This is a genomic window from Novosphingobium sp. SG707 (assembly GCF_012275515.1).
Classification (GTDB): domain Bacteria; phylum Pseudomonadota; class Alphaproteobacteria; order Sphingomonadales; family Sphingomonadaceae; genus Novosphingobium.
Map to the genome: position 1 here is coordinate 1 of NZ_JAAZQL010000012.1, position 57,671 is coordinate 57,671.

The 57,671-nt window shown below is 60.6% G+C and carries 45 protein-coding genes (1 of these 45 running past the window's edge); 21 read left to right on the forward strand and 24 right to left on the reverse strand.

The features are described 5' to 3' along the window. Window positions 1–99 precede the first annotated feature (99 nt). The 4 genes from FHW92_RS22670 to FHW92_RS22685 all read right to left on the reverse strand — a co-directional run bounded on the left by FHW92_RS22670 (window position 100) and on the right by FHW92_RS22685 (window position 4,925). Entirely contained in the window at window positions 100–1,233 is a 1,134-nt protein-coding gene (locus tag FHW92_RS22670; RefSeq protein WP_168605570.1) for a glycosyltransferase, read from the reverse strand. A gap of 281 nt (window positions 1,234–1,514) precedes the next feature. Next, window positions 1,515–2,735, reverse strand: coding sequence for a glycosyltransferase family 4 protein (locus tag FHW92_RS22675; RefSeq protein WP_210428663.1), 1,221 nt, complete (start codon window positions 2,733–2,735; stop codon window positions 1,515–1,517). A gap of 235 nt (window positions 2,736–2,970) precedes the next feature. Next, window positions 2,971–4,203, reverse strand: coding sequence for an outer membrane beta-barrel protein (locus tag FHW92_RS22680; protein WP_168605572.1), 1,233 nt, complete (start codon window positions 4,201–4,203; stop codon window positions 2,971–2,973). A gap of 143 nt (window positions 4,204–4,346) precedes the next feature. Beyond that, on the reverse strand, window positions 4,347–4,925 hold the full coding sequence (locus tag FHW92_RS22685) for a polysaccharide biosynthesis/export family protein (RefSeq protein ID WP_168605573.1): 579 nt from the start codon (window positions 4,923–4,925) through the stop codon (window positions 4,347–4,349). Between the two features lie 235 nt (window positions 4,926–5,160). Between FHW92_RS22685 and FHW92_RS22690 the strand changes: the two genes are divergently transcribed. The 3 genes from FHW92_RS22690 to FHW92_RS22700 are packed head-to-tail and all read left to right on the forward strand — an operon-like array spanning window position 5,161 to window position 8,512. Then, the gene (locus FHW92_RS22690; protein WP_168605574.1) at window positions 5,161–6,348 is read left to right on the forward strand and encodes a glycosyltransferase; all 1,188 of its coding nucleotides are present in this window, start codon (window positions 5,161–5,163) and stop codon (window positions 6,346–6,348) included. Between the two features lie 36 nt (window positions 6,349–6,384). Further along, the gene (locus FHW92_RS22695) at window positions 6,385–7,734 is read left to right on the forward strand and encodes a hypothetical protein (RefSeq protein ID WP_168605575.1); all 1,350 of its coding nucleotides are present in this window, start codon (window positions 6,385–6,387) and stop codon (window positions 7,732–7,734) included. Beyond that, entirely contained in the window at window positions 7,724–8,512 is a 789-nt protein-coding gene (locus tag FHW92_RS22700; protein WP_168605576.1) for a metallophosphoesterase family protein, read from the forward strand. Before FHW92_RS22695 ends, FHW92_RS22700 begins: the two co-directional genes overlap by 11 nt. A gap of 790 nt (window positions 8,513–9,302) precedes the next feature. Here FHW92_RS22700 and FHW92_RS22705 read toward each other — a convergent pair. The 3 genes from FHW92_RS22705 to FHW92_RS22715 form a co-directional block, all read right to left on the reverse strand. Continuing rightward, window positions 9,303–10,505: an IS256 family transposase gene (locus tag FHW92_RS22705; RefSeq protein WP_168605577.1), complete on the reverse strand. Its 1,203-nt coding sequence runs from the start codon at window positions 10,503–10,505 to the stop codon at window positions 9,303–9,305. A 233-nt stretch (window positions 10,506–10,738) separates the two neighbouring features. Next, a complete protein-coding gene (locus FHW92_RS22710) occupies window positions 10,739–11,692 on the reverse strand; it encodes a D-glucuronyl C5-epimerase family protein (protein ID WP_168605578.1) in 954 nt (317 codons plus the stop codon). Between the two features lie 15 nt (window positions 11,693–11,707). Next, window positions 11,708–12,781 (reverse strand): acyltransferase, encoded by a 1,074-nt coding sequence (locus tag FHW92_RS22715; RefSeq protein ID WP_168605579.1) that lies wholly within the window; start codon window positions 12,779–12,781, stop codon window positions 11,708–11,710. Between the two features lie 815 nt (window positions 12,782–13,596). On the opposite strand from FHW92_RS22715, the gene FHW92_RS22720 reads away from it, so the two are divergent. The 4 genes from FHW92_RS22720 to FHW92_RS22735 all read left to right on the forward strand — a co-directional run bounded on the left by FHW92_RS22720 (window position 13,597) and on the right by FHW92_RS22735 (window position 18,278). Continuing rightward, the gene (locus FHW92_RS22720) at window positions 13,597–14,943 is read left to right on the forward strand and encodes an O-antigen ligase family protein (protein WP_168605580.1); all 1,347 of its coding nucleotides are present in this window, start codon (window positions 13,597–13,599) and stop codon (window positions 14,941–14,943) included. After that, window positions 14,940–16,211 carry a hypothetical protein gene (locus FHW92_RS22725; RefSeq protein ID WP_168605581.1) on the forward strand — a complete coding sequence of 424 codons (1,272 nt, stop codon included), beginning with the start codon at window positions 14,940–14,942 and terminating at the stop codon, window positions 16,209–16,211. The genes FHW92_RS22720 and FHW92_RS22725 overlap by 4 nt, the downstream gene beginning before the upstream one ends. A gap of 73 nt (window positions 16,212–16,284) precedes the next feature. Then, window positions 16,285–17,457 (forward strand): glycosyltransferase family 4 protein, encoded by a 1,173-nt coding sequence (locus tag FHW92_RS22730; RefSeq protein WP_168605582.1) that lies wholly within the window; start codon window positions 16,285–16,287, stop codon window positions 17,455–17,457. Between the two features lie 53 nt (window positions 17,458–17,510). Further along, window positions 17,511–18,278 (forward strand): glycoside hydrolase family 16 protein, encoded by a 768-nt coding sequence (locus FHW92_RS22735; RefSeq protein WP_168605583.1) that lies wholly within the window; start codon window positions 17,511–17,513, stop codon window positions 18,276–18,278. A 33-nt stretch (window positions 18,279–18,311) separates the two neighbouring features. Here FHW92_RS22735 and FHW92_RS22740 read toward each other — a convergent pair whose 3' ends face one another. Together FHW92_RS22740 and FHW92_RS22745 are read right to left on the reverse strand one after the other, a co-directional pair. Continuing rightward, complete coding sequence (locus tag FHW92_RS22740) at window positions 18,312–19,796, reverse strand: M48 family metalloprotease (protein ID WP_168605584.1); 1,485 nt, start codon at window positions 19,794–19,796, stop codon at window positions 18,312–18,314. Window positions 19,797–19,912: 116 nt separating this feature from the next. After that, entirely contained in the window at window positions 19,913–20,764 is an 852-nt protein-coding gene (locus tag FHW92_RS22745; protein ID WP_168605585.1) for a hypothetical protein, read from the reverse strand. A gap of 385 nt (window positions 20,765–21,149) precedes the next feature. On the opposite strand from FHW92_RS22745, the gene FHW92_RS26285 reads away from it, so the two are divergent. From FHW92_RS26285 to FHW92_RS22770, 5 genes are all read left to right on the forward strand, one after another. Further along, the gene (locus tag FHW92_RS26285) at window positions 21,150–23,888 is read left to right on the forward strand and encodes a GMC family oxidoreductase (RefSeq protein WP_168605586.1); all 2,739 of its coding nucleotides are present in this window, start codon (window positions 21,150–21,152) and stop codon (window positions 23,886–23,888) included. Between the two features lie 50 nt (window positions 23,889–23,938). Beyond that, window positions 23,939–24,367, forward strand: coding sequence for a hypothetical protein (locus FHW92_RS22755; RefSeq protein ID WP_168605587.1), 429 nt, complete (start codon window positions 23,939–23,941; stop codon window positions 24,365–24,367). A 740-nt stretch (window positions 24,368–25,107) separates the two neighbouring features. Next, window positions 25,108–26,037, forward strand: coding sequence for a hypothetical protein (locus FHW92_RS22760; protein ID WP_168605588.1), 930 nt, complete (start codon window positions 25,108–25,110; stop codon window positions 26,035–26,037). Window positions 26,038–26,620: 583 nt separating this feature from the next. Beyond that, a complete protein-coding gene (locus FHW92_RS22765) occupies window positions 26,621–27,370 on the forward strand; it encodes a sugar transferase (protein ID WP_168605589.1) in 750 nt (249 codons plus the stop codon). Between the two features lie 377 nt (window positions 27,371–27,747). After that, the gene (locus FHW92_RS22770) at window positions 27,748–29,427 is read left to right on the forward strand and encodes a GMC family oxidoreductase (protein WP_168605590.1); all 1,680 of its coding nucleotides are present in this window, start codon (window positions 27,748–27,750) and stop codon (window positions 29,425–29,427) included. Window positions 29,428–29,493: 66 nt separating this feature from the next. Here the strand turns inward: FHW92_RS22770 and FHW92_RS22775 are convergent, their stop codons facing one another. Further along, window positions 29,494–31,341 (reverse strand): acyltransferase family protein, encoded by a 1,848-nt coding sequence (locus FHW92_RS22775; RefSeq protein WP_168605591.1) that lies wholly within the window; start codon window positions 31,339–31,341, stop codon window positions 29,494–29,496. A 311-nt stretch (window positions 31,342–31,652) separates the two neighbouring features. On the opposite strand from FHW92_RS22775, the gene FHW92_RS22780 reads away from it, so the two are divergent. Continuing rightward, complete coding sequence (locus FHW92_RS22780; protein ID WP_168605592.1) at window positions 31,653–32,186, forward strand: retropepsin-like aspartic protease; 534 nt, start codon at window positions 31,653–31,655, stop codon at window positions 32,184–32,186. A 60-nt stretch (window positions 32,187–32,246) separates the two neighbouring features. Here FHW92_RS22780 and FHW92_RS22785 read toward each other — a convergent pair whose 3' ends face one another. Continuing rightward, window positions 32,247–32,747, reverse strand: a complete 501-nt coding sequence (locus FHW92_RS22785; RefSeq protein ID WP_168605593.1) for a PEP-CTERM sorting domain-containing protein — start codon at window positions 32,745–32,747, stop codon at window positions 32,247–32,249. Window positions 32,748–33,171: 424 nt separating this feature from the next. Between FHW92_RS22785 and FHW92_RS22790 the strand changes: the two genes are divergently transcribed. Genes FHW92_RS22790 through FHW92_RS22800 form a run of 3 tightly spaced genes read left to right on the forward strand, consistent with a single transcriptional unit; the run spans window position 33,172 to window position 35,520 of the window. Continuing rightward, the gene (locus tag FHW92_RS22790) at window positions 33,172–34,056 is read left to right on the forward strand and encodes an archaeosortase/exosortase family protein (RefSeq protein WP_168605594.1); all 885 of its coding nucleotides are present in this window, start codon (window positions 33,172–33,174) and stop codon (window positions 34,054–34,056) included. After that, a complete protein-coding gene (locus FHW92_RS22795; RefSeq protein ID WP_168605595.1) occupies window positions 34,053–34,724 on the forward strand; it encodes an exosortase C-terminal domain/associated protein EpsI in 672 nt (223 codons plus the stop codon). Before FHW92_RS22790 ends, FHW92_RS22795 begins: the two co-directional genes overlap by 4 nt. A 7-nt stretch (window positions 34,725–34,731) precedes the next feature. Next, window positions 34,732–35,520, forward strand: coding sequence for a hypothetical protein (locus FHW92_RS22800; protein ID WP_168605596.1), 789 nt, complete (start codon window positions 34,732–34,734; stop codon window positions 35,518–35,520). A 44-nt stretch (window positions 35,521–35,564) separates the two neighbouring features. Here the strand turns inward: FHW92_RS22800 and FHW92_RS22805 are convergent, their stop codons facing one another. From FHW92_RS22805 to FHW92_RS22825, 5 genes are all read right to left on the reverse strand, one after another. Beyond that, entirely contained in the window at window positions 35,565–36,374 is an 810-nt protein-coding gene (locus FHW92_RS22805) for an aldo/keto reductase (protein ID WP_168605597.1), read from the reverse strand. An 8-nt stretch (window positions 36,375–36,382) separates the two neighbouring features. Next, the gene (locus tag FHW92_RS22810; RefSeq protein ID WP_168605598.1) at window positions 36,383–37,294 is read right to left on the reverse strand and encodes a glycoside hydrolase family 16 protein; all 912 of its coding nucleotides are present in this window, start codon (window positions 37,292–37,294) and stop codon (window positions 36,383–36,385) included. Next, window positions 37,291–38,190 carry a glycosyltransferase gene (locus tag FHW92_RS22815; protein ID WP_168605599.1) on the reverse strand — a complete coding sequence of 300 codons (900 nt, stop codon included), beginning with the start codon at window positions 38,188–38,190 and terminating at the stop codon, window positions 37,291–37,293. Before FHW92_RS22815 ends, FHW92_RS22810 begins: the two co-directional genes overlap by 4 nt. After that, on the reverse strand, window positions 38,187–39,443 hold the full coding sequence (locus FHW92_RS22820; protein ID WP_168605600.1) for a hypothetical protein: 1,257 nt from the start codon (window positions 39,441–39,443) through the stop codon (window positions 38,187–38,189). Before FHW92_RS22820 ends, FHW92_RS22815 begins: the two co-directional genes overlap by 4 nt. A 79-nt stretch (window positions 39,444–39,522) precedes the next feature. After that, window positions 39,523–41,631: a polysaccharide biosynthesis tyrosine autokinase gene (locus tag FHW92_RS22825; protein WP_168605601.1), complete on the reverse strand. Its 2,109-nt coding sequence runs from the start codon at window positions 41,629–41,631 to the stop codon at window positions 39,523–39,525. Between the two features lie 1,076 nt (window positions 41,632–42,707). Between FHW92_RS22825 and FHW92_RS22830 the strand changes: the two genes are divergently transcribed. Further along, entirely contained in the window at window positions 42,708–43,445 is a 738-nt protein-coding gene (locus FHW92_RS22830; RefSeq protein ID WP_168605602.1) for a hypothetical protein, read from the forward strand. 5 nt (window positions 43,446–43,450) lie between these two features. Here FHW92_RS22830 and FHW92_RS22835 read toward each other — a convergent pair whose 3' ends face one another. Beyond that, window positions 43,451–45,061 carry a secretin N-terminal domain-containing protein gene (locus FHW92_RS22835; protein WP_168605603.1) on the reverse strand — a complete coding sequence of 537 codons (1,611 nt, stop codon included), beginning with the start codon at window positions 45,059–45,061 and terminating at the stop codon, window positions 43,451–43,453. Between the two features lie 182 nt (window positions 45,062–45,243). On the opposite strand from FHW92_RS22835, the gene FHW92_RS22840 reads away from it, so the two are divergent. Both FHW92_RS22840 and FHW92_RS22845 read left to right on the forward strand, forming a co-directional pair. Then, window positions 45,244–46,107: a cytochrome b/b6 domain-containing protein gene (locus FHW92_RS22840; protein WP_168605604.1), complete on the forward strand. Its 864-nt coding sequence runs from the start codon at window positions 45,244–45,246 to the stop codon at window positions 46,105–46,107. Then, the gene (locus tag FHW92_RS22845; protein WP_168605605.1) at window positions 46,104–46,856 is read left to right on the forward strand and encodes a molybdopterin-dependent oxidoreductase; all 753 of its coding nucleotides are present in this window, start codon (window positions 46,104–46,106) and stop codon (window positions 46,854–46,856) included. The genes FHW92_RS22840 and FHW92_RS22845 overlap by 4 nt, the downstream gene beginning before the upstream one ends. Window positions 46,857–47,139: 283 nt before the next feature. Here the strand turns inward: FHW92_RS22845 and wecC are convergent, their stop codons facing one another. Both wecC and wecB read right to left on the reverse strand, forming a co-directional pair. Continuing rightward, a complete protein-coding gene (gene wecC, locus FHW92_RS22850; protein WP_168605606.1) occupies window positions 47,140–48,441 on the reverse strand; it encodes a UDP-N-acetyl-D-mannosamine dehydrogenase in 1,302 nt (433 codons plus the stop codon). Further along, the gene (gene wecB / locus FHW92_RS22855; protein WP_168605607.1) at window positions 48,438–49,577 is read right to left on the reverse strand and encodes a UDP-N-acetylglucosamine 2-epimerase (non-hydrolyzing); all 1,140 of its coding nucleotides are present in this window, start codon (window positions 49,575–49,577) and stop codon (window positions 48,438–48,440) included. Before wecB ends, wecC begins: the two co-directional genes overlap by 4 nt. A 152-nt stretch (window positions 49,578–49,729) precedes the next feature. Here wecB and FHW92_RS22860 point away from each other — a divergent pair, with 152 nt between their 5' ends. Further along, on the forward strand, window positions 49,730–51,049 hold the full coding sequence (locus FHW92_RS22860; RefSeq protein ID WP_168605608.1) for a nucleotide sugar dehydrogenase: 1,320 nt from the start codon (window positions 49,730–49,732) through the stop codon (window positions 51,047–51,049). Between the two features lie 273 nt (window positions 51,050–51,322). Here the strand turns inward: FHW92_RS22860 and FHW92_RS22865 are convergent, their stop codons facing one another. The 5 genes from FHW92_RS22865 to dapD all read right to left on the reverse strand — a co-directional run bounded on the left by FHW92_RS22865 (window position 51,323) and on the right by dapD (window position 55,478). Then, a complete protein-coding gene (locus tag FHW92_RS22865; protein WP_349237742.1) occupies window positions 51,323–51,880 on the reverse strand; it encodes a thermonuclease family protein in 558 nt (185 codons plus the stop codon). Window positions 51,881–51,884: 4 nt separating this feature from the next. Then, window positions 51,885–53,207, reverse strand: coding sequence for a nucleoside transporter C-terminal domain-containing protein (locus FHW92_RS22870; RefSeq protein WP_168605609.1), 1,323 nt, complete (start codon window positions 53,205–53,207; stop codon window positions 51,885–51,887). 81 nt (window positions 53,208–53,288) lie between these two features. Next, the gene (locus tag FHW92_RS22875) at window positions 53,289–53,726 is read right to left on the reverse strand and encodes a potassium channel family protein (protein ID WP_168605610.1); all 438 of its coding nucleotides are present in this window, start codon (window positions 53,724–53,726) and stop codon (window positions 53,289–53,291) included. Window positions 53,727–53,788: 62 nt separating this feature from the next. After that, the gene (locus FHW92_RS22880; RefSeq protein ID WP_168605611.1) at window positions 53,789–54,616 is read right to left on the reverse strand and encodes a glutaminyl-peptide cyclotransferase; all 828 of its coding nucleotides are present in this window, start codon (window positions 54,614–54,616) and stop codon (window positions 53,789–53,791) included. A gap of 19 nt (window positions 54,617–54,635) precedes the next feature. Then, complete coding sequence (gene dapD, locus FHW92_RS22885) at window positions 54,636–55,478, reverse strand: 2,3,4,5-tetrahydropyridine-2,6-dicarboxylate N-succinyltransferase (RefSeq protein ID WP_168605612.1); 843 nt, start codon at window positions 55,476–55,478, stop codon at window positions 54,636–54,638. Between the two features lie 183 nt (window positions 55,479–55,661). Between dapD and FHW92_RS22890 the strand changes: the two genes are divergently transcribed. Beyond that, window positions 55,662–57,671, forward strand: the 5' portion of a protein-coding gene (locus tag FHW92_RS22890) for a S8 family peptidase (protein WP_168605613.1). It continues 354 nt past the right edge of the window; only the first 2,010 of its 2,364 coding nucleotides appear in the window; the start codon lies at window positions 55,662–55,664; its stop codon lies beyond the right edge, outside the window.

A 57,671-nucleotide genomic window follows, 5' to 3' on the forward strand; every position in this document is an offset into this window, starting at 1 on the left:
CTTCAACCGCATGGGCCACCATCGCTTCCATCCGCATGGTCAGCCGCAGAACCGCAACCTATTGCTGGGCATGAAAAACTTTCGAATCCGGCTCTAAGCCTAATCGCGCGACGCAGCGGGGGCCCAGGTCTGATAGGTCTTGCCCTGCAGCGAGTCCATGACGCCATAGAAAGTGGCCACGATGGACAGAAAGATCTGATAACCGCTGCGAAACAGCGGGATATCCATCATGCCCAAAACAATGGCGACAATGGTCAGGGCCGCCACGAAGCCCGCCCAGGCATATTGCCCGGCCAGAACCAGCGCGGTCATCAGGAAGGCAAGGCTGAGCCCAAGCACAGGAAGCCCAAGCCAGCGGATGTATTTGTGGGCGACATACTTGTAGATGTCGCGCCCATTGTAATGTTGGCAAATGCTCGACCAAAGGTGGCGGTGCGTGTTGAACGCGCGACATGCGATGCGCCGCTTGCGCCGGAATTCATCGCTCGATGACGTAGCGTTCTTTTCATAAGCGATCACATCGGTGGCATGGATCAGGCGCTTGCCGTGAAACGTAACGCTCATCGATGTGACCATATCATCCAGCAGATGCGCAGGCACGACCGGATAAAGCGACCGCCGCGTTGCAAAGATCGAGCCATCGGCGCCCATGATGGACCCGGAGCGCGATTCCAGCCGCTTGATCATTTCTTCCAGGCGCCAATAGAGGCCGCCTACCTTTGCCGTCGAACTGGCATCTTCGTTGATATATTTCAGCGTGCCCGCCACCCCGCCGATCGAAGGGTCGGTGAAATAGCGCAGAAGAGGCGTGATGGACTGGGGGTCAAGAATGACATTGGCATCGGTGAACACGACGACTTCGCCTTTGGCCTTTGCCACCATGTGGCGCATGCCGGTGGCTTTGCCGGCTCTTTCGGTGCCGCTCATTACATGGATGATGTCATCATTGGCCTTGAGGATGTCGAGCGTATTGTCCGCGCTGCAATCCGAATAGGCGATGATCTCGATATCGGGGTGCATCGCCTTGATCGCTCGCAGGTTCTCGATCTTTCCCGGCAGGGCCCGCGCTTCATTATAGGCGGAGAAGACGAAAGTCGCGCTGGGCAGCGGTGCATTGGGATCGATATGGACAGGTTTTTCGCGGAACCAGGACAGGCTCCACGGGTAGACAGTATAGGGGAACAGAAAGAGGAATATCAGAATTATCGCCAGCAGAGCGCAAAACATGAACATGCCAACAGCCTCATAATTGGTGATCGAGCGCGTCTATCAGGCCGGATTTGCACCATTGGCCCCAGAGCAGTCAGATCGCATATCCCAGTCCATTGCTGCGATTGCGGTATCGTATAGTCACGCCGGAGTCTTTGCCACGCGGAAAAGGACGGAAATCCGTTCATTCATTCGGAATATTTGCTCTATCCGATCATTATTAGAACCGATTCAGAGAGTTTTTCTTAGGGATATGTCCCTAACCCTCTCGTTATGACCTTGGCCGCCCGCACAGGCGTCCTCGCTCAGGCCCGTTTGTCTGTCGATGGCCGGGTGCGCTCTGTCATCAACTGTCGCAATCGTTTCATGCAAATGGAAACTTCAAATTCGGCCAGAACATGCGCTCGCCCGCTTTCTGCCAGGCGCGCGCGTTCCTGCTCATCATGGGCCAGCCTGACGATGGCCGCGCCCAGCGCCTCTGCATCGCGTTCGGGCACCAGCATGCCGTGCCCATCTCCGGCCAATTCCACGATGCCGCCATTAGGCGTGGTGATAACCGGCAGACCGGCCCCCATGGCCTCGATCAGGAAGACCGGAATCCCTTCCTTGTCGCCATCGTCGGTGGTGATGCTGGGCAGAACGCCCGCATCGAAACGGCCGCTCATCAAAGCCTCAAGCAGGGCGGCATGGGCGGTTGCTCCATGCCAGACAATGGAATCGACCAGCCCGAGCCTGTCACTTTGGGCCTTTAACTCCGCCATCATCGGCCCGTCGCCGAACACTTCGAGCACGCAATCCACGCCTTGCGCTTTGGCAACGGCCATCGCGTCCAGCAGATAGGGATGCCCCTTTTTGCCCGCCAGACGCGCGGCGATGGCCATACGAAACGGAATGGCCGGTCCTGCCCGCCGGGGCGCCGGGCTTTCGGCCACATGGACGCCCATATGCAGCACCTCCAGATTCATCGGCGTGCGGCCGACGTTGGTGCGGATTTCATCGGCGCCCGGCCCGTCGATGGCGCGCACAAAGGTTGCGCCTCCGGCCTTCCAGTCGAGCAGATTGTTGAGGGCAATGTCAAAGCGGTGCGCGGTCATGCTGTAGGGCACCCCTGCGACATGGGCCGCCACCACACCCATCGTAGCCGGCGCGGCGGCAAAATGGATATGTACGTGATCGAACCCGTCCCGGCGCAGGCGTCGCCCCAGCCACAGGCCCTTGGGAAAGACATAAAGATTGCGCAGCTTCAGGTTAAGGCTTCTGGCCCTCAACATTTGACCCATCAGGTGCAGCGAGCGCGCAGGATGCGCCAGCGTCTCCGCCAATGCCGCCGTCAGGATGCCGAAAGAGAGGACCGGCGCCCCGATTGTGTAATCCAGCAAGCCCCGGTCATGCAGGACCGGCCCATCCACCAGCGGCGCAAACCAGACATCCCAGCCATGCGCCCGGTGGTCGGCCACTTCGGGCAAAATGAAGGCGTCGGTTGTGCCAAAAGGTATCTGTTTGTTAACGTAGGCAACCTTCATCATTACACCTTACATGATAGCACCCGCGACCATCGGCCGAGAGGTGGGATGCCGGGCGCGGGTCAGGTGAGTTTATGCTCTTTCGCACTTCCGGCCGTTCAGAGGCGTCATGGGCGCGAACCGGGCTTTCGTGCGGACTGATCCGAAGCGACCGTTGCCCGTTCGAAAATCCGATGCCGCAAATCCGATGGTCCAAATCCGATGTCTGCGCCTGCTGAGAAGGCAAGGCGCACCGGCGTTACCATTGGGCCATGATGCTGGTGAAAAGCCGCAGATCCTTGAAGTTCTGGCCCGCATTGGCGCCCACCGAGCTGCGGTCGAGATAGGTCACCGATGGCATCAGCTTTAAATGGCGGTTGATCGAATAGATCGCGCCGACGGAAAACTGTTTCTGCGTATCGTTGCGCGACAAGGCGACGAAATCGTCGCGCTCATAATCAACGCCGGCATAGACCAAGGCATAGCGCAGGAGTTCGTGGTCGATACGGAATTTCGCGGCTGTGGCGAAATAGCCGGGTGAACGGGCATTGATCGCGTCCTCGATCTTGCGGGTGGCCTGAATGTTGACCGTGGTCAGTTCGGTCGCCAGCCATTGCGCGCGTGCATCGAATGTGAAGCCGCTGATCGGGCGGTAATAGGACAGGTCGTAATCGCGCTGTTCATATCCGGCACCGATCATGATGCGAACCAGGTTGTCGATCGAGAAATTGCCCCCGCCGATGAGGCGCACAGTATGGTTGCTGCGCAACGGCTGGCTGGGCGTTTCCACGTGATAGGTGGCCTGATTATAGGCCCCTTCGCCAAACAGGGCAAAGCTGGGCATGATGGCAAATTCGGTGCGCAGCGCGGAATTGTACTCTGTGCGGTTGCGGAACCGTTGCGGCAAAAGGCTGCCGGTCAAACTGGTCGCATCCGAATATTCCAGATCGTTGACCTTCTGGCTTACTGTGAAGCGCAGGCGGTTCAGGACAAAAGTGCCCCGCACGGTGGCGTCGGTCTGGTTATAACCTATCGTTCCGGCCGAATTCTGGGGGAATGAACCTGAATTCTGGGCTTCGAAAGCGCGCCCGCGATGGATCAGCGCCACGATATTGCTCTGATCCGCACCCAGATCTATCCGCCCGGTGGCCTGAAGCGAATAGGCGGCCTCGCTTCGCACCGTTTGCGTCGCGAATTGTTTCAGACCGGCGCTGCCGCTGAATTCCAGCTGGTGGCGATTCCACTGGCTGGTCAGCGTTCCCTGCGGGTTGAACGTGACATAGGCATCGCCCACGGTATTGCGGGTCTGGCCGTACACGTTCGTGCTGTAGCCCGCGCCCACCGAGGCGGCGGGAAAGAACACGAAGGAACCGACATGCAGCCCAAGCGGCTCCAGTTCAGTATGGGGGCGATCACGGACAGCATAGCCTTGGCTGGCCTTCAGGTTGAAGGGGATGTCCGAACCGAGAAAATCGCCGGAATCCTGCGCCATGGCTGGCACAGGCGCCAGCAATGCCAGAACAGTCGCTCCAAAACCCATCCAGTGCGGACGGAATCGTGCCCGATGGGGCTGGCTGTCTTTCATTTCGCTCTCAGTCGCTGCTCTAAGCCAAGGGCCGGATCGCTCTGCGTCGCTCAAAAATAGCGCTCGCCAAAGCGGATGGTGTCACCGGGCAGGACCTTCATGTCGGGCGACAGCTGGACCTTCTTTTCCTCGGTCTCGCCCTCGTGCCGGATATAGACATAGCGCTTGGCCGCGCGATAGGTAAACCCCGCTGCCTCGGCCACCGCCTGGGTCACGGTCAGCCCGACAGTATAAGCATATTCACCCGGCCGCCCCACTTCGCCCAGGATATAGAAGTTGCGATATCCGGTGATCATGAGCGAGATCGTCGGATTGTTTACAAAGCCTGCGGCAAGGCGCCGCTGAATTTCGCCGCGCAACTGCTCGACCGTCAGGCCCTTGGCCTCGACCTCGCCGATCAGGGGCACCGAGATCATGCCGGTCGGGCTGATCACATATTCCCGCGAAATTTCGTCTTCGCCATAGACCGAAAGCGAAATCCGGTCATTGGGGCCAAGGTGGTAATCCTGCAGAGAAGCGGATTGTGGCAACGAAGTTTCTGCATGGGTCGGAGCCTGCCAGAGCAGACTTGTACCAATGGCCAGAGCAATCGCGATTTTGGCGCGCGGACGATTACTGTTTCTACGCATGGAATTACCGTCACCTTTTGCAAAAGCACTGTGCAGAGTGCGTTAGGGGATGGGCCGCATTTCGGACATGTGGACATCACCTATCACAAAATGCCGATGCCGGTTTCGATTATAGATCGAACATGGATGATGCGGTGTTTGTCCTGGGCTGGGTTTGTGCCGTAAATTGGGCCACCGGTCTGAATGCTGTGCTGAGCCGCTGTTCAGGACCATCCTTTATCGAGGTGAACTCAGGGTGCTGATCACTGCCTTTATCATAGCGGCTGCCTCAATACTCCTTGGGATACATCCGTTCATTACCTACCCCCTGAGTCTCCTGCTCGCCCGCAAGCAGCCCCTGCCCGATGGGGATCAACAGAAGAGGACGGGGGATCGGGTGCCTTCGGTGGCCATTTGCATGTCCGTTTTTAACGAAGAGCGGGTAATTGCGGTCAAAATGGACTCACTTTTGGCGATGGCGGCGGCCTATCCGGGCGCCGTTTCGGTCAATGTCTTTGTGGATGGCGCGAGTGATTCCACGCCTCAGATCCTTGCGGCTTATCAGGACCGTGCCAACATCGTCCTGTCCAAGGAACGGCGCGGCAAGACCTGGGGCATGACCCATCTTGTTTCCCAGACCGACAGCGACCTGCTGATGTTCACCGACGCCAATGTGGTTTCGGGCGATGAGGCTCTTGTCGGATTGTCAGCACCGTTCCGCGATCCCTCCGTCGGGCTGACCAGCGCCCGGTTGCGCTACAACAACTCCGAGGAATCCGTCACCAGCAAGAGCGGCGCGGCCTATTGGGAGATCGAGGAGGCGATCAAGCGCATCGAAAGCCAGACCGTTGGTCTGGTGGGGGTCGACGGCGCGATGTTCATGATCCGCCGTTCGCTGTATCAGGCCCCGCCGCCGCATCTGATCGACGATCTGTATGTCAGTCTGGGCGTTCTGATTGCCGAGAAGCGCATCATTTCGGTGGATTCGGTGGTGGTTTACGAACGTTCGGCTGCCCTGGCGGGCGAAGAGTTCAACCGCAAGCGGCGTATCGCCTGTCAGGCATGGAACGTGCACCGTACCTTGTGGCCGCAGTTGCGCAAAATGTCTTCGCTCCGCCTTTACAGCTATATTTCCCATCGCGTGCTCAAATGGTTCATGCCGCTATTCGTCATGATCACAGGGCTTTCCATTCTTTGGATACTGGCTCTTTTGATTGGTTTTGAGAAAGTTGGGTTTCTCACATTGGGCGGAATTTTGGTAATTTACATAGCATACCTGCTAAAATTTAAGCCGGCATCGATGATTTTATCGATCGCATACAGCCTTTTTGGGGTGGCTTCGGGCATTTCAGAGGCAATCTTCACAAGCAAGACTTATACGATTTGGTTGCCGGCGAATTCGGTGAGGGCCGAACCTTCGCCTGACGAGCAAAGCGCCCGTTGATCCGTTCGTATCTCGTCATAAAGGATCTGACACCCTATGGTTGATGGCAGCTCTGACTTCGACGCCAAACTGGAGGCGCGCCGGGCCGCGCTGGGTTTGACCGCGCAACCTTTCGCCAAACAGGCCCCGCGCAGCACGGGCGATGAACAGGCCCGCCTGCGCGACCGGGCCATATTCATCGCCTTTTCGATCATTGCCGTGTCGGTGACGGTGTTCCAATGCATCGGGCTGCCGATCACGGATGACGCCGTTATTCCGCTGGCCATTCCGGTCTCTTTCATCAGCCTCGCGGTCTTGTGCTGGTTCGTTCCGCCCAAGATCAACCCCTGGCGGCTGGTCCTCTATTTTCTTTTTGTGGCGACGGTGGGCCTTTCCACATCGATCTTTGCCGACACTTATTCGATTGCCAGCCTTGCCTTGCTGGTGGCGCTCTATACGCCGTTCATCTTTTCGTTCCAGACAACGGAGGCCAATTTCCGGCGCTGCCTCGACATGTTCAGCGTGTTGATGATCGCGTTGGCGGGATTGGAATTCCTTCAGCATGCCATGCAATTGGTGGCCGGGCCACAGAGCTGGCCCAATCCTTATAAATTGCTGCCGGAGGGGATGCTGGTTCCCAATTTCACCTATCTGCAACCCATTGCCTGGGGAGCGCGCCTGAACAAGCCGCAGGCCTTCGTCTTCCTCGAAGTGTCGTTCCTTTCGCAATATATCGCGCTGGCGCTGCTGATCGAAATCCTGATCTTCCGCCGGGTCAAGCGGATCGTCTATTTCTCCGCCGCCCTGTTTGCCACCTTTGCGGGAACCGGGCTCTTGCTGTTGCTGGTCTCGCTGCCTTTGGTGATGGGGCGTATGCCGCTGCGCAATGCGCTGCTGGTGACCCTGGTATTGCTGATGGTGGCCGGTTTGGCGGCTCATCTGGGCTGGATCGATATGGTCGGCGGGCGCGTCACGGAATTCCATAAAGCGGGTGGCAGCGCCAATCACCGCTTCATCGAACCGTTTGACCGCATCATGCAATCCCTCGACCGCACCGGCTCATTCTACAGCGGCATTGGTGCGGGCCAGATTGAGAAGGTGAACAACCACCAATTCTGGCCCATTGCCAAGGCAATCGTGGAATATGGCCTTCTGCCCGGCCTGCTGTTCTACGCCTACTTCCTGTATTCCATGTTCGACCGCCCGCCGCACCTGCGGCTCGCCATTGTGCTGGTCATCTGGTATACGTTCGAAGGCGCCCTGCTGACGGCGGTGAATCCCATCACCTGCCTGTTGTCCAGCATGATCCTGATCGAGCGATCCAGACGGGGCGGCGAAAGGGGCGGCAACACGACAGCCCACCCCACAAATCGACCAGAAACGGAGAAAATGACGGATGATTTTTGAGCCCTCCTCAACCGAATCCGGTCTGCCGGACACGGGCGGTCGGCTGATCTATGCGATTGGCGATGTCCACGGGCGCGATGATCTTCTGGCCCGCGTGCTGGACCGGATCGGCGATGATCTGCAATTCAGAGCTGCGGAATATCCCGATCCGCCGGTTCTGGTCATGCTGGGCGATTATATTGATCGTGGCCGTCAATCGCCGCAGGTTCTGGATCGTCTGGTGCGATTGGGGGCCGAAGGCCCGTTCGAATTACGGCTGCTGCTGGGCAATCACGAAGAAGCCATGCTTGATTTTCTGGCGGGCGAAACCTCGGGACGGGGCTGGGCGCGCTATGGCGGGCGGACCACCATGGAATCCTATGGCGTGACGGTGCCAACCAATGACCATGATGTCGACGGATGGAACGCGGCGCGTGAAGCTTTCGCCGCAACTGTGCCGTCGTCCCATCTGGATCTGCTCAAGAGCATGGAATTGTTTGTCCTTTATGGAAAGACGCTCTTCGTCCACGCCGGTATCCGCCCCGGCGTTCCGCTTGACCAACAGGCGAGGGGCGATCTTTTGGGCATCCGCAAGGAATTCCTGAACGCCGAATATGACTTCGACCATTTCGTCGTGCATGGCCATACGCCTGTTGAGCGGAGCGACCTGCAGGCCGGGCGCCTCAATCTGGACACGGGGGCCTATATGACGGGTATGCTCAGCGCCGCACGTCTTGATGGCGGATCACCGGCCATATTGACTTCGGCCATGGCGGCAGGAGACGTTGTGCGCGTTTGAACAATTAACGCGAAAGCCAGAGATAGACTGGAGCCGACCAGCCCAGCAACGTGCATGCGCCCAGAAATGCAATCCGCATGGGCGCGGGCCAAGGCTTGATATGGGCCATTGGGTCGTCCCTCAAGGGAAACAGAAACAACCGGGGGCGGCCCTCCGGCCTGTCTTGAACCGGCGATGCATCGCAAGGGCGCGCCTGCGGGGCAGGGGCCGTGACTTTCATGTTCGGGCGCATCGCTTAACCTTTGCTTGCTGGGCTTAGGACACTTCTGCGCGAATTGGTTGGAGATAGTCTTAACGAAGGGATTGGGTATTCCTTCGGGCAAAGATCGGAGATGGATGCTTTGATTTTGGCCCGCTTCTCTGCGATCGGACGGTATGGAGTTTGAGGGAAGCGGAGGCGGATTTGCGCCGCATTATGGGGCAATTCCGATCGCAATTTTTTCAGGCTATTGTATTAATTTGTAAATTTCCGGTCTGTCGAATATCGTCACGGTGTGAGGGTGGCCAACACGCTCTCATTTCTAATAGGACGGAGCCTCCACGCCATTCGGTATGGGCGCAATATATGCTTAACAGATGTCTTCCCAAATCCAGTTAATGAAATTCCATAAATGGAAAGCGTCACAAGGATTTTACGCTGAAATGGACATGCTTTCTTTGTCGCATCGCCAGCTTGCGCGCTTGTTCAAGCCGTTCACGTCCTATCGAACAGTCTGAACAATTGATCGTGTCCCCCGGCGTGGTGTAACTGGGGTCGATCCCCGCGTCATCCGGCGTCAGCCAGGGCCGGTCATGTTCCGGGAACGGCCGAGAGCATGACGATGGGATTGTCGCTCACCGGCGCCATAGTTTCAAGAGACATGTAGCGCCCGCGCTGAACGGCCCACTCGTCTGACTGCTCCATGAGGATTGCCCCGATCAGCCGGGTGATGGCAGCCTCGTTCGGGAAGATGCCAACGACCTCTGTCCTGCGCTTGATCTCGCCATTGAGGCGCTCGATGGGATTCGTGCTGTGCAGCTTGGCGCGATGCTCCTTGGGAAAGGTCATGTAGGCCAGCACATCAGGCTCGGCTTCATCCATCAAGGTCGCCAGTTTCGGGAGCTTTGGGCGCATCTGGTCGGCGACGGAGCGCCATTGCTGGCTGGCGGCCTCGGGCGTGTCCTGGGCGAAGGCCGTGCCGATGAAGGCCGAGACGACGCGCCTGCCGCTTTTGCCAGCGTGCGCAAGGGCGTTGCGCATGAAGTGTACCCGGCAGCGCTGCCAACTGGCGCACAGCAACTTCGAAACCGCCGCCTTGATCCCTTCGTGCGCGTCGGAGATGACCAGCTTGACCCCGCGCAGGCCCCGGCATGCCAGCTTGCGCAGGAAGGCTGTCCAGAAGGGTTCGGCCTCGGAAGCGCCGATGTCCATGCCCAGCACCTCGCGGCGCCCGTCGCTGTTGACGCCCACCGCGATGATGACGGCGACCGAGACGATGCGACCGTTTTGACGCACTTTCACATAGGTCGCGTCGATCCACAGGTACGGCCAGTCGCCCTCGATCGGGCGATCCAGAAAGGCGTGGATGCGCTCGTCGATGTCCTCGCACAGGCGGCTCACCTGGCTCTTCGAGATGCCGTCCATCCCCAACGCCTTGACCAGCTCATCGACCGAGCGCGTTGATATGCCATGGATATAGGCCTCCTGGATCACCGCCGTCAGCGCCTTCTCCGCCATCCGGCGTGGCTCCAGAAAGCCGGGAAAGTAGCTGCCCTTGCGCAATTTCGGGATGCGCAGTTCGACCGTCCCGGCGCGGGTCTGCCAGTCGCGCTCGCGATAGCCGTTGCGCTGGACGAGGCGCGTGGCGGATTTCTCGCCATGGTCAGCTCCGGTCAGATTGCCGACCTCTATCTCCATCAGCCGCTCGGCGGCAAAGGAAATCATGTCGCGCAAAATATCCGCGTCCGGGGCCTTTTCCACCAGCGCGCGCAGGTGCATCATGGGATCGGTCATCGTGGTCCTTCCGAATGGTTTGAGCTTCGCAACCCAAGCCTATCCGAAAATCACGGTGACCACCTCAAACCCCAGTTACACCACGCCGGGGGACACGATCTGAACAATTCAGACCTGTCCTATACCGCCTATCCGCAGTGCGCGCGCCGCCACGCTGTGTTCAGGTCGTGGCGGCGCAGGAATAATTCTATCCTTATAGACTGCTGGACATCGGAATGGCGTCTAGCGGTTCGTCATTCCATCTCGCCCACTTGCGGTTGGGCCAGTTTCTGACAGATCTTGACGACAATTGCCCTTGCGCGATTGATCCGCTTCTTGCTGTAGGCTTCAAACCGGTCGGCCGTCCGATTGAAATTATCGGCCTGTGCGGGAAACAGCATCGCCAGAGCGCGCAGCTGGGCCACGTGCAAATCGTGATAAAACGGGCTGGTGATATTCTTGCCTATATCATAGGTCGACCAATATCCCGTGTCGTAAAGGGGAAGGGCTTTGGAAACGCTCCCGGCGAGATCCTTGGCCTTGGCCTGAATGCCTTCGTCGCCGGAAATAATACCCAGATCATAGATGCCGACGAGCGAAAAGATCCACCCATTGAGAACGCTGGGAAAGCTGTCACCCGGATATTCTTCCAAGGCGACAATATCGCCAAATTGCCTTGTCAGCCCTTCGCGGCCGGAGTTCAGCAGGAAATCATACGCGCGCTTTGCGGTGGCCAGCCACGGGCCATCCGGATCGATCAGGGCGGCGCGGGCCAGCACCGACAGGCCTTCGCCCTGGGCCATGGCGGAGTAATAGGAAATGGTCGGGCGTTGCAAATCGCGCCAGCATTCCCACCCTCCTTTCTCGTCCATATTCTCATGAGCCCAGCGCGCGGCTGCCATCAGCCGGTCGCGGCCATCGCTGATTTCTCCCAAGAGGACGCTGTCCCAATTGCCCAAGGCCCATTGAAAAATCACGATCGGCATTTCATAGGCCGGGTTTGTATCGGTCTTGACCGTGGGCACACCGTGGCGCCCCGTGTTGCCGGTCCAGCGCGCTTTGCCGGTCAGGTCATTGTAATAGCCTTCCAGCTTGCCCGGGGCAAAGGCCCGGCCGATCCCCTGCGGCACGTGTTGATAGCTGTTGCCCATCGCATAGCGTGACCACTTTTTCAGGCGCATGGCGTAACGGCGCAGTTTCAAAAGCAAGATGAAGCTCCTGATTTAGAGGTGACTGTGGTTGAGGGGAAACAGGCGCTGCAATTGCTTTTTCCGGCGCTCGCCCAGTTCGGCCAGAGCGAAGGCGGCAACAAGTACAAGCACCATATCGAGAACGGCCAGCACCGGCTGATGCATAATGGCCGGAAACAGGGCCAGGCTGAGCATCATCAGCGGAAAATGGACCAGATAGAGTGTGAAGCTGCCCCCGGCTATCCAGCGGATGGCTCTTGTCAGCCATTCGGGCCAGAACTTGCGTTCTCCGGCGAAGGCGTGGAAACCAATGATGTTCATCGCAATGGCAATGCCGATCAGATGGAAATGTACCCATGATCGCGCAAAAGGCATGAGGCCATTGGCATAGAATATGTTGTCCACCTTGCGCAGCAGAACAAATCGAACGGCGCAATAAAGGATCAGACTGGCCGCAATCAGGGCGCCGCCGAAACGGCGTCGCGCGGCGGCGCCCGTCCGCTCGCGCTGTTTGATATAGGAATAGGTGCCGACACCAAGGAGCCATAGGGGCGCATAGGCAACAACCCGAGGCCCAATGGCCACGCAGGCCAACGCCAAGCCGATCCGCCGAGGCCACCCTTTCAGAAACACGGCCAAGCCAAACAGAAAGTAGTAGGGAACCTCGTAACCGAGCGACCAGAAAGCCTGATTGGACCCGATCCAGCGATTGTTCCACCAAACCTGATTGGTGAATGTGAAGTAGGTGAAGTAATCGACAAAGTTTGCCGATGTCTTGAAATCCTCAAGCCGGGTGTAAAGTTCGGGTGCGGTGCCATATCCGATGGAATCGCAGGCGATGCCGACCAGCAAGGCCAGAAGCGTGACCGAATACATGCGCAGAGCACGCGCACGGGCATAGGTTTGCCAATGCACTTCCTTGCCATCGGTCACAAAAGCAATCACGAAACCTGAAAGAACAAAAAACACTGCCACACATTGTGAAGCCTGGGCCCCGATCAGAACGGGCATACCCGGCAACATCCAGCCACGCGCATGACCAAGAAAAACTCCCATGGCGGCAATGGTTCGAAGAAAATCGATATAGACCGAGAGATTCTTGTTCATGTAAATTCCCAGTGAAACTTCGGGATGCCGGGTGGAATAGCAAAAGCGCCCTGTGGCCGTCCGACCGGGTGAAGGTTTTCCGATTGTGGCGGCGTGTTCTTCCCCCCCCCTTTAGCTTGCGTGGCCGGAAAACCGGAACGCTGATGGATCGATATCTGATCTAGAAATGCGTTGGCGCCGGGCGTGAAAGGCCTGTTGTCGAGCGGCTGTGCTGCATCGCAGCATGGGCTGCTTGTGTTGAAACCTTGGCAGAAGCGTGTCCCAGCGGCGTGGGCTGCGCGCCCTCGGCCCGGCTCTGCGCTATGCGGCATAATTCCGCCCCCTTGTCGCGATGTTCTTGAATTCATTTCGGCTGCTTATGTCTTGGGATGAATTTTCCGGTCCATATGGCGCAATTGCCCTCCAATTCCCTGCGTCTCGGACAGTCCCCGATGGAACGCCGGATGCACCAATTTAGCCCAAATCGGATAAGATAGGTCGGTGGGGGGTATTCTTAAATTGAATGGGTGGGGGTATTACCTTGCACCAATCAAGGGCCTCTTTTGCATTGCAGCGACATATCGGGTCGACATTCGGAAGCTCACTGCATTCAAGGTTCTTGCAGAATAGCCGAGTGGCCATGGCGGGGCATGCATATCCGAGAACTGCCCTTCGGATATGCAGGGGTGCCGGCGGTTTGTTGGGCTGTTCCAGGCGTCGAAAAGACTCGCTTCGGGATAAAAATTAAGGTGGAACCAATGGCTTTGCAGAATTCCCGGCGAACCGCTGATGCCCTACCATTGCCATCGGGTTTGGGGCCCGCCGCGCGCGGCCGGATGCGTTCAAAACCCTTTGCGCCCGAATCCCTCTTCGGAATCTTCATCGGCCTGATGCTTGTGGGCAGCCTTGTTGTGCAGACCATGGGAATTCAGGAAACATTGTCCGGGGCCATCTGGCGCCTCGGCATTGTCCTGCTGATGATCGCCTGTATGGCCATGTCCCCCAATCGGCAGGACATGGTTCGTTTTACCGTGATCTTTTCACCATGGCTTGCCGTGACCGCGATCAGCCTGCTGGCGCACCGCGACCTCGCCTCTCTTGCGGACCTGTTCAAGCAGGCTTTCATCGTCGGCCTTGGCGCTCTGGTTTTCGGCAGTTCGTACAATCATCCCATCCGCCGCATGTGCTTCTGGACGCTGATAACCTGCGCCATGCTGGCATTGGCGGCCTCGTTGGTTGAAACGCTGCCGGTTCTTTCCCATGGCTGGTCTTTCAAGGCTGCGCGCGAATTGAAGGCGCAGAGCTATCAGGCCGGTTTTGGCTCGAATGCGATTTGCTTCGCAGGTCTTGTTGCGGTGCTGGGATGCTTTCGGGACGAACTGATGAACCGCCGTGTCCTGATCGCAACGGCGGTCCTGCTGGCCATCAGTTCGTTCTTCCTCACGGCCCGCGCGCCCGTGGCGGCCTTGATCCTCGCGGCGGGCGGCGCATGGGCGCTGGCCACCTGGCGGCCCAGGGAATTGTTTGACCGTTCTTTGCTGCGCACATGGATGTTTGCGGCGGGGTCGTGGGCCTTGGTGCTGGCGGTATTCCTCTCGCAAATCCAGAACATTGCCCATTCAAAGGCTGCCGAGGCACTGGCCGGGCGCGCAGCCCTCTGGCAGATCGCTATGGCCAGCTTCTGGCAAAACCCCCTGTTTGGCACCGGCGTCCGCACCTATACGGATGTAATTCGTTCGAATCTGTCGCAGGCGCATATGACCATCTATTGGGAGCGCACGGCGTTGTATTCGCTTCAGGGCGGCGGGGTCCATAACACCTGGCTCAATATCTTGACCGAGCGCGGCGCGGTGGGCTTTCTGGGGCTGTTTCTTTCCTATACCCTGCTGTTTGCCGCCGCGATCTATGCCGGTGGCAAGGTGCCGTTTCAGCGCCGCCTGATTGTTCTGATCGCATTGCTCTTCATGCTGCTGCGCGGGATGTTCGAAATCTCGGGCCTGTTCTCTTATGCCGAAGGCGCGCTGGACGCGGTGGTGATGATCACGGTGGCGCTGAGCCTTCCGCGCCTTGACGAAGCCATCCCGCTCAAGACCGGCCCAGCCGCCAACCGCCGTTCCCGCAGCGGGCAAGGGGCTGGGGACCGCAGCCGGCCGTCGGGCGCGCGCAAGGTTGGCGCTCCATGAGTTCTGGCCGAAAGCGTGGTCATATTGCGGGTGTTTTCGGTTTTACGATCGTTTCGCGGGGCATCGGTTTCCTGCGTGAACTGATCATTGCCGTGGGCTTCGGCTTTTCCCGCATCACGGACGCCTTTTATCAGTTGGCAGCCACGCCCACCTATCTGATGACTTTCATCACCGGGCCCTTTGCCACGTCCTATATTGCGTGGGTCAACGGCAAGGATGCCCCTGATGAGCGCCTTTGCCGCGCGCTCACTCTGAAGTTCCTGCTTGCCTGCGCCGGTATTCTTGCCGCGTGCATGTTCGCGGTGACGCTGGCGATGGGATACAGCAATGCCTCCAGTGGCATTTCAGCATTCTCGCTCGCGCTGATGTCCATGTCCTGCGTGATGGTTGCCCTGTTTTGTTTCTGCTCTACCGTTTCCAATGCAAAGGGGCGTTTCATCCGGGCGCAATCCATATTGTTTGCCAACAATCTGGGGTTTGTCGCGCTGCTCGGAGTTGCTGCCCTGCTGTTCCGGCACTCGGCGGGGATCGCGCTGACATCGGCTTTCTCGACCGCCGCGCTGATCGCGGCATTATATGGCCTGCGCGCCCTTCGTCATGACAGTCAGGGCCATGCCGCGGCGCCCATCCCGGACCAAGCGACCAAGGCGGATCTGATGCTTTCGGTGCGCAAGCGTTTCCTGCCCATGCTGGCCTATGCCAGTATCGAGACATTGGGTTTCCTGGCCACGCAGGCGGTGGTTCTGTTTCTTGCCTCGTCATCGGGCGTCGGGGTCGCCTCGGCCGGTTCCCTTGCGCAGAGGATCGCGCTGACCGCCAATGGCTTGGTCGTAAATCCCATGTCCAATGTCGTCATGGTGCGGATGACCAAAATCCCCGAGGGTGAACAGCGCGCCTATCTGGTGAAGGTAGCCTCGCTCACGATGATGGGATTGGGCGGCGTGGCCCTTTCGCTGTCGCTCTTTTCCCGTTTCATCGCGGGGTTGACCCATTCATCAAACGGCCTGCTGCTGGCGGGCCTTATTCCCAGCTACTCGCTTTGGCTGGTGGCGCAGGGCACGAATATGATGCTCAGCCGACTCAGTTTTGCGCGCGGCGCGGTCCGTATCTACACCGTGATTACGGTCACCGGCTATTTCCTCGCCAATGGCGCACGCTATTACGTCTGGAGCCGTTGGGGTTTCGGACCCGCGATCGCCGTCGGTTCGGCAACGGAATTGGCCGCTTCTTTGATCATACTCGCCACCCTGGCTTTGCGCAGGGCCTGAGCGGCTTTGCCATGACGCTGACGTTCAAAGGTTAAGCGGGATTTTCGCAATCCCATACAGGAGATCAAGCGCAGTGCCTAAGCCATTCCCTTTGCTGGTTGCCACGGAGGTTCCGGGCTCTGGGCTGGGCCGCTTTTCGGTTGAATTGGCCAATGCCCTTGAACAAGCCGGGCTTTGCGTGACCTTTGTGACGCCGCCCCAGCAATATGGCATTGCCGTGTCGGAAACGGTTGGGCTGGCCTTGCCCACCGGCTCCCGGCGCAGCGACAAGATTGCGGCGCTCTGTCGGTCCTCTTTGAGGATCGGGCAGGAGGTGTTGAAACGGGCGGGCAAACGCCAGCCTTTTCTCCTCATCCATTTGACGCCCACATTGCCGGTCAGCCTGGCTCCCCTGATCGCGGCCAAATTGAAAGGCGCCAGGGCGATCCTCAATCTCCATGATTTCTATCCGCACACGATGCGTTTCCCGGCTCGTCTGCACTGGCTCGAACGCTATATCTATCGCTGGGCCTATCGCCGCTTTGATCTGGTCGTCACCAACAATGCCGAGCAGACACGCCGCCTGATCGAGGAGGCCGGTGTGCCTGAAAAGCGGATTGTCACGCTTTTCCACGGCCCCTTCGCGGTCGAGCATTTGCGGGCGCCGGATGGACCGGAGCGCTCGCTGCGTCTTTTGGTGTTCGGGTCGATCCGGCCTAACAAGCAGGTGCTGGAATCGATTCGGGCCGTGCGCAAATTGCGCGAACAAGGCTTGGATGTGGAATTGCGCATCGCCGGTGCGCCCCGACGCGAAGATGCGGCCTATGCGCAGGCGTGCCTTGCCGAAATTCCCGACGACCAGCACGGATTCGACGTCCAGGCGCGCTTTATCGCCGATGAGGATTTGCCTATAATCCTTTCGCAGGTGGATGCCATGCTGTGCCCTTATGTCGGCTTTGATTCGCAAAGCGGGGTGGCGGTAACGGCGGTTTCCAACGGCATTCCCCTGATCCGCACGCCCAATGTGGGCGTGCCCAATGTGGATATGGGCGACGCGCCATGGCCCGATGTGGCGCCTGTTGCCGATGCGGAGGCGATCGCCCAGGCCATCACGGCATTTGCGGCCATCCCCCGCGCCGGGCGTCAGGCGCAGGCCGCCGTTTTGAAGGAACGTTTTCTGGATGTGGCCGGATGGGGGCGTCTGGCTCAGCTCTATGTTTCGGCCATGCAGCGTGCCGGTGTTCAAGGAGACAGTTCATGTCAGTGAACAAGCGTCGATATCTGGGCATTTGGGGAAGCGTTTTATTGGCGGGATCGCTTATGGCGCCCGATGCCAAGGCTCTGCCCGATGAATTTCGTTCCGCCTGTGCCGCCTCGCCCCAGTTTGAGGACACGTTCGCGCGCCGCGATCTGGGGGCGAACTGGAAAGTGGTCCAGCGCAAGGCGGGGATCAACGGCAACAGGGAAATACAATCCTATGGCGCCCAAAACCTGAGCCTGGGTGAGGACGGGCTGCGCCTGTCGGCCACCAGCGATGCCTGGGGCCGTATTTCCTCGGCGCGGGTTTATTCGACCCAGACCTTCCTGTACGGCTGTTTCGAGGTGGTGGCCCGAATGCCGGCGGGCAAGGGCCTTTGGCCGGCGATCTGGCTGCGCACCGATTTCATGAAGCCCACGAATGGCGAGATTGATATCATGGAGGGCTTTGGTTCGCACCCTGGCGTGATCCAAAGCACGCTGCACAATTGGGCCAATGGTGCCCATATGGGGGCCACATGTGCGCGGCTGGGCGGGGCGGGGGATTCCCTTTTCGGGGTGAAACGCGGCTGTGCGTGGCATCCATTGGGCTGGAACATGGATTTCACCGCGCCCCACCGCTATGGCTTGATATGGTCCCCCACCGGTGTGAGCTGGTATCTGGATGGCCAACGCTATCTGGAAACCACCAATTACATACCGAACAGTCCGATGGCCATCCACCTGAACCTGGCCGTAGGCGGCGTCATGGATGGCGACCCGGACCAGAGCACGCGCTTTCCGGCCTCTATGCAAATCCAGTCGGTTCGGGCCTGGTCCTTGAAGCAATAGAGGCCCGAGCCCGGCGTTCGGCCGGGCGCGGCACTATCGTTTCCACACGACCAGCTTGACCATGCTGCCCGGCGTCAGGCGCGTTGTCTCGGGGGAAAGACCGTTGAGCACCAGAAACCGTTGCGCCGCATTGTCGGTATAGGCCATGCGGGCGGCCATGGTGGCCACCGTGTCACCCGGGCCGACGCGGGCGACATCCACAATGCGCGGACGGATCGCGGCGGCCTCTGCCGGGGTGATGCGGCGAAAGCCGTTGACCAGCGGGGCCAGATCGCCAAGCCCGCGCCCGGCAGGCTGGATCACCGTGAAGGCATAGGCCCGTTCCGGCGCGACCGCGATGGCCACCACGGTCAGGTCCATGGCCGTTGCCCCGTTGCTGCCCCGTGCGGTGGCGCTCAGGGTGGATAGGCCGTTGATGGTGCCGGGTGTGCCCTTGATCTCGCCTACCTGTCCATCCTTGGCGATGGCGGTGAAAGCGGCCCGCAGCGCGGCGTTCAGATTGCCCTTGTAGGCGCCGGTGAAACGGGCCTGTCCGGCGACCTGACTGCCCTTGGCCGATATGGTGACGGCGTCCGATCCGTTGGACATGCCATAGCCGCCCGGCACGGTGAAGCGCAGGCGGTCCGGCGTATAGGTGAAGGTCTGCCCCTCTATCACGCCCTGTTCGGGGTCATCGTCATAGATCATGCCCTTGAGCGAGAGCAGGAACGTCTCGTTTGCCCGCGACCCGGCGGGTGCGCCCACGCCCATCTCTCTGGCGCGGGCCAGCGCGCGGGTGACGCGGGCCTCAGGGTTGGGGTGCGACATGGCCCAGCCCGGCGTGGTGCGCGCATTGCCCGCCAGATTGGCCTCCAGCCCGGTCTGCGCCGCCAGCGAGGAAAGCATGGTTGAGGCATAGGCGGGGCTGTAACCGGCCTTTTGCATATAGACCGCGCCCAGATCGTCGGCCTCGAATTCCTCGCCGCGCGAATAGGCCATGACATGGCCCACCACCAGCCGGTTGATCCCGGCCTGACCGATCTGGCTGCCGATCTGACCCATGGCGCCGCCGCCCAGCACGCTGCCCAGCACGGCTTGGCCCAGCGCGCCCAGCAAGGTGCTGCGCTGGGCCACCTGCTGGCGTTTTGCCGAATGGCGCGCGGCAATATGGCCTGTCTCATGGCCCAGTACAAAGGCCAGTTCATCCTCGTTGTTCATCAGCGCGAGCAGCGCCCGCGTCGTGTAAACATAGCCGCCGGGGATGGCGAAGGCATTTTCGACCGGCGAATTGAGCAGAGTGAAGGTGAAATCGCGCTCCACATTGCTGATGCCCGATTGGCCGGCGACTTTCAGCCCCACCCGGCGCACCATGGCGGATTGAGGGCCCGAATAGGCGCCGCCATATTCGGAAAGCATGTCGGGGTGCGCCTTGCCCCCCGTGGCGCGGTCATCGGGCGAGATAGCCTGGGGGCCGGGCAGATTGATGGCAGGCGTTGCCGCCGTCAGAGCCATCAGAGCCACCAAACCCAGCTTCTTCATATACATCCCCCTGCCCCGGTCGGACCAGCAATAAACCGGCGGGCATGGGCATGGCAACCACGAACCGGGGCGCCGCCTTGGCATGGAGTCCTGATGGACGGCGCCCTTGTCGATGTTCAGACGCAGAGATTTTTGTAGGCGGCGCCCAATTGGGGGTGGGTGCCATCGGACAGGCGGCAATCGATCACCTCGAGCCGGTCCCACCAGCATTGGTGATGAAGAGTGGTGCCCAGGCCGGTCAGCCACAAGGCCGCCGAATTGAGATCATTGACAAAAATGTCCGAGTCCATGCCCCATTCGCTCAGGCCGTAAGGCTTGCTGTAGCTCTTGGCGAAGTTGGAAGCCCACGCAAGACCGCGCTTTTCATTCAGGAACCAGGCAAAATCGCCCGGCTTGTTATAGCGGGCCTGCATGTAGAAATCCTGCGAGATGATTTCGACATATTGCGCGCCCGGCCAGCAACTGATCGGATCGAGCGACATGGTGGTCACATTGGGGCACCATATGCGCTGGAAGCGATAGGACACGCCCTTTGCGATTGTGGCGATACGGCGGAATGCCTGAATGAACAGCGTGTTGTTGAACTGGCCATTCTTGTCGATCGCGGCGTTTTCCTGCCACGACAGATTGAATTCCCAGGGCAGGCGGACCAGAATGCCGGTGCCATCGGCCGGGGATGCCGCGAGGATGGCCTTGAACAGGTTGGTATAGAGCGTGTCATGGGTCCCGGCCGCGATGGCTTCCAATTGCCGCGAACCAGGGCAGGGCACCGACCACAAGACCCGCGCGCCATCTGCTATGAACTGGCGCCCTTGCTGGCATATCCAGTTGATCGAATTGGCAAGCTCTGTGGCATTGGTCTGGTTGAAGGCCAGCACGGTCAGCGGAGGCTTGCGCCCCAGCCAGCCGGCAAAGCGCAGGTAGAGCGACGGGTCATTGCCGACAATCGCGCCGCCAAGGCCGGGCATTGTGCCGGCCGCCGCCGGTTGTGACAAAGCCGGAAGAATTGAACTGATTCCGCCGACCGCCATGGGGGCTGCCAATGAATATCTTAAAAATTCTCTTCTGGAGCTATGCATGGAAACATCCACTTATGATAGTAGGCGGCGGCAGTTTTTGTTAAAGTAAATCTGCAGCCTGATTGAGTGGTGAATACTTTATGCATGCCGTTATGGAGCAATTGGTTTTAAACTGATTTACGAAACAAGATTAATGTCTAGGTTAGAAATGAAATTTATTAAGTGGATCATTCTTTTTATAAATAATTATGGAGTAAATAGCCGGGCTGTCGTATAAACCGATCATTGACTATTCCCGGTTTTCGGGAGAATCATGTCTGGTGGATAGGTATTTGTGCTTATACGTTTCCCGGAGATCACCGAAAGCAATCGCGAGATCCACGCGGACGTTTGCATCGCCGGGGCCGGGCCTGCCGGATTGACACTGGCGGCGCGGCTGGCCGGGCGCGGGCGCAAGGTGCTCCTGCTGGAGGCGGGCGGCGAACACCAGACGAGCGAGTCGCAGGCCTTCTATGCCGGGCGCGTTGCCGATCCTTCGGTGCATTGGCCGCTGGATACCTATCGGGTGCGGGCTTTGGGCGGAACGGGGCGCATCTGGGGCGGCAGGGCGATTCCCTATGATCCCATCGATTTCGTCCGACGGCCGTGGGTCGCCCATTCGGGATGGCCCATCGGCTATGAGGATCTGGCGCCCTATTATCCTGCCGCCTTGGCCGCGGCGGAAGGGGGCGCCTTCGATTACACGCCTTCCGGCCCGATCGTGCCGGGGCTGGATGGAGAATGGCTGCATACCACGATCGAGCGTTTCAGTCGGCCGACCGATTTCTGGACCCGTTACGGCCCCGCGCTGAAGGCCAGCGATGTTCAGGTGTTTTCCGAGGCGGCGGTCACCGGCATCGCACTTAACGAACAGGGCGCGCATGTCGATCACCTGGTTGTGCGTTGCGGCGAAAAACAGGCCAGGGTGCGCGCGGGCTCTTATGTTCTGGCCATGGGCGGGCTGGAAACCACGCGGCTGCTGATGGCGTCCAATGATGTGCTGCGCGATGGCATCGGCAATGGCGGCGGCTGGCTGGGGCGCGGCTATATGTGCCATCTGGCCGCCACTTTCGGCGAGGTGCAGTTGCATGGCGATCCCCGCTCGATCGGTTTCGATTATGAACGCGATGGCGAAGGCATCTATCTGCGCCGCCGAATCGCGTTGACCGAACATGCCCAGCGCGAACTGGAGGTGATGAATTTCACCGCCCGGCTGCATATTTTCGATGCCAATGATCCGGCGCACAGGAATGCCGTGCTGTCCCTGATCTTTCTGGCCGCGTTTGCCGTGAAGTATGAATACAGCAGGGGTATGCGCGAGGCGGACCGGTCCTGGCCGGTCATGATGCGCCATATCGGCAATATCGCCCGCGATCCGATCCGGCTGTTCAATTTCGCCCGGACATGGGGCGTTCAGCGCTATCTGGCCAGCAGGCGCATTCCCTCCATTGCGCTTTATTCACGCCATGGCCGCTATCCGCTGGAATTCCACGCCGAGCAGGCCCCCAATCCGGAAAGCCGGTTGCGCCTGACCGAGGATCGCGATGCCTATGGCATGCCGCGGTTGGAGGTGGACTGGCGCGTCACGCCGCTTGATTTCGCCACGGTGCGTAAGTCCTATGAGTTGATGGCGCGCGAGATGGAGCGCACAGGAACCGGCCGTCTCACCTATGACGATGCCGCGTTGGAGGCTGCCGTGCTCAAGGCCGGGGCCTATGGCGGCCATCACAGCGGCACCGCGCGCATGTCCGCCTCGCCCGCCGATGGCGTGGTGGATGCCGATTGCCGGGTGCATGGTCTCGACAATCTCTATGTGGCCAGCAGTGCCGTCCTGCCCACATCCAGCCAGGCCAATCCGACGCTGACCATTCTGGCGCTGGCACTGCGCCTTGCCGATCATCTGGAATCCTTGCCGACCGATAAGCCGATACTGCAGCCCGCGGATGTTTCGCATGAGGGCGAAAGCAAGGGCGCGGCGCTGGTGACGGGGGCGAGTGGTTTTGTCGGCCGCGCGGTCGTGCGCCACCTGGCGGCGGCGGGGTGGACGGTCAAGGCCGGCACACGCAACGGGACCATGGTTGAAGGGGCCGCGCAGGCGCTGCGCTGCGATGTGCTGGATCCGGCCAGTGTTGCGGCGGCCATGCAAGGCGTGACGGCGGTGGTCCACTGTGCGGTCGGCGCCCCCGATGATACGCGGGTCATCATCGAAGGCACGGCCCATGTCCTGGATGCGGCGCTGGCGGCGGGGGTGCGGCATGTTGTTCATATGAGCTCTGTTGCGGTCTACAGCGGGCAGGACGGCCTGATCGATGAACTGTCGGACGTGTCCTCTCCGCAGGGGGCCTATGGATTGGCCAAGCGCGAGGCTGAGGAGCTTTGCCGCAAGGCGGTGGGCAAGGGGCTGGGCGTGACCATTCTGCGGCCCACGCTCATTTGGGGCAGGGACAGCGCGCAATGGACCGTTCCCTATGTCCGCCGCATGGGCAGCGGACGCTGGCATGCCTTGGGCGCGCAGGGCAATGGGTTGGCCAATCTGATCCATGTGGAGGATCTGGCCGGTTTTGTGACGCATCTGCTGAACGCTCCGCCGCCGCGCGCCGAGGCCATATACAATGTGAACGGGCCCGAGATTCCGAGCTGGAACCATTATCTGGAATCCCTTCGCGTCGCGTTTGATCTGCCCGAACCGCGCGCGCCGCGTCGTATGGCGGGATGGGCAACGCGGTGTCGCGTGGCGGTGCGGTTATGCGACAGGCTGATAGTCGGGCGCCTGTGGCCCAGGCGCAGGCCCGCGCTGTGGGCTTGGCTGCGGGAATGGGCGGAGGCCATCCCTTCGCGGGATGAAAGCCGCCGCTTTGGCGCCGTGCTGCGCTATGATGTCAGCCGCATGAAATCCACAGGCTTTCACCCGACTTATGATCTCGCGCGCGGTCTTGAGTCATGTCGGCCTCAGCCCTGTCCTCAGGCCGAGGGGGCCAGCATCCCGCATGTCCATGCGCCATCCCATCGTGAATCAAGCCTTTCAGGAGTGTAAAAGACATCATGCCCACACCGGCAAATTGGATGAAAGCGTCGGCCTTGGCCTTGGCGGCGATGGGCTGGGTTCAGGATGCCGCCGCGCAGGACGGAACCAATGGCAACGCCTTGCAGGCCAACACCACGCAATGCATCAGGCGTGAAACCGATGATCGCCCCAGCATAAGGGGGGACGATAAGGCGATTTCCATCTGGGTCAGCGTCAAACAGCCGACTCGGACCCTCCTGAGCGCCGACATTGCCGCCCGAGGGACGCGATTTGGCAAGGTGCGGCTCAAGCTGTATTTGGATGGTGTCCCGGTTGGCCGATCGTCCGAGACGGCAGAGAGCAAGGGGACAGGCGTGCTGACAGCCCATGCTTCGGCGCCGGTGGATTTGACTCCGGGGCAGCAGCATAAATTGACAGCAAAGCCCGAGGCGCAGGGCAAGGAATTGCTTAAGCTGCAATTCCAGGTCGGCCTTGGCGGTGGCTGCTGAGCGCAGCGCCGCCAGCAAGAGTTTCTCATGAAGGACTGATTTCCGATTCCGCGGGGGCCTTTGCGGAAAAGGAGGTCCCGTGTCTGCTTCGGGCGTTGCAGGCTGGATGCGCCGCTCCTCGTACACCGGCCCAGTGGTTTGATGATGCAGGGAAGGCGTGCCTTTGGCGGCCGTATGTCGAGAGGTGCGTGCGCATTCTTCCTTGGCAATATCCGACATGCGGGAATCGCTGTTGGGCCGATTCTGTTCAGGGTGCCTTGGGGCAATCATCCTGTGGGCGCTGACGGTGCGCTTGGGTGGATCGCGCATTTTATAAGCGTAATTACCTATTACGTATAAGTATAGAGTCCGAAGTCATAATCGCAAAGCTGGTAAAACGGCGATTTTGTCCGAATTGCCTCCGTTCAAACCCGCTGACATCCTTTGCCGTGATAACGATTGGGGCTGGCAAGGGGCGTAGGACGGTGGCCGGGATAAAAATGGCGATCGGCGCAAAAGAGTACTTTGATATTCAGTAAATATTTGTATTATATGGAATATATTCCGATGACCTCCGGCCGCCCTGCTTGGGGAAGGGGTGTTTTTGTGCATCGGTCTCGGCGTGCGCCCAAGTGAAGAGCATTAACCCTATTTGATGCAATAAACTTCAATCACCATTATCTAATTTTGTGAAATCGTCAAATTTCTAAGAATAGATTGGACATTTCATGATGATGAATAGGCGCAAGTACTTAAAGGTCATGTCGGCAGTCCCGGCATCTGCCTTGGCTTATGCTGCGGTGGGCGACGAGGCCTTTGCCGCGACCGGTTCGAATTTTATCGGGACCAATTCCGGATATGCTTTGAGCGATTACAAGCTCTTCACGGGCTGGTTCGGACGGGTGCCCAATTTCACGATGCTTTGCTTCAATCTGGCGCTCACGGGCGCGGATCTGACCAAATCGATTGCCTATATTTCCTCGCTTGGCGCATCGATGTATCAGCTCGGGTCCTCGGTGATCTGGTCGGTGCCTTTCCCCGGTCCAAGGCAGATCGAAAACGTCAATTCCGGGCAGTTTGACGATCTGTACACCTCGGTGTTCAAATCGATCCTGGCCAATGCGCCTGCGGGCGGGGCGCCGATCTATGCCCGTCTGCCTTGGGAATTCAACGTCACGACCGACAACTGGCATTGCGCAGCGGTGGATTCCAACGGCCTGCCCAGCCCAACCAAATTTGTCGCCGCCTGGATCCGCATCGCCAATATCGCGCGCAGCGTATCTCCGCGCTTCCAGCGGATCTGGTGCCCCAATGTCTGCACCCGCCAGATCGACCCGCTGTCCTGCTGGCCCGGCGCGCAATATGTCGAGATCGTCTCGCAGGATATCTATATGCGTTCGAGCAGTCTGGCCCCTTCGGCATTGTCGACATGGCTGATGCCGGAACCGCGCGGGCTGACATGGGGCGCGAATTTTGCTGCATCGCAAAATAAACCCTACGCTCTGACCGAACTTGGCTTTGATTCCGATGTGTTCGCACCCAGCCTCGAGCTGATCGGTCTGTGGTTGAAGGGACTGGGCAGCCGACTGCACCATGTATGTTGGTGGGATCGCACAACGGATATCAATTGCAAGCTTTCGGACGGCCAGCACGCGACGCTTGGCGCCACATTCAAGGGGCAATTTGCCTGATCCGGGAGTCGTCTTGCAAACCGATGAAGGGCAGCGGGCGACTCCGGATTTTTGAATAAAGGCATGGCCTGATTGGTGAAAATATATCAGATAATATGCCAATATGGCATATGAAAAAATGTCATCTATGAAAACATCTTGCCGATTTGGCGAAAATTTTGCGCCCGCATTGGTAAAAAGTGCGGCATTGTGCTATTTTTCGTTCGTGCCGGCGCCCCGATCTAACCTAAAATTACGGCGGTGATGCGCTCTCGCCAGCGCAACCGATGAATTGCCCCCAAACCGGACCAGACAATGCAGAGCCGAAACAGGGATAGGAATTTCAAGGCGCCAGAGCGACGGCTCAGATTGCGTGCGCTTCTTGGTTGGCATCTGTACGAAATTTTGCCGGATGTTTGGTGATAATTTTCTACTTTTAATGATTTTTCAGAAAATATGTATGTAATAATACCTAAAGTTCTATAGTTGAGTCTGAGAAATTATCCAGATTGACTGAAGCCATTTTGGATTATTCGCGGGTTACCTGAGTGAGTGGTGTGATTTATATTGCGCTGCACACAAAAGGGGACCTTTCATGGTTGCAATGCCTGCGAAATCTATCGTTTCGACGCAAGAAGCCGCCGTCATCATCGATGATCGGTTTGCCAACCGTCGCAGCCCGGCCCAGTTCCGCGGGGGCAGCGGCGCCAACGACGTGCGTCAGGATGATGGCGCGCCTCGATCTGGCGTGGACTGGTTGCGTGCCATTGACATTGTGCTGGCGCTGGCCGCCTTGATCGTGCTGGCGCCCGTCATGTTGGCCGTGGCCGTTCTGGTCAAGCTGACCAGCAAGGGACCGGCGATCTTCCGCCACCGCCGTATCGGGCGCAATGGCAAGGATTTCTATTGCTGCAAGTTCCGCACCATGGTCTGCGATGCCGACGTGCGGCTTGCCAAGCTGCTGCGCGAGGATCCCGCCGCACGCGCCGAGTGGGAACAGGACCACAAGCTGCGCAATGATCCGCGCATCACGCCGATCGGCAGCTTTCTGCGCAAGACCAGCCTTGATGAGCTTCCCCAGATCTTCAACGTCCTGATGGGCTCGATGAGCTGGGTCGGTCCGCGCCCGATCGTCGCCGGCGAAGTGATCCGCTATGGCCGCCGCTTCAATGCCTATTGCGAAGTGCGGCCGGGTATCACGGGTCTGTGGCAGGTTTCGGGCCGTAATGACACGTCCTATCGCCGCCGCGTTGCCATGGATGTGCTCTATGTGCGCAGCCGCAGCCTCCGCCTCTACAGCATGATCATCGTGCGGACCGTTCCGGCAGTCCTGCGCCAGCAGGGTTCCTATTAAGGCTCTGCAGATCACCACTTTGGTCGCAGCATGAAATGCCCAACGGAGCGTGCCTGCTCCGTTGGGCATTGTCGCACTCATGCCCGGCGGTTTGTGGTGCGGCATGTTCTCTCTTGCGGGATGCCGATTGTCGTTTTGATCCGGCTTGAAAATCCGGTGGTGCGCAGGGACGTTGATCTTCATTTATCCGCATCAATAAATCGCGAAAATTGAATTTATCTGCCCAGCCTGGCTCTGCCGATCGCTGATTTTTCAAAATCCGCCGCGGATTGGCGTCGTTGCTCCGTTTCCGATTTTAAGGCTATTTTCGGTCATGCCCGGAACGAATATTTTCAATCATTATCAACTCCCCCGCATATACAGGAGATGCAAGGATCATGATCGTCGATGCCCGCAAGGCCAACCTGGCGGCAAACGTTGAATTCGACCTGATCATTGTCGGGTCCGGGGCCGCCGGGATCACCTTGGCGCTTTCGCTGCGGCAATCGGGTTTGAAAATCGCCATGATCGAGGCCGGGGGCGAACGCTTTTCCGCCGAGGCGCAGCAATTGCTGGCCAGCGATGCCATCTCGCCCAAAACCCATTCCCCCACGCACATGTATCGCCAGCGCCTGCTCGGCGGCTCAACGGCCATCTGGGGCGGGCGATGCATCCCTTTTGATCCCATCGATTTCGAAGATCGCCCTTGGATGGAAGCGGCCCATTGGCCGATCACGCATGGGGATGTCGCCAAACATTGGCCTCAGGCTTTGCGGATCGCCGAAGCGGGCCTGCCCGAATTCAACGCGGCGCAGGCTTGGCCCGGCGATCAGGAACCGATGGTCAAGGGCGTGGACAGCGCAGATGTGATTCTTGATCGCATCGAAAGGTTCAGCAAGCCATCCCATTTCGGCAAGATCTGGCGCGAGAATATGGAACAGGCCGCCAATCTGACGGTTTACACCCACGCTCCGGTCACTCAGATCCTCCTGCACGACAATAACAGCGTGCGGGGCGTGCGCTGTTCAATTGATGGGCGCGCGGTGGAAATGACCGCCCCTCGCGTTGTGTTGGCCGCCGGAGGCATCGAAACCGCCCGCCTGCTGTTGGCCAGTCGCGAGAGCCAGTCCGTTGGCGTCGGGAATGGGCGCGATCTGGTGGGGCGCTATTATCAATGCCATCTCGAAGGTGAGGTGGGGCATCTGCATTTCCTCTCGCCCTCGTCGGACTTGCGGCTCAATTACGGCAAATCGCATGATGACATCTATTGCCGCCGCTACATCTGGCTGTCGCCCGAGGCGCAAAGGCGCGAACATTTGGGCGGCATGGTGTTGCGCCCCGGACACCCCAGCATTGTCGACCCGCGCCACCGCCACCCGGTGCTTTCCGCCATGTATCTGGTGAAGAACTTCATCGTGCCCGAATATGCCCGCAAGATGACGGCGCTTGAACACAAGATCCGCGCCAACCATTCTTCGGGCCTTTCCTATTACGGCGCGCATATCGCCAATATTCTGCGCGGTGCGCCCAAACTTGCCATATTCGGCACCGATTGGCTGCGACGGCGGACGCTTGCCAAACGCAAGCTGCCGTCGGTTGTGTTGCCCGATCCGCGCAACTTTTATCCGGCGGACATCAATGCCGAACAGGAGCCGAATTACCTCAGCCGCATTTCGATCGGCGATACGCGCGATGCGTTGGACATGCCGCGTGTGCAGGTCGACTGGCGGACGACCGATGCCGACTACGAAAGGCTGGTGCGCTCGATTCACACCATTTCGGCCGCCTTTGCCACCAGCAGGACAGTTCGCTACGATGTGGAGGGCATCGATGTTGCCACGCTGCGCGATTTGATCGTGCCCATCGGAGGGCATCACATCGGCACTGCGCGCATGGCTGACAGCGCTGCGGAAGGCGTTTGCGACAGCAATTGCGAGGTGTTCGATGCGCCGGGCCTGTTCATTGCCGGTGCGGCCAGCTTCCCCACTTCCAGCTTTGCCAATCCGACGCTCACCATTGTGGCTCTGTCGCTCCGGTTGGCCGAGTATCTGGCGCCGGGCAGGACTCTGTCGATCTGAATTGCCGCCGCCGCAGCAAGCGGGGCGGGCCTTGTCGGCCTGCCCCGTTTTTCGTTTCTGCATCTGTTACTTGCGTAGGGGGAAGTAGGTCTCCACCGCCCATTGGCTGCCGGCGGCCGAAAAGTGGCCGTAATCGGCATAAAGCCAGATTTTACCGCGACGATAGGGGCATTGCCTGCCTGAACACAGCGCAGCAAGAGGATCGATAAAGCCAGCTTGAGCCGATTGCGCCTTGAGTACGGCATTGATGGCCGGATCAAAGGCAATCGGCCATTGCCCGTCGGGCGCATTATGTCGGCCGCCCACATAATCGACCCTTTGCACATCGGCCACGAATTCGGGAGTTTGCCCGATGACATAGACCTTCGCCCCCCGCGCGCGAAGCGCGGCAATGGTTTCATGCAAACGGTCCAGAGTGCGCTTGGGCGTATCGGTCCATTTGGCAGCAATCACCACCGTGTCGACGTGCAATTGCGTGACCATATCCGGCACGCGGCCGTTCGACACCTGACACCCTACGCGCGAAAGACTATTATAGGCCAGAATGGGCGGGCAGCCCGCAAAAGTGTATTGCAGGATTTCCGCATCTCGATTGGCCGCATCACGGACGAGGCCGGGCGTATAATGGGCGGCAAACGAATCCCCCCACAACAATACGCGGTGGGCTTTGCCGTGCGTCCGGGTGCAGAGCCTGCGGTCCCAGTCGATAGGATGCGCCAAACTTTCATTGAAACAGTGGGGGCCGCCCCATTGTCCCTGGGCCGAATTGTCGGCCAGGGCAAAATCGGAAAACCGCTGGGGAACGCGATGGGTCGCGATGCCCAGGCCCAGCGCGACCAAACCCGCCGCAGAAGCGACGATGATCGTCAGTCTTTTTCGGGGCAACAAGGTTTTCCGGCGCCCGGGCTGTTCAAAAAGCTGCCAGATCAAGCTGGCCAGAATCAGGCTTATGGCCACCAAGGCCCAACTCTCGCCCATCGTGGGAGGGCGCATCATGCGATATTCCCAAAAGGCGGCAATCGGCCAATGGACCAGATAAAGCGAATAGGAAATGTTGCCGATAAAGCGGAAGGGCGCCCATGACAGAGCCCGGTTCGCCACGGGCGCGCGGTCCGTGCCGGTTCCGGCCCATATGACCAGCCCGGCCCCAAGACAGGGCGCGATCGCGTTCCACGCCGGAAACACGTCGGTTTCCCGCAAGATCAGCATTGAGCCAAGGATCAGGGCCAAGCCGGAAGCGCCGGCTGTTTCACGCCACAGGCGTGATGCAGGCAAGCCGCCTCTATCCATGACCACCACGGCCAGAAAAGCACCGGCCAGCAGTTCCCATGCGCGGCAAGGCAAGAGATAGAACCCGGCCGCAGGCGCAATGAAGGCGGCGCCAATGCAGACAGCCAGGCTGCCGAGAAGCGCCAGAGTGATCAGCAGCAGCCGGTGGGGTTTGCACCACCGGCTGATCAGGACAAGGGCCGCAGGCATCAGGAAATAGAATTGTTCCTCAATCCCCAGAGACCACAGATGGAGCAGGGGTTGGCTTTGCGATTCCGGCGCGAAATAGCCGCTTTGCTTCCAAAAGTAGAAATTGGCTGCGGCGAAAACCGCACTGATCAGGCTGAAGCCAAAGGCAGCGAAATCGGGAGGCAGCAACAGCCACCATGCACCAATGGCCGTTAGCAGACAGGTCACGATCAATGCAGGCATCAATCGAAAGATACGGCGCTGGTAAAACCTCAGGAAACTGAATTCATTCTGCTCTATATTGCGCATGATGCCGGAGGATATCAGGTATCCGGATATGACGAAAAATACGTCAACACCCGTAAATCCACCTGTTGTAAAGCCCATCTTGAAGTGGAATTCGAGTACCGCCATAATCGATATGGCGCGAAGTCCCTGAATGTCTTGTCTGATCATAATTACACTTTAATAAATGGGCTTTCGGATTTTTGCAATTTAAGCGGGCCCAGTATCTGGATCAAATCCAGATGGTTCCATATTGGGGGATCACGGGCGGCCCTTGCGCAATGTTTCCCTTGTGCTTTGACTTTTCCGACAAGAACCTATTCGTTTCGATTTTCTGGATATTGTTGCGGAATTTCGATTGGATTCTGAGAAATTATAGGTAAAATTTCATATAAATATCTAATGATTTGCAAATATCAAACGATATTATTAACTATATTCCGGGGTGAGGTGTTAAAGGTGCTGTTTGTACCAATAGAGGGATGCAGAACACAGTATCCTCGCTTCCCCTTTGGGCTATCGGCACCACCGCAATCATCGCGATTGGTGGCATTTTGGGTATGTCGATCCGCGATGAAGCAGCCAACAGCTCCGCCTGGACTCAATCTGCAGCTATCCACGCCGAAATGGGGGAGCAGCCGAGCGCGAAAAATTCGAATGGTCTAGGATTGCGCGCGAGTCGGGATCGGGATGGGCTGTTTTATATCAGCGCCTCGGTTAACGGCACGCCTGTTCGCTTCGTGGTGGATACGGGCGCCAGCATGATGGTGCTCAGCAGGGCCGATGCCGCCGCCGCGCATGTGGCGACGCCACTTGCCTCAACCACTATCGTCACCGCCGATGGCACGGCGCCCATGTACAAAGGCCGCGTGGATCGTCTGGATGTTGCCGGGCTTTCCCTGAACGGAGTTCCCGTGGCGATTGTGCCGGGCAGTCAGGTTTCCCTGATCGGCGGTGATGTCCTTTCGCGGATGCAATCCGTCACGATCAAGGGCGATCATCTGGAAATCCGCTAAGGCACGCTGAGGCTGATTCTGCGTAAACCGGAAAGGGCGCCGCATGTGGCGGCGCCGGTGTTAGGCTTGGGCGGACAGGCTCCGCGCCTTGCGGTCGCGCAAGGCCATGACCGCCGCCATCACGATGCCAATCCCGATCAACGCCCATGTCGAAGGCTCGGGAACCGCAGGCGCAGATTGTGTGGTCTGTACAGGGGCCCCAAAGCCGCCGCTGGGAGCCGCTGCGCCGCTGCCGAAAGAGATGCCCTGGCCGCGCGGCACATCGAAATGGACCGGGCTGTTGCCGATCGCGCCGGATTGCCCGCCCCTGGCGCCTATTCCCTGCGGGGTCTGCGGAAAGACCAGATTGGTGAGCGGGAAGGATCCCACGCTGCCGCCCGCGCGCTGCCCGGTGGGCAAATAGGCCAGTTGCGGCATGACTACTTCGGCCGGGGCGGCTGCGTCCTTAGGCTGCGCCAGCAGGGCGCTCGGCGTTTCTTCCTGTTCCGGTGGAATCCAGCTCGTTTTGTCGCCAAGACCGGCGCCGCCAAAGACCAGCACCGCCGAGAGGATCAAGTCCATGCGCCTTTGCGCGATCTGTTGAATAAGGGATGCGGCAATAGACATCGTGAATGCCTCCTCACGATTCATGGATTAAATAAAATTCTTCTTTATTAATATATTGCGTGTTGTAGGTCAGCAAGGGGGGTAATTGTAACAGAGGGCGGTACATGATCGAATTCGGACCTTTTCATACAGGCTGATGGACAGGGCAATTCTTGACCAGATCAGGAGGGTGTGAAACTACCGAGAACAATTTTACGTAAATCGCATTGATGACGCTTTCTTCCCGCTCGGTCGTCCATGGCGGTGTCGCCGTCCCCATTGGGCGGCGGGCTTGATGATGACCGGAACGGGCGCTTGCGGCCAACGGCGGGCGGATCGATTGGACACACATATGGACGGCACCGGTCTGGGGCCGCCTTCCCGACATGAAGGACGCGCCTTGACCGCCACCCCAGCCCTTGCGCCCGACAGGAAAGCGCGAAATCTGTTCCAAATCATCCGCGCGCACGGGGGGCTGATCTGCCTGCTGGGCGGTTTGGCGGTGCTTGTTGCGCCCACCCTGCGAGCCTTGTGGAAAGCGGACCTTGCACCCGACGGCGGGGGGCAATTCCTCCTTGTGGCCATAGCCATCGGCTATCTTCTCTGGCGCGAGCGGGACCATTTCAGGCTGGCGCGCGCCCAGCCGCTCTGGCCGGGCATCGGGCTTTTTGCGCTTCTCCTGCCCGCTTATGTATTGGCCTGGATTTGCCAAAACCCCTTGTGGCAATTGTTGGCCACCTTGGCCATCGTGCTCTTGGTGGGCTGGCTCGAACTGGGTTTTGCGACGTTGCGCCATTTCTGGTTTCCGGCTTCGCTCTCCCTTTTTCTGGGCACGCCCGCCAGCGGCGTGGTGGATGCCGTGGCCAGGGGGCTCAAGCTTTGGCTGCCGCAGATCGCCACGCTCATCGCGCAGACGGCGGGGCTTCGTGTCGGGGCCACGGGCGCGATCATTCAGGTGGATGGCTATCAACTGCAGGTCGCCAATGCCTGTTCCGGGGTCAATTCCCTGATGGGGATCGCCGGGATCAGCCTGTTCTATGTCTATCTGCGCCGGGGCAGCGAGCCGCTGTATGCCATGCTCTTGTGCATCATGCTGGCGCCGGTGGCGATTCTGGCCAATCTGGCGCGCATCATGATTATGATCGGTGTGACCCACTGGTTTGGCGATGCGCCGGTGTCCGGCCCCTTGCATCCCCTTGTCGGGATGAGTGTTTTCGCGCTCGCGGTCGGGGTTCTGTTTGCTCTCGACACGGCCATCTACCCGTTGATGAGGGGGCGGCGATGAGCAGCGCGATCAACCGGCGGCATATGTTGATGGGGGGATTGCTGACTGTCGGGGCCGGCATGGGTTTCTGGCGACAGCCGGTGGCGGCGCGTCCGCTATGGACGCAAAAACCTCTGGCCCAATTGGCGCCGAATCGATTCGCGGGCTGGACGGGATCGACCGAAGAGGCGGAAATGGTCCTGCCCTCCAGCGATGAGCGTGAAGGTTCGCCTTATGATGCGCAACTGGCCCGCGTCTATCGTCGGCCGGGGGCGCATGATGTGCTCATGGTGGTGGCCGTCACGCAACGGCAAAGCGGCAGCCTGCGGGTGCATCAACCCGAAGTCTGCTATCCTGCGGCCGGTTACCGGATCACGGCCATGCGCGAGGTGATGCTTGATCTGGAGCGCCGCGTGGCTGCCCGTTTCCTAACGGCTGAATGCGAAGGGCGGATCGAACAGATCCTCTATTGGATTCGTATCGGGGCGGAATTCGCCACTTCCGCATCGCGCGCGCAATGGCTGATCATGCAGGGTGCTCTGGAAGGTACCATTCCCGATGGCATGTTGGCCCGCTTTTCCGTGGTGGGCGCCGATCCCGATATGGCTTTGACACAATTGATGCAATTCACCACAGAACTGGTGGGCGCGGCAGGGCCGGCCGGACGTTCGCTGCTGGTGATGGGGTAAACGGTCCATGCGAAAGATCGGCTGGATGCTGGGACTGGCTTTGCTGGCCTGCGGCGGTTGCCAAAAGGCGCAAGTAGGCGGGCAGACGCTCGCTTTGGTCAATGGTGAGCCGATTTCGCGCGATGATGTCGATCTTGAACTGGCGCTCTTGCCGCCCGACCAACGCGCGGGCGCCCGGCCCCGCGTCCTTCAGGACTTGATTGACCGCAAGCTGTTTGCCCAAGACGCCCGCGCGCGCGGCGCCGAGCGGGGTGTGACTTTTGTTCGTCTGGAGCGCCGCTGGCATGAGGTCCTGCTGGCCCAGAGCACCAGCGATATCATCGCCGCCCGCACCCGCCTGGCCGGCGATTCACAGGTGGAGGCATGGCTGGCCGCCCATCCCGAATATGGGGCGAAACATTGCTTTTATGTGATCGAGACCGTGAAGTTCTCCGCGCCCGAACCGATTGTGGATCTGGTAACGCATGTTCGCGACGCGGCCGGTTTGTCGGCCCTGCTGGCCCAGCGCAACATATTGGCTGCCCGCCGCGTGGAAGTGTGGGACAGCGCCAGCCTGACGCCGGAACAGGCCGATCTGGTCACCAAACTGCAAGCAGGCGGGCTAAAGCTTTCCACCCTTGGCAATGTCCGACAGGTTGTCATGCTTTCCGCGGTCCAGCCTGCCCCCCTTGACCGGGAGAGTGCCTTGGCCCTGCTCAAGGCCAATCTGCACCAGAAACAGCAGATGGATGCCTTGGCGCGGCACCGCATGGCGCTGCGCGCCGGGGCCCGGATTGAATGGGCGCCCCAGAAATGAGGAGCATGGCGATGGGAATGGCCGCGCTCCTCATGCCATAGGGATCAGTGCAGCGCCTTGGCGATCTCGGCAAGGTGGGCAATCTTGGTTGTTCCGATCAGGGCCGATGCGACAAGGGGATCGTCGATGCAGGTCCGTACCGCCTGAACCGGGGGGAGATCGGGGCGCATACGGATCACTTCGCGGGCGATCACGATAATTCCGCGGGCCTGCACATCTCCGGCATGTTGGCGCAGCACAGGCATCAGATCCACCGGCAATTCCAGCATGGTGGTTTCCGGGACGGCCAGCGCCGCGACCAATGCTTCGGCATCATCGCAAGAAAAGCCCACATGGCGTGCCTTTCCGGCCTTTTTCATGGAGGACAGCGCCTCGCCCACAGCCGGATCGGCGGCCACGCTGGCCGGCGGGCTGTGCAGGATGAACCCATCCACGCGATCGGTGCGCAAACGCCGCAGCGATCCGTCGAGGCTTTTGACCAGAGCTTGGGGAGACCAGTCGAAACCCAGCACTTCGCCGCGCTTTGCGGTGACAGAGGTGCCCTTGGACCGCATCGCCAGCAGGGGACGCACCACCGGCTTCAGCCATGACAGCGCCCGCGCCTTGGGGGAAAAAACACGGCCACCCTTGGTGATGACAAAGGCCCTGTCGCGCCCGGCCCCGGCCAACACCGCGCCGATGGCTTTTTCGCTGTCTCCCTGACCATAGATGTTCGATGTATCCAGCGTGGTGACGCCCATATCGAGCGCCGCGCGCAGCAGTCTGATGCTTTCGCTCAGCGGCTGGGGATTGTTGAAAGATCCAATGCGGCCGGCGCCAAGGCCGAGAGGTGAGAGTTTTGGTTCATCAATCACGATAGGTCTCATTTCAGCTTGTAGGCGCGAACCCAGGCGATCCGCATCTTGGCGGGAAATTGGGTGGTGGCGTTGACGTAGCCGGGCCATTTGCCCCCCACCGCAAGGTTGAGCAGCATATAGGCGGGCATGTGGAAATCGCGGTTCGGGCGCTGCCGGACCTGTCGATCATCGAAATACCAGGTGATTGTGGCGGGCGAGACAAGCACGCTGTAGGTATGGAATTGGGTCAGATCGGCGTTGGTATAATATTCGCGGCCCACATCATCGGCGATCTTGCGCCCGCCATCATCGGAAAAATGCGTAAAGTAGAGTTTGTCCGGTTCGCCGATCGATTCAAAAATGTCGATCTCCTGCTGGCCAACGGCCTGGGCCCATCCTTTTACCATACGCGGCTGTGGCAAAAGCCAGAATGCGGGCCAGACGGCATGGCTCATGGGCAGGGCAAGCCTTGCCTCAAACAGGCCATAGCGCTGGTTGAAGGACTTTTCCGTGGTGATCAGCCCGGAAAGATAGGGCAGGTGATTGGTGTGGGGATCATCGACCACCGGGCTGGGCCGGGCCACAATGGTCAGCGTGCCCTTGCTCCATTCAAACGGGTTGGTGACGCCTTTGGGTTCGCCATAATATTCCTGCTCTCCGTTGGGCTGCAGGGTGCGTGATTCCCAGCCTCGCGGATCGGAAACATCCTGTATTCCGAAATAGAAATTGGTTTTCCAGCGCCCATCGGGGTTTTTCACAGCATCCCAGAAGGAAGGAGGGGCGGAAAAATCCTCATGGAAGGTTTGGACCAGTCCGGAACGGTTCAACTGTTTGTCGCCCACCATCCGCGCATAAAGATCCTGGCATCCGCCAAGGAAAGCGGCTGCCGTAAGGATGAGCGCGCCGCGGACCAGCGGTTGCTGCCAATTTCTTTTCATCGCCACACTGCTCCCCCACATGCGCGGATATAATTGGCTGTTTCACGAGAAAACGGCTTGCGCTTTGGCCGATCCTTGCGAGCCAGCCAGTTTCGGAACTGCTGTATTGCCCCGACGACGCTGACGTCGCCTCGGGCAAAGAAAAGGAGGTAAGGCGTGAAGAGAATATAATTGATCACGACCCAAGGAAAAGGGATCCTCAGGTAGCTTATAATGTATTTATTAGCGAGGCGATCAGTCTGAACTACTCTTTTTGGCTTTCGGCCCGCCGGATGTTCCAATTCTTCGGCCGAGATGTCGGGTGAGTAGATGATCTTCCACCCGGCATCGACGATGCGATAGGACAGCTCGATCTCCTCCAGCCCATAAAAAAAGTCCGGAAGAAAGCCCCCAACCTGCTTGAGCGTGGCCGCGCGAAAGCCGACACAGCCCCCGACAAAGCGGAAGGTGTCAAAAGGCCGCGCCAGGTCCACGGCTTTGTTCGTATGCGGGATCAGATCGACCCGGCGGCGCGTCTCGCCCCGAACATGCTTGCGGATCGTGACCGCGCCCAATCGTGCATCGGCATCGAACAAGGCGGCGAAGCGATCAAGAAAATCCTCTGTTTCAACAAACACATCATCATCCAGCAGAATGATGATGTCTCCTCTTGCGGCCGAAAAACCATCATTGCGGGCCACGACTCCCCGGTTATGCGGCTCCTGAATCAGGCGCGCCGAGGGGAAAGGCGCCAGCAGGGCTGCACGGTCCTGATCTGGCGGGTTGTTGTCCACCAGAATGACTTCGGTATCCTCACGATGGGCAACGAATGGCCGCAACCGGCCCAGCACTTCAGCCAGCACCGCATCGCGCGCATAGGTCAGGATGACGATGGAAAAGCGTGGTGTCTGGGTCATGCCGATACCATGGGGGTGGATTGCCTTTGTTCGGCCCAATGGGCCGCGCCAAACAGGAAAAGGAGGTTGGCCGCCTGCGCCACGGCGATGCCCACCGCCATGCCGATCACCCCGTGACCGCTGCCCGCGACCAGCAGGATGATGGTGACGATGGCCGTTGCGGTGCGCGTGGCGAACATGGTTGCGCTGGCCCGCAGGACAATCAGCATGGTTTCCGAAGGCTGGTTGAGGCAGAACAGGAACGTGGCCAGAGCGAGCAGCCGCACCTCGTGGGTGATGCCCGAATAACGGTGGTGAAACGCCAGATCCAGCAAGGGTTGGGCGCCCAGAGCCACAAGGGCGAGATACCCCCCCGTCACCACGATCAGCAGCAGGCGCGTCTTTTGGACTGAATGGCGAAGACCGGCCATTCCCTGCGTGGCCAGCGCATGAGCCGCGCGGGGCTTGTCAATCGAATCGATCGCCGAAACGATGCTGACCGCTGGATTTGTCAGCGTGCGGGCGGCGGTGAAAACGGCGGCGGCCAAGGCCCCGTCCAACAAGCCGATCAGAATCACCACCGTTGCGCTGGAATAAAAGACATAGGGAATGATTGTCAGCGAAAGCCAGACGGCGAAACGCCGGTGCCGATGGAAACAATCAAGGCTGCGCGCGATGGAAAAGCCCCTTGGCCGCAGCCCGATCAGCGCGGCCAGCGTGGCGGACATGCCCGCCGCCAGCCACACCAGCGCGCCGGTGAAGGCGCTGGGGTGGAAATGGGGCAGGATGATCGCCAAGGCTACCAGAGAGAGCGCATAGAGCAGCGCCACAAAGGCGGCCGCATTGGCCTTCCCGATCTTGTAAAGCCAGCGACGGACATGCTCTGCAAACAGCAGCGGCGGCGTAATTATGGCGCCCAGCATAAGAGGCTCGATACCCAAGGCCATTTGCGGATGCAAAGGGGCCAGCAGCCGCAGCACCCCCGCAATCCCGGCCAAACCCGCGGCCAGGCCCAAGGCCACCATCACATTAAACCACCACCAATCGGAGTGATATTGGCGTGCGGCCATGGTGCTGAGTTGGGGCACATGCTCGGTGATATAGGGCAGCACCACCGCCGAGCGATGAAACCCGGCGACGAAATAATAGATCCCGATTGCAAGACCTATGGCCCCGAACTGTTCATTGGGCAGCATCCGGCCCAAGGCGGCTGTGGCAATGATATTGGCGACGCCTTGGGCGCCTTGGTCAATCAGAGAGAAGATCCGCGCCATGTTTTCCGAATGCGATAAGCGCTGTAATCGGGAAAGCATGGCGCTTTGACCTCCAGTATCATCATGATTTGAAGTAAATTTACGCAGTTGCGTAATACTCCTTCATTTCCGTGTAATATTGCGACGCATCGCCATAGCCGACATGCGCCTGCGCATTGGCGTCCACCAAGGAGAGGGCAATGCCATCCACGCGGCCGCCAACCGTTTCCAGTTGATGGATGGCCGCACGCGTCGCCCGCACAGGGGTCTGGCGCCAGCGGGTCAACAGGCCCAGCGCGTCGATATGCGGCAGCAGGAGGCGGACATCGACCACCGCCAGAACGGGCGCCGTATCGATGACGATCAGATCATATTCCTCCCGCAGCTTCCCCATCAACTCATCAAAGGCCGGTGTGCCGAATGGCTGGGGCCCGATATGGGATTGCGGCGCCAGCTGCAGCAGGTGCAGCCCGGTCGAATCGACGGAAATGGCCTCTTCAAGCGCTGCGGTGCCATTGATCACCTGATTCAGGCCGATCTTGGCATCGGGAGCCAAAAGGGTGGTCACGCTGCGCCGACGAAGGTCGCAATCCATCAGCAGGACACGCTCGCCCGCCATGGCTTGCGTCCGCGCCATATTGATTGCGGTCGTGGTCTTGCCCTCCTTCGGCAGCGCCGAGGTCACGGCAATGACCTTCACATTCTGGTCGCTCATCCGCAGGTTGGTGGCAAGGCTGCGATAGGCTTCGGCATAGAGCGAAAGCGGATGCGCCGTGAGCGCTTCGACCGGATCCTTGGTGGTCGGACGGTCGATCGCACTGGTCAGCGTCGGCAGCGAATTCAGATAGGTTTTGCCCAACAGGCGCTCGATATCGCCATTGTTGTCGATACCGATGGACCAGCGTTCGCGGAAGAAGGCAATGCCGATCCCCGCCGCAAAGCCCAGAATCAGGCCAATCGCGATATTGAGCGGCAGGATCGGAAAGCTGGGCCGCATGGGCGGCGACGCACGCATCGTGATCGTGGTGTCGGGCGGCAGAACGGCGCGCTTGGCCACTTCCTGCGTGCTGTTGCTCAACATGTTGTTATACAATGTGTTGGCGGTTTCGGCCTGGCGCTGAAGCCCTTCCAACTGGGTTGCGGCGGCGATCTGGTTGATCTGTCGATTGCGCGCTTCGGCCAGCGCGGAGGACAGGGCCTTGACCTTCTGCTCTTCAAAACGGACCGACGCATAGGCCTGATCGGATTGGCGCACGGTTTCCGACCGGACCTGATTGTTGATGCTGTCGAGTTCTTTTTGCGCCTCGATCACCTTGGGGTGCATCGAGCCGTAGCGTGATTGCAGCGAGGCCAGATTGCGCGAAACCTGCGCCTGTTGATCGCGCAGCGGCGTCAGGGGTGAATTTGTGGCGAACTGGTCATTCATGCCGCCCTGACGCACAAAGCTGGCGCGCGCGCGCGCTTCGCCCAATTGGGCCTGCGCCATGCCCAGCGAACTGGCCAACATGGCGATGTCCTGACCAATGGCGGGCGATTTCGGGTCGAATTCGACCCTGTGCTCCAGCTTGAACCGCGCCACGGCGGCATCGGCATCGCGCGCCTGCTGGGCCATCTGGACCATCGATGCGTCCATCCGGTTCGAACTGCTTTGCGAGAGCGCTGTGTTGTCCGCGCTCTGTTGATCCTCATAGGCTTTGCCAAAGGCATCGCTGATCTTGGCGGCCTGCAGCGGGTCGGCATGGGTAAAGCTGATGTCGATCAGCGGGGTTTCGCTGACCCGCTTGACCTTCAGACTGTCGAGCAGGGCTGCGGCAACCGCTTCGCGCACATTCCCGCCGGTCAGATATTTCTTGGCCTTGTCCGCCAGTTGCGGGTCCCGCTCCAGCTTGAGGGCTGTGACAACACGCACCGCTACGGGCAGGGATTGAATGCCCTGGACCGCGGCGTCGATCCGCGAATCGCGCTGTTGGTCGCTCAAAGGCGCTGGAACCGCCGAACTGTTCTGCGAAACATCGGGCGGCACCTGCGGCGCATAGGTCATTTCGGTCACGGCGGTGTATCGGTTTGGCAGGAAATAGGTCAGCCCGCCAAACAGGATAGCCCCCACGGCGGTGCAGGCCAGAATCGGCCCCACGTGTCGCCGATAACGAGACGTGACCGCCGCCAGGTCCAACCGCTCTTCGTCGCGAATTCCGCCCATCGAAGCCATTTATTACACCTCAATAATGTGCCGGGATCCAAAAGATCGCGAACATCCATCCATAAGTGCAATACCTAACCTTGTCGCAGATGCGAAGGCAATATCCTCTTTCGAAATTGGCCTATAAGATGTCGCCATTACCGAACTACATTTCCAAAATGTTTTAATGTGTGTGGTGATGTGCGGGGAGGATGGCGTTATTTAATCCATTATGGATATAAAATCTTATATATAAAAACTTATATACTGGCGTTCCGCGCTGCTATTTCCGCGACGTGCGGACGAAGTGCATAAATTTGTCAGTGTTTTCCGGGGCGCCGACCGGCGTTCGCCGATACCTGCTATGTGTTTGATCGACTTGATGCTCGGTCAGGCTGGGCCGGTGCAATGGGGCCATAACGGACAAGATCTGCTGCTTATCCTCGTTGATCACCGGATCGCGTTGCCGCAGAAGCCGAGCGTTGCCTTGCGCTATTTCCATTCAATATGGAGGTTTGCTCCGCCTTTCCATGCCCGATCTCTGGGAGGGCTGGCGCAAGGCAGCAGGAACCATCGGGGCGATTCTGCGTTGCACCACGGAATCGCGCTTTTGGAGGGGGTATCGACCGGATTGCTCATGCGGCCCGTCGCTTTCCGATCCGCTCCCGAAGAAGATCCCTCTGCTCGCCTTTCCAGGCTTCATGGCCAAAGGGTACCGCAGAATGCCCATTTCAAACGTGGACGCGACTTGGATTCTGGAATGTCTTTGAGGGGGGCACAGGCCAAAATACATGTTTGAACCGAATCCACCCTTAATCTCCTTTTGTAAATCGAGAATGAAGTTTACTTTGTGCAGTAACAAAAGCTCGATTCCACAAGGGCATGTTCGGCCCCGTCGGCTATCCGACATCTGATTAAGGGCTTCTAAGTGGAAGCAAGGTCGAGGATCGTTCCTCGCCGGATTGTCCGCAATCTTTCGGTTTTCTCAACAGGCATTGAGATGTGCTATGACGACGACATCAAGACATATAATTTATTGGGGGCTGATTGCAGCCGTATTGGCCTTGCTGGCGTTGGCTGAGTTCAATCTTCCGCATATTCTTCGTATGGCGCAGAATATTGGGATAGATTCGCAGGTGCCGCTGATGGCGCTTTTGCTGTTCCTCGCCTTGCTGGTCCTGCAGCCGCTTGTGCAGAAACTCCTGCCCGCCCCGGAGGGGGCGGCTTTGGATGATTTGGGCCAAGACGTTGGCCGTGGGGCTACGGCGCGAATCTACGTCCTGCTGGCGCTGGGCATCCTGTGCACGGTGGCGGGGGCCATCGTCCTGCTTCAGGCCCGCAATCTGCCGTCTGCCAAAGGGCCCGCGGTCGACATGGATCTTTCACGTCCGGCTGATCCGAAAGAGGGATTCGTCAAGGTGCTTGGCGCCCGTCCCTTGGGGGCCGTCCTGCGTTACAAAGGCGCGGGGCTGGATTTCGCACCGCCCACGCGCTTTCTGCCCGTCCAGAGCGCCCAGCAGACCGGGGCGGCCTGGCTGGTGGTGCAATTGCCCGACGACGGCCTGACCTTCGATCCTGCAACGGTGAATTCCATGGGGTTGACGGGTCTGCTGGTGGCCGACATCCTGCCCGTTTCGGCCGAATACAGCCTGCGTGAGCAAGGCACTCTGGCCAAAGGCAAATATTGGGTTCTCTTCACCAATCCCGAGGAATTGTATGCCCAATACTGGCGCCACGCGACCTTTCGCTTTTTCGCGGCGCTGCTGTTCCTGCTCTTCGCGGCGGGGCAATGGGTCATGCTCTATCGCCAAACAAGGCATGATCGCCAATTCAGCATGAACTGAGCACCTTACAAGCCGGGTGGGGGCGGGACGCGGCTTTGATCCGCAGGGGGGGCCTCCATTTCGCGCTCTGGCTGGGGCGGGGCTTTCAACAAGCCGGTGCGCACCACATGAGGCGTGACCACAATGAACAGATCGGTCTTGGCCTTGCTCGCCTGCTCATAGCGAAAGGCGGTGCCGACCACCGGCAGATCTCCGAGCAGAGGCACGCGCGAGCGGGACTTGATGCTGCTCTCCTGAGTCAATCCGCCGATGACGAAAGTGTCTCCATCACGCACAATGGCCGTGGTCTGGGCCTCGCGCTGGCTGATCGTGGGATAGCCCTGCGAATAGCCCGAAACGCTTGAAACCACGCAGAAGACGTTGCTGCTGACGAATCCATCGGGCGTGACGCGCGGCGCGATCTGAAGGGTCACGCCCACATTCACATATTGCACCTGCTGCGAGACGCCGTTGACGCCCGAAAGCGTGATAGCCGTCAGGATGGGCAAGGCATCGCCGGTGATGATCCGGGCGGTGGAACCGGAAAGCGCCGAAATCCGGGGGCGCGATACGATGCGTCCCTCGCCTTTGGCAACCTGGGCATAAATGGCTGCCTGCAGGGCCACGCTGGACAGATGCCCGCCCATCAATGTGCCGCCGTCATGCGAAACGTGGCCTCCGCCATTGGGCGTATAGCCCAGCGGAATGCTGGCCCCGCTTTGAAAGGTGGCCACGCCGATCTGGCCGCTGGCATTGCTGAAATTGATGCCGATCGAGCGGGCGCCGCTGTCGGTCAATTCGACCAGCTGCGTTTCCAGGATGACACTGTCCACCGGCACGTCGATCAGCGCGATCTGGGCCTTCATCCGGGCGATTTTCTCCGGGCTTCCTTTCAGCCAGACCGCGTTCAAGCGGCGGTCCACGGCAATCGAGCCGTCAACCGACTGGCCCAGCGGCTGGTCATTGTTCTCGGTGTTCTGGGCCTGCTGGATCACATAGCTGTTGTTTGAATTGTTGGTGGATCCGAATCCGGGCGACTTTGGCGTAAATGAGACGTTCGACTTGACCGTCAGCCCTTCGGTCAAAAGACCCACCACTTCGCTGACATCGGCATAGCGCAGCATGACCAGTTCATAGCCCTGATCGGCGGGGGGCACCGGGCTGGCGGGCGGCGGAGGCGGCGGGGGCGGCAGATTGTCGGCAACGGCCTTGCGCACGGCCTTTTCCACGCCGTCGGACAGCGTCACATCCACATGCGTTGCATCCACCGCGCTGGTGATCATCTGCGAAGGGCCGGTGGTGAGAAAGCGCATCACCAAAACGGTGTCGAGCTGCTCAAAGCTTATCTGGCGCAGAAAGCCGTTCAACTGGCGCGGCGATGCGGCGCTGTTCCCGCGTGAGGTCAGCGCAAAGCCGATCGCGGGCTGGGTCACAGAGGTGCCGATCGAACCAAAGCTGTTCGCCTGCGGGGTAAAGGTCAGGCGCAGGCGGGTCTGGTTCGTTGATTGGGCGACAACCTGAATATCAACCAGCGCAGAGGGAGAAGGCGCTTGAGCCCATGCCGGCGAGGCGATGCAAAGCGACACAAAAAAAACAGCTCCGCTCTTGAGCAACGCGGCTGCCGAGAAGAATCTCATAGTCCCAAATCCTTATGGAAGGCCCCTATTTTCGCGTGGAATGCTTAATTTCGTATCGCGGGACAATTTGGGACTTTCCCAGAAAGTGGAGTAGCTTAGTGGTAAGATCACCGGCGGGACTTCTGCCTGCCAAACCCTTGGTGCTGCTTGCTCTTGCGGCATTGTCGGCCTAGATTTGCATCATGGACGAGGATAAGGATTTCACCCTATTCAGGGGCCGTGTCCTGCGCGAGGGCAGCGGTGTTGCGCGGCCTTTGGTGCGGCGCCATCGCTTTTCGACGCGCCTCTGGCATTGGGTCAATGCGCTGGTCATCCTGGTCATGGCGATGAGCGGGCTGATGATATTCAATGCCCATCCGCGACTCTATTGGGGGGCCTATGGCGCCAATGATGATCCGGCATGGCTGGAATTCGGCGCGTGGACCGATGCGGCAGGCGTGAACCATGGCGGGATCACGCTGCTGGGTCATACGGTGGAGACGACGGGCGTGTTTGGCCTGTCGCGCGGGGCCGATGGGGCCGAACTGGCGCTGGCCTTTCCGGGCTGGATGACCTTGCCCTCGACCTATGATCTGGCGCTGGCGCGAAGCTGGCATCTGGCTTTTGCATGGGGGCTGGCGGTGGGGCTGGCGGCCTATCTGCTATGGTCGCTGGTCAACGGGCATATCCGGCGCGATCTGCATATCACGCGGGCCGAGTGGTCGCCGCGTTCGATTGCGTGCGATGTGGTCGATCATCTGCGCTTTCGCTTTCATGATGGCGCCTATGGCGTGCTGCAGAAGCTGGCCTATGCCGGGGTGCTGTTCGGCCTGCTGCCGCTGATGATCGCGTCCGGGCTGGCGCTATCGCCGGGGATGGATGCGGCGGCGCCATGGTTGCTTGATGTCCTAGGCGGGCGGCAATCGGCGCGTTCGCTGCATTTTCTCGGGCTTTGCGGGATCGTGCTGTTCGTGGTGGTGCATCTGGCGATGGTGCTGGCGTCCGGGCCGATCAACCAATTGCGCGGTATGATTACCGGCCATAAGCGCGAAGGAGGCGGGCCATGATCTCGCGCCCCACACTGTCGAGGAGGGGCCTGATCGCGGGCGGGGGCCTGCTGCTCTCGGGTTGCGACCGGATTGTGCGTCAGCCCACGGTGGCGGGCTGGGTCGAGGGTGCGGCGGGGCTGCACCAGCCCGCGCAACGATTGCTGCTGGGCCGCGATGCGCTGGCGCGCGAATTCCGCGAAGCCGACATGTCGCCCACCTTCCGCTCCAACGGCAATACCGAGGGCGATGCGGCATGGGCGGCCCATGCGGCGGAGGGCTTTGCGCGCTGGTCGCTGCGCGTCGATGGGCTGGTCAAACGCCCGCTGGACCTGCCGCTCACCGCGCTCAAAGCCATGACTCAGCGCCGCCAGATCACCCGCCACGATTGTGTCGAGGGCTGGTCCGCCATCGGCCAGTGGCAAGGCCCGCAACTGGGGCAGGTGCTGGCCATGGCGGGGCTGATGCCGACCGCGCAGTTCGTGGTGTTCCACTGCGCCGACAAAACCGACGAGGCCCCCTATTACGAAAGCATCGATCTGGTGGACGCCTTCCACCCGCAAACGATCCTGGCCTGGGCGATGAACGGGCGCGAATTGCCGCTGGAGCATGGCGCGCCCGTCCGCCTGCGCGTGGAACGGCAGTTGGGATACAAGCAGGCCAAATATGTGATGCGGGTTGAGGTGAGAGATACTCTCGCGGGCCTCTATGGCGGCAAGGGCGGGTATTGGGAGGATGTGGCCGGATATCAGTGGTATGGGGGGATTTGATTTTTCCGAAGGTTTGCCTCCGGCGGGTTAAGGGCCCGGAGCATTTCTCTTGAGAAATGCGACCGACAAAGACTCGCCCTTAACAATCCCGATATTGTCGGTGTTGTGTTTGGAGGGCGATTTTGTGCGATCTCCGAATGAATAAAGCCTGCGGCGCTTGAAGGTATGCCCTTTCCGCGCCGCAGGCTTTCAAATCATAAGTCGCGCGCCAGTCTGCCGACCACACGCCACCCCATTAATGGGATTGTTAAGGGACGAGTCCCTTAACCCGCCGGAGGCATCTTCATCCCACCAACCGCAATCCTTCGCTGACCTCAGCTCCACCCTTGGGCTGATCGGGCCAGATCCCGCGCGTGTCATAGACGATCTTGCCCGCACGCTCGGCCAGAGGCACCTGGCGGAAGGCATCGTGATCGACGAGGACCAAAAGGATGTCGCATTCCTCCAGCGCCTCGTCGAGGTCGATCTGGGTCGCACCGGTGCCTTCGAACTCGCGGGGCAGGACGGTGGCATAGGGTTCGACGATGCTCATCCGCTCGCGATATTTGCGCGCGAGGGTGGCGGCGACAAGGCGCGCCGGGCTCTCGCGGAAATCGTCGATGTTCGCCTTGAAGGCCAGCCCCAGCGCCGCGACGCGGGCATTCGGGTGGGCGGCAATCAGTTCGTCCGCCTTGGCGATAACGTGGTGGATCTTGCCGTCGTTCACGCCCCGCGCGGTGCGGATCAGCGGCGTTTCCGCCGGCGCGCTCGACACGATGAACCACGGATCGACCGCGATGCAATGGCCGCCCACGCCGGGGCCGGGCGAAAGGATATTCACGCGCGGATGGCGATTGGCCAGCTTGATGACTTCCCACACGTCCAGACCCATGCGGTCGGCGACGATGGAGAGTTCGTTGGCAAAGGCGATGTTGACGTCGCGATAGGCGTTTTCGACCAGCTTGGTCATTTCCGCGCTGCGCGCATCCGTGGCGATGCACTGGCCGCGCACAAAGATCTTGTAGAAGCCCACCGCCTTGCGCGCGCAGCGGGGCGTGATGCCGCCGATCGAGCGGTCATTCTCGGTCAGTTCGTGCAGGATGCGCCCCGGAAGCACGCGTTCCGGGCAATAGGCGATCGACACATCGGGCGTGTCGCGAGTCAGGCCGGGGATCTTCAGATCCGGGCGCATCTCGGCAAACAGATCGCGGATCTGCTCGGTCGTGCCCACGGGCGAGGTCGATTCGAGGATCACCACATCGCCATGCTTGAGCACCGGCGCGATGGAACGCGCGGCAGTCAGCACATAGGACACATCCGGTTCATGATCGGGGCCAAAGGGCGTGGGCACGGCGATGACAAACACATCGGCAGACGCCACCTCAAGCGAGGCTGTCAGCAGCCCGCGCCCGACCACGGCATGGACGAGCCCGTCCAGATCGACTTCTTCAATATGGATTTCGCCGCGGTTGATCGTGTCCACCACCTTCTGGCTGACGTCGATGCCGCGCACGCGGCAGCCCGAACGGGCGACAATAGCGGCCGTGGGCAGGCCGATATACCCCAGCCCCACCACACAAACGTCAGGCTTCTTGTCCGATTTCATGCGCCCCATACCTCCTGCGCCAGCGCGTCCACGATGCGGCGCGAGGACTGCCCATCCCCGAACGGGTTATGGGCGCGCGCCATGGCTTCGTAGGCGGCTTTATCGTCAAGAAGGCTGAAGATTTCGGAAACAATACGCGAAGAATCGGTGCCCACCAGCCGCGCCGTTCCCGCAACAACGCCCTCGGGCCGCTCGGTCGTCTCGCGCATCACCAGAACAGGTTTGCCAAGCGCCGGCGCTTCTTCCTGCACCCCGCCCGAATCGGTCAGCATGATTTCGGCCATGGACAGCAAACGCGCGAAATGCGGATAATCGAGCGGCTCGATCAGCGCCACGTTATCAAGCCCGACCAGCCGCTCATTCATCACCGCGCGCACATTGGGATTGAGATGCACCGGGAAGATGATCGCCGTATCGGGGCGTTCGGCGATCTGGCGGATGGCGCTGGCGATGTTTTCCATGCCATGCCCAAAATTCTCGCGGCGGTGGCTGGTCACGCCGATGATCCGCTTGCCCTTGAACCGCTCGGCCAAGTCATCCAGCCCGGCGGCCAGCGAAGGCTGCGCCTCGATTCGCGCCAGCACCCAATGCAGCGCGTCGATCACGGTGTTGCCCGTAACGTGGACCCGATCCGCGCTAACGTTCTCGCGGAGCAGGGCCGCCTCGCTGGTGGTGGTCGGTGCAAAATGCAAAGAGGCGATGCCGCCGATGATCTTGCGGTTCACCTCTTCGGGCCATGGGTGATAGATATTGCCTGACCGCAAACCGGCCTCGACATGATCGACCGGCAATTTGCGGTAATAGGCCGCCAAGGCCCCCGCCATGGCTGTCGCCGTATCGCCCTGAACGATCACGCGGTCGGGCTTCACCTTGTCCATCACCTCGCCCAGTTCGGTCAAAAGCGCGGCGGTCAGGCCATCAAGCGTCTGATTCGGGCGCATCAGGTCAAGGTCGTGGTCGGGCACGATCCCGGCAATCTCCAGTACCTGATCCAGCATCGCGCGATGCTGGGCCGAAACACAGACGACAGGCTCGAATCGCGGATCCTGCTTCAACGCCTCCACCACCGTGAACAATTTGATCGCTTCGGGGCGGGTGCCGAAAATAACGAGAATCTTGGCCGGTCGATCGGTCATGCGAATACTCTGCCTTATGGTTGCCTACATGGGCCGTTTGCCGGTGATGCTTTAGCTTTGCAGGTGTTAACCGTAATATAAGAGCCTTGGGCCTAAGCCTCCGGGCGGCAAATTCCATGCCGAGCCGCCAGAGGGGGTTCGCTTTGACGTATATGTATTCCAAGGTGGCGGTGGACAGCGCCGCGCCTGTATCGCTTGATGCGCAGCAGCGCGTGACCCGCGTGGTGGTGGTCGGGCTGGGCTATGTCGGCCTGCCGCTGGCCGTGGCGCTGGCGGGCAAATTCGAGACGGTCGGGCTGGATATTGATCAGCGCCGCATCGACGAATTGAACACCGGCCATGACCGCACCGGCGAAATCGACCGCGACCGGCTGGCCGCCAGCACGCTGGCGCTGGCCGCCGATCCGCAGGTCTGCCCTCCGGCCGATTATTACATCGTCACCGTGCCCACGCCCATCGACGGCGCGAATCGCCCCGATCTGCGCATGGTCGAGGCGGCAAGCCGCACCGTGGGCGCGATGCTGCCCGCAGCCGTTGCCGAGGGCCGCGTGCCGGTGGTGGTCTATGAAAGCACCGTCTATCCCGGCGTGACCGAGGATATTTGCGCCCCTATCCTTGAGGCGCATTCGGGCCTGTTGTGCGGCAAGGACTTCTTCCTCGGATACAGCCCCGAACGCATCAATCCGGGCGACCGCGAACACACGATCGACAAGATCACCAAGGTCGTTTCGGGCCAGACCCCCGAAATCCTCGACCGCGTGGCCCATCTCTATGGCAGCGTGACCAGCGGCGGCACGTTCCGCGCGGCCAGCATCAAGGCCGCCGAAGCCGCCAAGGTGATCGAAAACGCCCAGCGCGACATCAACATCGCCTTCATGAACGAGATCGCCCAGATCTTTAACAAGCTCGACATCTCGATCTGGGATGTGCTGGCGGCGGCGCGGACCAAGTGGAACTTTCTGCCCTTCGCGCCCGGCCTTGTCGGCGGGCACTGCATCGGGGTTGATCCCTATTACCTTTCGCACCGGGCCGAACAGCTTGGTCTTGATCCGCGTGTTATTCTCGCCGGGCGCGGGATCAATGACGGCATGGCCGGATGGGTGGCCAAGGAACTGCACAAGGCGCGTGGGAACAAGACCGGCAGCGTCCTCATGCTGGGCCTGACCTTCAAGGAAAATATCCCCGACCTGCGCAATTCCAAGGTGGCGGATCTGGTCTCGGCGCTGGGTCGCCTTGGCCACGGCGTGGCGGTCCACGATCCCCATGCCGATGCCGATGAGGCGATGCATGAATATGGTATCCCCCTTGTCCACGACGCGCTGGAGCGGACCTATGACATGGTCGTCCTCGCCGTGCCCCATCGCGAATATTACGAACTGGGCGGGGAGGCTCTGCGCGGGCTTTTGAACGCGGGCGGTACGCTGGCTGACCTTAAGGGTGAGCTGGGGGATGCGGCGGATTGGACGCTTTGATTTAGCGGTTTGATGCCTCCGGCGGGCAAAGGGACTCGGTCCCTTTGCAATCCCATGAATGGGGTGTGCGGGAGGTTGGCAGACTTGCGTGTGGGTTCGATGATTGGAAAGCCTGCGGCGCGGAGAGGTTATCCCTTCAAGCGCCGCAGGCTTTATCATTTTAATCTTGCCCCCATCAGCCTTGGCCGCCGGACAAGCGCAAGGTGGACAGTACCGGGATTGTTAAGGGCCCCCGCCCTTAACCCGCCGGAGGCACCTTAAACCCCTAAAAAATCAATGACACCAATCCCGCCGATGCCCGGTCCACCGCTCGGCCAACCCTTCGCTGACCAATACCGCGCCAAGGCTTTTTCCGCCCCGCGTAATGTCGCGCAGCTTGCGGCCATATTTGTCCACGTCCCGGCTGCCCTCGCTTACCACCGAAAACGCGCCCGCATTGAGCAGGCCCATCAACCGGTCGCGGGCCTTGTCGCCAAGCTGCTCCTCGTAATCACATTGCGGGTGGCTGATTTCGGGGGCGTTGATGTCGGCGATGCGGATTTTTTCGCCCTTGAACCAAATCGTGTCGCCATCGACGACGCAGGTGACGCGCACCTTGCCCTTGCACAGGGCAAAGCGGGCCGATTCGCGGTCCTGCGCAGTGGGTTTGAGGTCCGATGCTGTCACGCCCACGTTCTGCGGCGCGTTCCATTGCCGCCACCGCGTGCTGACCACGCTGATCGCCATCAGCAACAGCACAACGGCGAACACCGTGCCGATGCCTGCCTTGCGCCTTGGCCGCGCGCGCTTGGGCATGGACGCGGCCCATTCTTCATCCCAACGCTGGCTCACGGCGTTACAGCGACAGGAACAGCCCGGCCAGCGCCGCGCTCATCAGGTTGGACAGCGCGCCTGCGGCCAGCGCCTTCAGCCCCATCTTGGCGATCAGCGGCCGCTGGTTGGGGGCAAGGCTGCCGGTCACGGCCATCTGGATCGCGATGGAGGAGAAATTGGCAAAGCCGCACAGCGCAAAGGTGACGATGGCCACGGTTTTGGCCGACAATTCCTTGGCCTGGCCCAGATCGATGAAGGAGACGAATTCGTTGAGCACGATCTTGGTGCCGAACATCCCGCCCGCGCGCATCGCCTCGGCCCATGTCGGCGCGCCCAGCAGGCTGAAGATCGGCGCAAACAGATAGCCCAGCAATTTCTGGAACGAGAGGTCGGGAATGCCGACCCAATGCCCCACGCTCCCCACAATGCCATTGGCCAGCGCCACCAGAGCCACAAAGGCCAGCACCATCGCGCCCACCGCCACGGCCAGCTTTACACCGGTCTGCGCGCCTTCGCTGGCGGCCATGATGATGTTGGCGGGGCGCTCCTCGTCATGGGCCAGCGGAACCGGCTCATCGACATGCACGCCGGGCTGATGCGTCACATCGGCGCGGTTGAGCGCGGCGGCGGCAAGTCCTGCGGGCGGCACGATATTGTCGGGCAGATCGCCATCGACCGGCGGCGGCGTGCGCGGATCGGGCATCATGATCTTGGCCATGCAGATCCCGCCCGGCGCCGACATGAAGGCGGCGGCCACCAGATAGTCGATGCGGATGCCCATGCTGGCATAGGCGGCCAGAATCGTGCCTGCCACGCCCGCCATGCCCACGGTCATCACACAGAACAACTGCGCCGGCGACAGCGCGGCCAGATAGGGCCGGATCACCAGCGGCGCCTCGGACTGGCCGACAAAGATATTGCTGGCCGCGCAAAGCGATTCGATCCGGCTGATGCCCGTCAGCTTTTCAAGGCCGCCGCCGATCCAGCGGATCACCAGCGGCATGATGCGCAGGTAATAGAGGATCGAGATCAGCGAGGCGAAGAAGATGATCACCGGCAGCGCCGAAATGGCGAAACTGGCCCCGCCGATTTCGGGCTTGGCCAGCGGGCCGAACAGGAAATCCACCCCCGAATGCGCATAGGCCAGCAGCGAGGAAACCCCGCCCGCCACGACCTGAAGCGCCGCATTGCCCGCAGGCACATAGAGCACCAGCGCCGCCAGCCCCGCCTGAAGCCCGAAAGCGGCCAGCACCACCCTTGGCCGCACCGCGCGCCGGTTGGAGGACAGCGCAAAGGCGATCCCCAGAATGAGCAGCATTCCCAGCAGGCTATGGATGATCGGCATGAAAGAGGTCTATCCCGTCTTGGCGCAACCGCCCACCGGTAATGCAGCGCGCGCCGCGCGGCAAGCGGCATCAATGCGCCGTTAATGCGCGTCGATACGCCCCAGCATCCGGAAAAAGAACGAGGTGGACCAGCCCAGCAGCAGCATCCCCAGAATGCTTTCAAACGCTCCGATCAGCCGCCATTGGCTGGTGATGTGAATGTCGCTGTATCCCACGGTCGAATAGGAGATGGTCGAGAAATAGAGCGAAGGCTCGAGCCCATGCACCGCGCCGACCGAGAAATAGACCAGCGCAAAGGCCCAGATTTCCACCCCGTGCAGCGCGATGATCGCCACCACGATCGAGAGCGTGAAAATCGCCCCGCGCGGCGAAAGCGGGCGGATATGGCGCAATCGTTCCACATTGGCCTCGCTGCGCAGCGCGCGGGTCAGGCCGAACAGGCCAAAGCCATGCACGATCACGCAAAGCACGACCATGGCCGAGGAAACCGCAAATTGCAGGAACAGATTGTTGCCCATCAGACCCCAGACATGGCGGTTTCAGCCCGCTTTGTCCATGTGGCCGGTCAAAATGTCGCGTATCAATGGGCGGGCGGCGCGGCGGCGGGAGGGGCGATTTCGAACATCACCGGCCATTCTTTGCCCGTGACGTAAAGATGCTTGCCGACCGCGTCCCATGCGATGCCATTGGCCACCTGATCGGGGCCGGTGGCGCCTGCCTCGCGCGCCAGGGCGGCAAGGTCGATCCAGCCCTTGACCCGCCCCGTGGCGGGATCGATCCGGGCGATGCGGCTGGTCATCCAGACATTGGCGAGGATCTCGCCGTTCACCCATTCCAGCTCGTTGAGCATGTCCACCCCGATCCCGTCGGCGGTGACGCTCAGCATCCGGCGGGTGCGGAATGTGGCCGGATCGATGAAGCGCAGCGTGTTGCTGCCATCCGACATGATCAGCTCGGCCCCATCGGGCCGCGCCGTCATGCCCCATCCTTCGCCCAGATACGTGAAGCGGCCAATCGGGCGGAACCCGGCGCGGGTAAAGCGAAAGCCCAGCCCGTCGCGCCATGTCAGCATCAGGATCTGATCGCGCCATGGCGCAATCCCTTCGCCGAACAGAGGGCGCGGCAGGTCGGTCTTTTCCAGCACCCGGCCCGAATTCAGATCGACCCGGCGCAGGCTGGAGCGTCCCTCCATGCCGGTGCTTTCAAAAAGCTGTCCACCATGGATGAACAGCCCTTCGGTATAGGCATGGGGATCATGGGGCAGGCGGCGCAAGACCTGCGCCGCCGTCATGGGAACCTTGGGCGCAACCTTGGGCGCGCGTTCGCCCTGTGCCTCTGCCGCCCCATAAGAGGCCAGCCCCGCAGGAATCAGCAGGGCGAGCAGCAGAGCGAAAGCGCGCTTTTTCATGAGGCTTTGCGGTCCCGGATCAGTCGCGCAGCAGATCGTTGATGCCGGTCTTGGCGCGGGTCTGCGCGTCGACGGTCTTGACGATCACGGCGCAATAGAGGCTCGGCCCCGGCGTGCCGTCGGGCAGCGGCTTGCCGGGCATCGAGCCGGGCACGACCACCGCATAGGGCGGCACGCGGCCGATATGGACTTCGCCCGTGGCGCGGTCGATGATCTTGGTGCTGGCGCCGATGAACACGCCCATCGAAAGCACGGCGCCCTCGCCGATGATGACGCCTTCAACCACTTCCGAACGCGCGCCGATGAAAGCGCCGTCCTCGATGATGACGGGGCCAGCCTGAAGCGGTTCCAGCACGCCGCCGATGCCCACGCCGCCCGACAGGTGGACGCCCTTGCCGATCTGGGCGCACGAACCCACGGTGGCCCAGGTGTCGACCATCGAACCTTCGCCCACATAGGCGCCGATGTTGACGAAAGAGGGCATCAGCACCACGTTCTTGCCGATGAACGAGCCCGCACGCGCCACCGCGCCCGGCACCACGCGGAAGCCGCCTTCGCGGAACTTGGCGTCGTCATAGCCGTCAAACTTGCTGGCCACCTTGTCAAAGGCGGGCGAACCTGCCGAACCGCCGGGCACCACCGCATTGTCGTTCAGGCGGAACGAGAGCAGCACGGCCTTCTTCAGCCATTGATTGACCACCCATTCGCCGTCGATCTTTTCGGCCACGCGCGCCGCGCCCGATTCCAGCAGGCCAAAGGCCGCCTCCACATGGGCGCGTACATCGGCGCTGGCGGGGGTGACGGTGTCACGGGCTTCCCAGGCGGCCTCAATGGCGGCGGCAAGGACGGTAGTGTCGGTCATGGTCTTGGCCTCTTTGCGAAGGGGGACGGCATACGCCTGTTTGACCACAGCGCCTATCGCCTGACGCGCGATAGAACAAGTGTGAAGGCGGGATCGTTACCCGGTGTTTACCCGAAAGGGCGCAGGAAGGAGGCACAGGGGGATGGGTTTATGAATCGGGATGGGGTGTACAGGTCCTTGGCGATGGTTCGTCGCCTGCCGCTGACGGCGGTGGTGGGCGCGGGTCTGGCGGGGCTGGCGGCCTGCGGCGGGGGATCGGGCGGCGGATCGGTCAATTCCACGCCCAGCGGCACAAGCAGCGCCACCGCCACGCCGACCGCGACGGCCACGCCAACGCCAACGGCCACCGTCTCTCCCGGCGCGATCATCACCCCCACGCCTTCGGCCAGTTTCCAGACCGCCGAATACAATCGTTCGACCGGCCCGTCGCAGCATGGCGCGATCACCGCATGGGCGGCGGGCGCCAGCGGGCAGGGCGTGACCATCGGCATCGTCGATTCGGGGATGGACACCATCAATCCCGAATTTGCCGGGCGCATTTCCTCGGCCTCGACCGATCTGGCGGGCAGCCGGGGTTTGAACAATCCCGACAGCGACCATGGCACGATCGTCGCGCAGGTGGCCGCCGCCGCGCGCAACGGGGTGGGGGTGATGGGCATGGCCTTTAACGCCACCATCGCGGCCATGCGCGTCGACACCGCAGGCAGTTGCGCCAGCAGCGCCGGTTGCAGTTTCAACGACAACGCCATCGCGCAGGGCATCACCGCCGCCATCGCCGCCGGGGCCAAGGTCATCAACCTGTCGCTGGGCGGATCGATCCCCAATGCCAATGTCGCCAATGCCATCGCCGGGGCTGCCGGTGCGGGCGTGGTGGTGGTGGTTTCGGCGGGCAATGACGCCTCGGCTCAGGTCGATCCTTTCGCCTCGGGCGTACGCGCGGCGGGCAATGGCAATGTCATCATCGCGGGCTCGGTGGGATCGACCAATGTCATCTCCAGCTTTTCGAACCGGGCCGGGACCGAGGCGGCATGGTATCTGGCGGCGCTGGGTGAACAGATCTGCTGTCAGTATGAAAATGGCGTCATCAAGACCACGGTTTCGGGCGGGACGACCTATACGACCGTCTATAACGGCACGAGTTTTTCCGCGCCCCAGATCGCCGGGGCGGTAGCACTCCTGCGGCAGGCCTTTCCCAACCTGACCGCCGCGCAGGCGGTGTCGATCCTGCTCAACACCGCAACCGACCTTGGCGCCACCGGGCAGGATGCGGTCTATGGGCGCGGCGGGCTGAACATTGCGGCGGCCTTCAATGCGCAAGGATCGACATCGCTGGCGGGCACAGCGACGCAAATGGCGCTGGGCGGCACCAGCGCGGTGACATCGCCCGCGATGGGCGATGCGGCGCAGGGGGCCTCTGTGGCCGCGGTGGTGCTGGATTCCTATGGGCGGGCGTTTGGGGCCAATCTGGCCAATGGGCTGCGCGGCGCGTCGCTGATCCCGAAACTGGCCCCGGCGCTGGTGAACCAGAATCGCGGTTTTTCGCTGGGCGATGGTGCGGTGGCGATGGCCTTTACCGTGGATGCCACCGGGCGCAACCTGGCGCTGCCCTGGTCGGGCGCGCTGCGGCTCAGCCAGGAGGATGCGGCGGCGGCACGTGTTCTGGCCGGGCGGGTGATCGCGCGGGTGGCGCCGGGCCTTTCCATGGGCTTTGCCATGGCGCAGGGGGCCGATGGATTGGTGGCCTCGCTTCAGGGGCAGGACCGGCCCGCCTTCATGGTGGCGGGCAATCCGCTGGAGGACACCGGCTTTTTCCGCAGCGGAGAAACCTCGCTGGCGATCAGGCGGGGCCTTGGCCAATGGGGCCTGACCGTGATGGGCCAGCAGGGCTACGGCTGGACCGGATCGCCATGGCAGGCGGTCGGTGTTTCGAGCCAGAATGAGAGCCGCGACCTTGTGCAGCGCTTCGGCTTTGCTCTCGACCGGCGGCGGGGCGATGTCGAGGCCAGCCTTGGCGCAAGCTGGATGAGCGAGCAGCGCGGCATTCTGGGCGCGCGGTTCAACCCGGCGCTGGGTGCCCATGGGGCGGATACAGTGTTTGTCGATGCGGCGCTCGGCTGGCGGCCCTATCCCGATTTCCACTTCGGCGCGGCTTGGCGGCAGGGCTTTACGCAGGTACGCGGCTCGGGCTTTATC

Bases quoted from the DNA above. Each gene is read 5' to 3' on its own strand.
- FHW92_RS22735 (WP_168605583.1), top strand. From the start codon at position 17,511: ATGGCGCCCGATGCCAAGGCTCTGCCCGATGAATTTCGTTCCGCCTGT.
- FHW92_RS22810 (WP_168605598.1), bottom strand. From the start codon at position 37,294: ATGAAAAGAAATTGGCAGCAACCGCTGGTCCGCGGCGCGCTCATCCTT.
- FHW92_RS22670 (WP_168605570.1), bottom strand. From the start codon at position 1,233: ATGTTCATGTTTTGCGCTCTGCTGGCGATAATTCTGATATTCCTCTTT.
- FHW92_RS22695 (WP_168605575.1), top strand. From the start codon at position 6,385: ATGGTTGATGGCAGCTCTGACTTCGACGCCAAACTGGAGGCGCGCCGG.
- FHW92_RS22725 (WP_168605581.1), top strand. From the start codon at position 14,940: ATGAGTTCTGGCCGAAAGCGTGGTCATATTGCGGGTGTTTTCGGTTTT.
- FHW92_RS22835 (WP_168605603.1), bottom strand. From the start codon at position 45,061: ATGAGATTCTTCTCGGCAGCCGCGTTGCTCAAGAGCGGAGCTGTTTTT.
- FHW92_RS22740 (WP_168605584.1), bottom strand. From the start codon at position 19,796: ATGAAGAAGCTGGGTTTGGTGGCTCTGATGGCTCTGACGGCGGCAACG.
- FHW92_RS22870 (WP_168605609.1), bottom strand. From the start codon at position 53,207: ATGCCGATCATCCATAGCCTGCTGGGAATGCTGCTCATTCTGGGGATC.
- FHW92_RS22860 (WP_168605608.1), top strand. From the start codon at position 49,730: ATGTATTCCAAGGTGGCGGTGGACAGCGCCGCGCCTGTATCGCTTGAT.
- FHW92_RS22770 (WP_168605590.1), top strand. From the start codon at position 27,748: ATGATCGTCGATGCCCGCAAGGCCAACCTGGCGGCAAACGTTGAATTC.
- FHW92_RS22715 (WP_168605579.1), bottom strand. From the start codon at position 12,781: ATGAACAAGAATCTCTCGGTCTATATCGATTTTCTTCGAACCATTGCC.
- FHW92_RS22815 (WP_168605599.1), bottom strand. From the start codon at position 38,190: ATGACCCAGACACCACGCTTTTCCATCGTCATCCTGACCTATGCGCGC.
- FHW92_RS22800 (WP_168605596.1), top strand. From the start codon at position 34,732: ATGCGAAAGATCGGCTGGATGCTGGGACTGGCTTTGCTGGCCTGCGGC.
- FHW92_RS22820 (WP_168605600.1), bottom strand. From the start codon at position 39,443: ATGGCGCGGATCTTCTCTCTGATTGACCAAGGCGCCCAAGGCGTCGCC.
- FHW92_RS22840 (WP_168605604.1), top strand. From the start codon at position 45,244: ATGGACGAGGATAAGGATTTCACCCTATTCAGGGGCCGTGTCCTGCGC.
- FHW92_RS22880 (WP_168605611.1), bottom strand. From the start codon at position 54,616: ATGAAAAAGCGCGCTTTCGCTCTGCTGCTCGCCCTGCTGATTCCTGCG.
- FHW92_RS22775 (WP_168605591.1), bottom strand. From the start codon at position 31,341: ATGATCAGACAAGACATTCAGGGACTTCGCGCCATATCGATTATGGCG.
- wecC (WP_168605606.1), bottom strand. From the start codon at position 48,441: ATGAAATCGGACAAGAAGCCTGACGTTTGTGTGGTGGGGCTGGGGTAT.
- FHW92_RS22700 (WP_168605576.1), top strand. From the start codon at position 7,724: ATGATTTTTGAGCCCTCCTCAACCGAATCCGGTCTGCCGGACACGGGC.
- FHW92_RS22685 (WP_168605573.1), bottom strand. From the start codon at position 4,925: ATGCGTAGAAACAGTAATCGTCCGCGCGCCAAAATCGCGATTGCTCTG.
- wecB (WP_168605607.1), bottom strand. From the start codon at position 49,577: ATGACCGATCGACCGGCCAAGATTCTCGTTATTTTCGGCACCCGCCCC.
- FHW92_RS22745 (WP_168605585.1), bottom strand. From the start codon at position 20,764: ATGCCCGGCCTTGGCGGCGCGATTGTCGGCAATGACCCGTCGCTCTAC.
- FHW92_RS22760 (WP_168605588.1), top strand. From the start codon at position 25,108: ATGTCGGCAGTCCCGGCATCTGCCTTGGCTTATGCTGCGGTGGGCGAC.
- FHW92_RS22785 (WP_168605593.1), bottom strand. From the start codon at position 32,747: ATGGACTTGATCCTCTCGGCGGTGCTGGTCTTTGGCGGCGCCGGTCTT.
- FHW92_RS22680 (WP_168605572.1), bottom strand. From the start codon at position 4,203: ATGGCGCAGGATTCCGGCGATTTTCTCGGTTCGGACATCCCCTTCAAC.
- FHW92_RS22795 (WP_168605595.1), top strand. From the start codon at position 34,053: ATGAGCAGCGCGATCAACCGGCGGCATATGTTGATGGGGGGATTGCTG.
- FHW92_RS22845 (WP_168605605.1), top strand. From the start codon at position 46,104: ATGATCTCGCGCCCCACACTGTCGAGGAGGGGCCTGATCGCGGGCGGG.
- FHW92_RS22705 (WP_168605577.1), bottom strand. From the start codon at position 10,505: ATGACCGATCCCATGATGCACCTGCGCGCGCTGGTGGAAAAGGCCCCG.
- FHW92_RS22780 (WP_168605592.1), top strand. From the start codon at position 31,653: ATGCAGAACACAGTATCCTCGCTTCCCCTTTGGGCTATCGGCACCACC.
- FHW92_RS22675 (WP_210428663.1), bottom strand. From the start codon at position 2,735: ATGATGAAGGTTGCCTACGTTAACAAACAGATACCTTTTGGCACAACC.
- FHW92_RS22875 (WP_168605610.1), bottom strand. From the start codon at position 53,726: ATGGGCAACAATCTGTTCCTGCAATTTGCGGTTTCCTCGGCCATGGTC.
- FHW92_RS22765 (WP_168605589.1), top strand. From the start codon at position 26,621: ATGCCTGCGAAATCTATCGTTTCGACGCAAGAAGCCGCCGTCATCATC.
- FHW92_RS22830 (WP_168605602.1), top strand. From the start codon at position 42,708: ATGGCGCAGAATATTGGGATAGATTCGCAGGTGCCGCTGATGGCGCTT.
- FHW92_RS22720 (WP_168605580.1), top strand. From the start codon at position 13,597: ATGCGTTCAAAACCCTTTGCGCCCGAATCCCTCTTCGGAATCTTCATC.
- dapD (WP_168605612.1), bottom strand. From the start codon at position 55,478: ATGACCGACACTACCGTCCTTGCCGCCGCCATTGAGGCCGCCTGGGAA.
- FHW92_RS22825 (WP_168605601.1), bottom strand. From the start codon at position 41,631: ATGGCTTCGATGGGCGGAATTCGCGACGAAGAGCGGTTGGACCTGGCG.